Annotated in this window: 48 protein-coding genes and 2 pseudogenes; 24 read left to right on the top strand and 26 right to left on the bottom strand. The window is 72.4% G+C overall.

The window, feature by feature from the left end; genetic code table 11:
* Positions 1 to 107: 107 nt before the first annotated feature.
* Together GD880_RS18875 and GD880_RS18880 are read right to left on the bottom strand one after the other, a co-directional pair.
* Complete coding sequence (locus tag GD880_RS18875) at positions 108 to 527, bottom strand: ADP-ribosylglycohydrolase family protein (protein WP_264372301.1); 420 nt, start codon at positions 525 to 527, stop codon at positions 108 to 110.
* Positions 528 to 660: 133 nt separating this feature from the next.
* A complete protein-coding gene (locus GD880_RS18880) occupies positions 661 to 1935 on the bottom strand; it encodes a vWA domain-containing protein (protein ID WP_152233160.1) in 1275 nt (424 codons plus the stop codon).
* 78 nt (positions 1936 to 2013) lie between these two features.
* Here GD880_RS18880 and GD880_RS18885 point away from each other — a divergent pair, with 78 nt between their 5' ends.
* Positions 2014 to 2607 carry a helix-turn-helix domain-containing protein gene (locus GD880_RS18885; protein WP_226909827.1) on the top strand — a complete coding sequence of 198 codons (594 nt, stop codon included), beginning with the start codon at positions 2014 to 2016 and terminating at the stop codon, positions 2605 to 2607.
* A gap of 362 nt (positions 2608 to 2969) precedes the next feature.
* Here the strand turns inward: GD880_RS18885 and GD880_RS21075 are convergent, their stop codons facing one another.
* Entirely contained in the window at positions 2970 to 3092 is a 123-nt protein-coding gene (locus tag GD880_RS21075; RefSeq protein WP_264372302.1) for a hypothetical protein, read from the bottom strand.
* Between the two features lie 203 nt (positions 3093 to 3295).
* Here GD880_RS21075 and GD880_RS18890 point away from each other — a divergent pair, with 203 nt between their 5' ends.
* From GD880_RS18890 to GD880_RS18910, 5 genes are all read left to right on the top strand, one after another.
* Positions 3296 to 4024: an IclR family transcriptional regulator gene (locus GD880_RS18890; RefSeq protein WP_152233162.1), complete on the top strand. Its 729-nt coding sequence runs from the start codon at positions 3296 to 3298 to the stop codon at positions 4022 to 4024.
* Between the two features lie 45 nt (positions 4025 to 4069).
* Positions 4070 to 5425, top strand: coding sequence for an MFS transporter (locus GD880_RS18895; protein ID WP_152233163.1), 1356 nt, complete (start codon positions 4070 to 4072; stop codon positions 5423 to 5425).
* Between the two features lie 3 nt (positions 5426 to 5428).
* Positions 5429 to 5938, top strand: coding sequence for a nuclear transport factor 2 family protein (locus GD880_RS18900; RefSeq protein ID WP_152233164.1), 510 nt, complete (start codon positions 5429 to 5431; stop codon positions 5936 to 5938).
* Complete coding sequence (locus GD880_RS18905; RefSeq protein WP_152233165.1) at positions 5935 to 6495, top strand: nuclear transport factor 2 family protein; 561 nt, start codon at positions 5935 to 5937, stop codon at positions 6493 to 6495. The genes GD880_RS18900 and GD880_RS18905 overlap by 4 nt, the downstream gene beginning before the upstream one ends.
* Before the next feature lie 190 nt (positions 6496 to 6685).
* On the top strand, positions 6686 to 7441 hold the full coding sequence (locus tag GD880_RS18910) for a sulfite exporter TauE/SafE family protein (RefSeq protein ID WP_152233166.1): 756 nt from the start codon (positions 6686 to 6688) through the stop codon (positions 7439 to 7441).
* A 75-nt stretch (positions 7442 to 7516) separates the two neighbouring features.
* Here GD880_RS18910 and GD880_RS18915 read toward each other — a convergent pair whose 3' ends face one another.
* From GD880_RS18915 to GD880_RS18930, 4 genes are all read right to left on the bottom strand, one after another.
* Positions 7517 to 8098 (bottom strand): thymidine kinase, encoded by a 582-nt coding sequence (locus tag GD880_RS18915; protein WP_152233167.1) that lies wholly within the window; start codon positions 8096 to 8098, stop codon positions 7517 to 7519.
* Positions 8099 to 8406: 308 nt separating this feature from the next.
* Positions 8407 to 9966: a 4-hydroxyphenylacetate 3-hydroxylase N-terminal domain-containing protein gene (locus GD880_RS18920; protein WP_152233168.1), complete on the bottom strand. Its 1560-nt coding sequence runs from the start codon at positions 9964 to 9966 to the stop codon at positions 8407 to 8409.
* Entirely contained in the window at positions 9963 to 10460 is a 498-nt protein-coding gene (locus GD880_RS18925; RefSeq protein WP_152233169.1) for a flavin reductase family protein, read from the bottom strand. Before GD880_RS18925 ends, GD880_RS18920 begins: the two co-directional genes overlap by 4 nt.
* Before the next feature lie 120 nt (positions 10461 to 10580).
* Positions 10581 to 11189 (bottom strand): TetR/AcrR family transcriptional regulator, encoded by a 609-nt coding sequence (locus GD880_RS18930; protein ID WP_152233170.1) that lies wholly within the window; start codon positions 11187 to 11189, stop codon positions 10581 to 10583.
* A gap of 355 nt (positions 11190 to 11544) precedes the next feature.
* Here GD880_RS18930 and GD880_RS18935 point away from each other — a divergent pair, with 355 nt between their 5' ends.
* A complete protein-coding gene (locus GD880_RS18935) occupies positions 11545 to 13056 on the top strand; it encodes an APC family permease (RefSeq protein ID WP_152233171.1) in 1512 nt (503 codons plus the stop codon).
* Between the two features lie 186 nt (positions 13057 to 13242).
* On the opposite strand, the gene GD880_RS18940 is transcribed toward GD880_RS18935, so the two are convergent.
* The 5 genes from GD880_RS18940 to GD880_RS18960 form a co-directional block, all read right to left on the bottom strand.
* Positions 13243 to 14007 (bottom strand): VOC family protein, encoded by a 765-nt coding sequence (locus GD880_RS18940; protein WP_152233172.1) that lies wholly within the window; start codon positions 14005 to 14007, stop codon positions 13243 to 13245.
* 39 nt (positions 14008 to 14046) lie between these two features.
* Positions 14047 to 15441 (bottom strand): acyl-CoA dehydrogenase family protein, encoded by a 1395-nt coding sequence (locus tag GD880_RS18945; RefSeq protein WP_152233173.1) that lies wholly within the window; start codon positions 15439 to 15441, stop codon positions 14047 to 14049.
* Positions 15442 to 15560: 119 nt separating this feature from the next.
* Positions 15561 to 16385, bottom strand: coding sequence for a VOC family protein (locus tag GD880_RS18950; RefSeq protein ID WP_152233174.1), 825 nt, complete (start codon positions 16383 to 16385; stop codon positions 15561 to 15563).
* Positions 16386 to 16402: 17 nt separating this feature from the next.
* Entirely contained in the window at positions 16403 to 17533 is a 1131-nt protein-coding gene (locus tag GD880_RS18955; RefSeq protein WP_193314604.1) for a PucR family transcriptional regulator, read from the bottom strand.
* A 63-nt stretch (positions 17534 to 17596) separates the two neighbouring features.
* On the bottom strand, positions 17597 to 18535 hold the full coding sequence (locus GD880_RS18960) for a serine/threonine-protein kinase (protein ID WP_152233176.1): 939 nt from the start codon (positions 18533 to 18535) through the stop codon (positions 17597 to 17599).
* A 215-nt stretch (positions 18536 to 18750) separates the two neighbouring features.
* Between GD880_RS18960 and GD880_RS18965 the strand changes: the two genes are divergently transcribed.
* From GD880_RS18965 to efeB, 3 genes are all read left to right on the top strand, one after another.
* Positions 18751 to 19098 (top strand): nuclear transport factor 2 family protein, encoded by a 348-nt coding sequence (locus GD880_RS18965; protein WP_152233177.1) that lies wholly within the window; start codon positions 18751 to 18753, stop codon positions 19096 to 19098.
* A 175-nt stretch (positions 19099 to 19273) separates the two neighbouring features.
* Positions 19274 to 20386 carry an iron uptake system protein EfeO gene (gene efeO, locus GD880_RS18970; RefSeq protein ID WP_152233178.1) on the top strand — a complete coding sequence of 371 codons (1113 nt, stop codon included), beginning with the start codon at positions 19274 to 19276 and terminating at the stop codon, positions 20384 to 20386.
* Positions 20383 to 21627, top strand: coding sequence for an iron uptake transporter deferrochelatase/peroxidase subunit (gene efeB, locus GD880_RS18975; protein ID WP_152233179.1), 1245 nt, complete (start codon positions 20383 to 20385; stop codon positions 21625 to 21627). The genes efeO and efeB overlap by 4 nt, the downstream gene beginning before the upstream one ends.
* Before the next feature lie 79 nt (positions 21628 to 21706).
* On the opposite strand, the gene GD880_RS18980 is transcribed toward efeB, so the two are convergent.
* Positions 21707 to 23464, bottom strand: a complete 1758-nt coding sequence (locus tag GD880_RS18980) for an MDR family MFS transporter (RefSeq protein WP_226909828.1) — start codon at positions 23462 to 23464, stop codon at positions 21707 to 21709.
* Positions 23465 to 23659: 195 nt separating this feature from the next.
* On the opposite strand from GD880_RS18980, the gene GD880_RS20505 reads away from it, so the two are divergent.
* From GD880_RS20505 to GD880_RS19000, 4 genes are all read left to right on the top strand, one after another.
* Entirely contained in the window at positions 23660 to 23878 is a 219-nt protein-coding gene (locus GD880_RS20505) for a DUF6191 domain-containing protein (RefSeq protein WP_193314605.1), read from the top strand.
* Between the two features lie 119 nt (positions 23879 to 23997).
* Positions 23998 to 24828: an AraC family transcriptional regulator gene (locus tag GD880_RS18990; protein ID WP_152233180.1), complete on the top strand. Its 831-nt coding sequence runs from the start codon at positions 23998 to 24000 to the stop codon at positions 24826 to 24828.
* Positions 24825 to 25253, top strand: a complete 429-nt coding sequence (locus GD880_RS18995; protein WP_152233181.1) for a VOC family protein — start codon at positions 24825 to 24827, stop codon at positions 25251 to 25253. Before GD880_RS18990 ends, GD880_RS18995 begins: the two co-directional genes overlap by 4 nt.
* A 117-nt stretch (positions 25254 to 25370) precedes the next feature.
* A complete protein-coding gene (locus tag GD880_RS19000) occupies positions 25371 to 26198 on the top strand; it encodes a deoxyribonuclease IV (RefSeq protein ID WP_152233182.1) in 828 nt (275 codons plus the stop codon).
* A gap of 85 nt (positions 26199 to 26283) precedes the next feature.
* On the opposite strand, the gene GD880_RS19005 is transcribed toward GD880_RS19000, so the two are convergent.
* The 4 genes from GD880_RS19005 to GD880_RS19020 are packed head-to-tail and all read right to left on the bottom strand — an operon-like array spanning position 26284 to position 30573.
* On the bottom strand, positions 26284 to 27273 hold the full coding sequence (locus GD880_RS19005; RefSeq protein WP_152233183.1) for an SIS domain-containing protein: 990 nt from the start codon (positions 27271 to 27273) through the stop codon (positions 26284 to 26286).
* Positions 27270 to 28559, bottom strand: a complete 1290-nt coding sequence (locus GD880_RS19010; RefSeq protein ID WP_152233184.1) for an aminoglycoside phosphotransferase — start codon at positions 28557 to 28559, stop codon at positions 27270 to 27272. Before GD880_RS19010 ends, GD880_RS19005 begins: the two co-directional genes overlap by 4 nt.
* A complete protein-coding gene (locus GD880_RS19015; RefSeq protein WP_152233185.1) occupies positions 28556 to 29899 on the bottom strand; it encodes a glycosyltransferase in 1344 nt (447 codons plus the stop codon). The genes GD880_RS19010 and GD880_RS19015 overlap by 4 nt, the downstream gene beginning before the upstream one ends.
* Before the next feature lie 26 nt (positions 29900 to 29925).
* The gene (locus GD880_RS19020; protein ID WP_226909829.1) at positions 29926 to 30573 is read right to left on the bottom strand and encodes a TetR/AcrR family transcriptional regulator; all 648 of its coding nucleotides are present in this window, start codon (positions 30571 to 30573) and stop codon (positions 29926 to 29928) included.
* A 195-nt stretch (positions 30574 to 30768) separates the two neighbouring features.
* Between GD880_RS19020 and GD880_RS19025 the strand changes: the two genes are divergently transcribed.
* From GD880_RS19025 to GD880_RS19055, 7 genes are read left to right on the top strand one after another with little or no spacing between them, the layout of a single operon-like run.
* Positions 30769 to 31875: a polyamine ABC transporter substrate-binding protein gene (locus GD880_RS19025; RefSeq protein WP_226909830.1), complete on the top strand. Its 1107-nt coding sequence runs from the start codon at positions 30769 to 30771 to the stop codon at positions 31873 to 31875.
* On the top strand, positions 31875 to 32762 hold the full coding sequence (locus GD880_RS19030; RefSeq protein WP_152233186.1) for an ABC transporter permease: 888 nt from the start codon (positions 31875 to 31877) through the stop codon (positions 32760 to 32762). Before GD880_RS19025 ends, GD880_RS19030 begins: the two co-directional genes overlap by 1 nt.
* 13 nt (positions 32763 to 32775) lie before the next feature.
* On the top strand, positions 32776 to 33567 hold the full coding sequence (locus GD880_RS19035) for an ABC transporter permease (RefSeq protein ID WP_226909831.1): 792 nt from the start codon (positions 32776 to 32778) through the stop codon (positions 33565 to 33567).
* The gene (locus GD880_RS19040; protein WP_152233187.1) at positions 33564 to 34652 is read left to right on the top strand and encodes an ABC transporter ATP-binding protein; all 1089 of its coding nucleotides are present in this window, start codon (positions 33564 to 33566) and stop codon (positions 34650 to 34652) included. Before GD880_RS19035 ends, GD880_RS19040 begins: the two co-directional genes overlap by 4 nt.
* A complete protein-coding gene (locus tag GD880_RS19045; protein WP_152233188.1) occupies positions 34649 to 36031 on the top strand; it encodes an NAD(P)/FAD-dependent oxidoreductase in 1383 nt (460 codons plus the stop codon). Before GD880_RS19040 ends, GD880_RS19045 begins: the two co-directional genes overlap by 4 nt.
* A gap of 8 nt (positions 36032 to 36039) precedes the next feature.
* Positions 36040 to 37497 carry an aminobutyraldehyde dehydrogenase gene (locus GD880_RS19050; RefSeq protein WP_152233189.1) on the top strand — a complete coding sequence of 486 codons (1458 nt, stop codon included), beginning with the start codon at positions 36040 to 36042 and terminating at the stop codon, positions 37495 to 37497.
* A 34-nt stretch (positions 37498 to 37531) separates the two neighbouring features.
* Complete coding sequence (locus GD880_RS19055; RefSeq protein ID WP_152233190.1) at positions 37532 to 39838, top strand: molybdopterin-dependent oxidoreductase; 2307 nt, start codon at positions 37532 to 37534, stop codon at positions 39836 to 39838.
* A 40-nt stretch (positions 39839 to 39878) separates the two neighbouring features.
* Here the strand turns inward: GD880_RS19055 and GD880_RS19060 are convergent, their stop codons facing one another.
* Positions 39879 to 41147: an MFS transporter gene (locus GD880_RS19060; protein WP_152233201.1), complete on the bottom strand. Its 1269-nt coding sequence runs from the start codon at positions 41145 to 41147 to the stop codon at positions 39879 to 39881.
* Between the two features lie 123 nt (positions 41148 to 41270).
* The gene (locus tag GD880_RS19065; RefSeq protein ID WP_226909833.1) at positions 41271 to 42320 is read right to left on the bottom strand and encodes an NAD(P)-dependent alcohol dehydrogenase; all 1050 of its coding nucleotides are present in this window, start codon (positions 42318 to 42320) and stop codon (positions 41271 to 41273) included.
* 118 nt (positions 42321 to 42438) lie between these two features.
* On the opposite strand from GD880_RS19065, the gene GD880_RS19070 reads away from it, so the two are divergent.
* Positions 42439 to 43101 (top strand): TetR/AcrR family transcriptional regulator C-terminal domain-containing protein, encoded by a 663-nt coding sequence (locus GD880_RS19070; protein ID WP_152233191.1) that lies wholly within the window; start codon positions 42439 to 42441, stop codon positions 43099 to 43101.
* 7 nt (positions 43102 to 43108) lie between these two features.
* Here GD880_RS19070 and GD880_RS19075 read toward each other — a convergent pair whose 3' ends face one another.
* The 6 genes and pseudogenes from GD880_RS19075 to GD880_RS19100 all read right to left on the bottom strand — a co-directional run bounded on the left by GD880_RS19075 (position 43109) and on the right by GD880_RS19100 (position 48205).
* Positions 43109 to 44050: an NHL repeat-containing protein gene (locus GD880_RS19075; protein ID WP_152233192.1), complete on the bottom strand. Its 942-nt coding sequence runs from the start codon at positions 44048 to 44050 to the stop codon at positions 43109 to 43111.
* 321 nt (positions 44051 to 44371) lie between these two features.
* Positions 44372 to 44485, bottom strand: a complete 114-nt coding sequence (locus tag GD880_RS21205; RefSeq protein WP_344382640.1) for an RraA family protein — start codon at positions 44483 to 44485, stop codon at positions 44372 to 44374.
* 172 nt (positions 44486 to 44657) lie between these two features.
* The gene (locus GD880_RS19085) at positions 44658 to 45059 is read right to left on the bottom strand and encodes a universal stress protein (protein WP_152233194.1); all 402 of its coding nucleotides are present in this window, start codon (positions 45057 to 45059) and stop codon (positions 44658 to 44660) included.
* The gene (locus GD880_RS19090) at positions 45056 to 46681 is read right to left on the bottom strand and encodes a tripartite tricarboxylate transporter permease (protein ID WP_152233195.1); all 1626 of its coding nucleotides are present in this window, start codon (positions 46679 to 46681) and stop codon (positions 45056 to 45058) included. The genes GD880_RS19085 and GD880_RS19090 overlap by 4 nt, the downstream gene beginning before the upstream one ends.
* Positions 46682 to 47194: a tripartite tricarboxylate transporter TctB family protein gene (locus GD880_RS19095; RefSeq protein WP_152233196.1), complete on the bottom strand. Its 513-nt coding sequence runs from the start codon at positions 47192 to 47194 to the stop codon at positions 46682 to 46684.
* Positions 47191 to 48205 (bottom strand): annotated as a pseudogene (locus GD880_RS19100) (Bug family tripartite tricarboxylate transporter substrate binding protein). The gene GD880_RS19095 and the pseudogene GD880_RS19100 overlap by 4 nt, the downstream one beginning before the upstream one ends.
* Positions 48206 to 48346: 141 nt before the next feature.
* Between GD880_RS19100 and GD880_RS19105 the strand changes: the two are divergent.
* Together GD880_RS19105 and GD880_RS19110 are read left to right on the top strand one after the other, a co-directional pair.
* On the top strand, positions 48347 to 49981 hold the full coding sequence (locus GD880_RS19105) for a sensor histidine kinase (protein WP_319593279.1): 1635 nt from the start codon (positions 48347 to 48349) through the stop codon (positions 49979 to 49981).
* Positions 49978 to 50640, top strand: a complete 663-nt coding sequence (locus GD880_RS19110) for a response regulator (protein ID WP_152233197.1) — start codon at positions 49978 to 49980, stop codon at positions 50638 to 50640. Before GD880_RS19105 ends, GD880_RS19110 begins: the two co-directional genes overlap by 4 nt.
* A 26-nt stretch (positions 50641 to 50666) precedes the next feature.
* On the opposite strand, the pseudogene GD880_RS20925 reads toward GD880_RS19110, so the two are convergent.
* Positions 50667 to 50932 (bottom strand): annotated as a pseudogene (locus GD880_RS20925) (hypothetical protein); the annotation flags it as partial.

Genomic DNA, 50932 nt, shown 5'->3' on the forward strand with positions numbered 1-50932 from the left:
CCTCGAGGTGATGGCTGGTGGTCAGAGACCGCCATCGTCGAGGGGGCCCCACCGTCGTCGGCGGAGCCACACGGGTGGGGAATTTCAGTGAGCAGGTCTGGGGAGTTTCACCTGAGCGTCATCATCAGGCCGACGACCGCGGTGCGCATGAGTGCACCGTTTCCTGCTGTGCGGCCGGTGCGCTCGTGCAACTCCCGGGCGCCCCTGGTGAGCCGCTCGGAAGCGCGTCCCTTCAGGCGAGCCGCAGCGCCAAGCACCGCCCGGGTCTGGGTGCCGACGTCGGTGGCCCCCTCCCGCAGCCAGCCCTCGAACGCGTCGGCGATCTCATCCAGGGCATCGGCCGAGCGGAGGTCCGCGCCGGTGGCGGCGACGCGAGCGATGCACAGCGCCATCTGCGTGTCGTCGCTCCACTGCCCCGGCGCGTACGGGCCCAGCCCGCCGCCGATCATCTCCGCCTCACCTTCCGGCGGAGTGGCGAATTCGTACTGCACGCCTAGGGCGTCACCGCAGGCCTGGGCGAGCAGCACGCCGGCTGCGCGATCCTTCGTTGCTGGGTCCATCCGGACCTCCCGTCCATCTGAAGGTGATCTATCAGCGTTTTGGTCTTGAATGGACGGTTTGAGGCAGGAGACCTCGTGCCCGTCCGGCCGGTCAGCAGGATCAGAACGTGGCGCTCGGTCGCCGGCGGCCCCGCGTCCGCGACCGCACCGACGCCTCCATCGAGGACGTCTTCGCCGCCCGGGAGAGGGCACCGTCGTGCACGTCCGCCATGAGCGCGGTCAGCGACGCGGCCTCCTCCCGCAGGTCGGCGACCATGGCCGCGGGCGCCCCGGCGAGTGCGTCGCCCACGAGTCCGGCGCTGCTCTGCAAGTGGCGCAGCGCCGCGGCGGCGTCGCCCTTGCTGAGCAGGGTGGAGGCCTCCCGCTTGGCGCGCTGCGCCTCGAGGTAGGCGAGCTCGGTGCGCACGACGGGGTCGGGCACCCGCCCGGCGGCGTCGTCGCCCGGCACGACGTTGACATGCACCGGCACGGTGATGGTGTGCTCCTCCAGCGCCGGCAGCTCGACGTAGTTCAGGGTCAGCTCGGCGACCTGGAGCAGGCCGAGCGTGGACAGCCCCGGGATGTCGAAGGTGAGGACGAGCTTGCGCGTCTCCCCCGCATACAGCCCGCCGAGCTCCACCTGCACGCCCTGCTCGACGGAGTTGGTCGGCAGGTCGTTGACCACGCGCAGCGCGCGCACCGCCGGCGACATGGTCACCAACAGCGTGGCGGCCTGCGCGGCCTGGCTGAGCAGCCCGTCGACCTCGCCGGCGATGGCCTGGCCGGCGGCGTCAGGGTCCTCGGCGAAGGCCTCGTTGCCGGCGCCGCCGCGGGCGAGTGCGGAGAGCAGCCGCTCGTCGTAGCCGAGGCCATAGCCCAGCGACGACGTCGTCACGCCCTGCGTGCGGGCCTTGGCTGCGACCGCGCCGAGGACGTCGGGCCGCGTCTCGCCGCTGTTGGCGTGCCCGTCGCTGATGAGGGCCAGAGTGGCGCCGGCCGCGGTGGCGGCCCGGCGGGCCTCCTTGAGCCCGCGGAGGTACCCGGCGGCGAGATCCGTCATGCCGCCAGGTCCGATCCTCTCGATGGCGCGCTTGACCGCGGCCTTGTCTTTCAGCGGCCCGGCAGGCACGACGACGGCGGCCTCGGTGTCGAAGGTGACCACGCCGAAGCGGTCGTGCGGGTCGAGGCGGTCGACGACGGCGAGCAGGGCCGCCTTGGCCCCCTCCAGCGGCGCACCACTCATCGAGCCGCTGCGGTCGAGGACGACCTCAAGCGTGGCGGCCGGCCGCTGGGTGTCGGTCGAAGGGGTCGGCGCGGTGATCTCGAGGAGGAGCGAGAGGGTGGCGTCATCCTCGAGGGTGAGGACGTCGACGTCGAGGTGCGTGGCGATGTGCATGGTGGACCCCTTCCTTGGCGGTCACCGGCTTCCCTGGCTGGGCGATCCGGGCTATGCTGCATAAGCATAATGCGTCTATTGAAGGCGGTCAATGCCGTGAGCATAGGAAGTTCGAGCGGCAAGGGTCGGTACGCCGACCTCGCCCGGCTGCTGCGCGCGCGGCGCGAGGAACTTAGTCTGTCCCGCCGCGACGTCGTCGAGGAGACGGGCCTGTCCTACCCCTACATCTCCCAGCTGGAGGGCGGCTACCGCGCACCATCCATGGGTTCGGCCCGCAAACTCGCCGACGCGCTGGGCCTGCCGGTGGAGGACCTCGTCCGGGCGTCAGGCGGTGAGGCCCAGCGAACGACCAGCCCGCGTGAACGGTCCCGTTCGACTTCCTGGATCACCAACCCAACCTATGCCGCTGGCACAGCATTACGCAGGAGCGATCAGGCAGCGCCTGCCGCTGATTCGGCGGTTCACCGCGCGGAAGCGCCGCTATCCGCCGACGCGGCGCCCGAGCGTTCCGAACCTTCCCATCCGCAAGACGTCGCCGCGGTGGCCGACGAGATCGCGACCGTGCTCCGCAGCCTTCCGTCTACCAGCCGCCTGAACGCCCTCGCGCTGGCGCAGAGCCAGCTCATGGCGGAGATGGTGCAGGAGCAGGTGCGTCGGGCCACCGAGTCCTGAAGGGGGCGGCACCGCTACGTCGTCGCCGGCACCGCCCACGTCTTGGCGGAGGCCAGCCGCCGCCGGACGCCCTCGCCGCCGATCTCCTCGACCAGCGCCCGCGACCCAACGACGACGAGCAGCACACTTGCCCGCGACAGCCCGTGTAGAGGATCTCCCGCGCCCGTTCGGTGGCCCGGAAGCCATTGACACACAGGACCACCACCGGGCGTTCGAGGCCCTTGAAGCCTAGGGCGTGCCCATAGAAGACGTCCTCGCCCACAAGAAGTCGCCCCAGTACTCCTGGTAGCCGGCGAGCTCGACGTTGTGGCGCTGCTCGGGGTGCCGGCGCCCGTGGTCAGCAGCGCGACCTGGCCGGGCTCTCATTCCTCGTCGAGCAGCGCCTCGACGGCGTCGCCCGCCTCGGCGACGGCGTCCTCGGCCGACACGTCCACGTCCACCACCCGCACCGGCTCCCCGGAGGACCCGCGCGGCGTCATGGGCACCTGCGACATACTCGATCAGAAATCCCGCATTACGGGTTTTGACCCGATTCCTGTGATGTCGTACTGTGGCTGCAGTCGCTAGTGCTCTGTAGGAAGGAAAGCCGGTGTCTCGACGCAGTTCCGCCCTCCGCGCTGTTCCTGACACACCGGACGGCCGGGTAGCACAGCCGGGTCGCGCGACTGGCGGCGACAGTCTCAGTCGCATGCTGAGCGTTCTCGACCTGCTTTCGGCGGAGCAGCCCACATGCACTGCGGTGGAGGTGGGGGAAGCGCTCGGCTGTTCCCGCACGACCAGTTACCGGTACCTCAAGACGCTCACCGATGCTGGCCTGCTGGCGCCCCAGCCGGGCGGCAGGTTCAGCCTCGGCGCGCGGATCATCGAGCTCGACCGACAGATCCGTCTGAGTGACCCCTTGCTCGTCGCTGCGGAACCACAGATGCGGTCGCTGAGTACCGAGCTCAATCTCAATGCGTTCGTCTGCAGCTACTACAAGGACGCCGTCGTCTGCATCGCACAGGCCGCACCCCTTGGCCCATGGCGAACGAGTTGGGGGCGCGGGAAGCCGATGCCACTCATGCGGGGGGCCGCCGGCAAGGTGATCCTCGCGCATCTGCCGACGAACACATTGAAGAACCTCGCCCTTTCCCGCCCGGACGACCTCCGGGCGGCCAAGCTGGGTGAGACTTGGGAGGAGTTCCGCGCACACCTGCGTCACATCCGCAGGGCCGGCTTCGCCCTCACCGTCGCCGAGGTGGACCCGGAGACGGCGGGCCTCGCGGCCCCGCTGTTCGATGCCGACGGGCGAATCCTCGGAAGCCTCACACTCTCCATCCCCGTCGAGATGGTCGACGACGGCGAACTCTCCCCATTCTCCGAGCCGCTCATCCGCGCGGCGGAAGCCATCACCGACTCACTTGCCGAGGTCCCCTAGGGACCACGTGGCCCAACCCCTCCCGACGTACGAAGGAGTACAGCCGTGGCTCAACTGCGCCCAAAAACCCCTAACCCCGACCACTCCCAGATCCGGCGTGTCACCGGTGCCTCTGTCGTCGGCACCGTCATGGAGTGGTACGACTTCTTCCTGTACGGCACCGCCGCCGCACTCGTCTTCAACCGACTGTTCTTCCCCGAGGCTGGTGAACTCGGCGGCGTTCTTGCCTCCTTCGCGACTCTCGGCGTCGGCTTCGTCGCACGCCCGTTCGGCGGGGTGATCTTCGGTCACCTCGGCGACAAGTTCGGCCGCAAGTTCACACTGATCACGACCCTGCTCATCATGGGCATCTCGACTGCGCTCATCGGTGCCCTGCCCACGGCTGCGTCGATCGGCGTCTGGGCGCCGGTCCTCCTCGTAGTGCTCCGTGTCATTCAGGGCATCGCTGTCGGCGGCGAGTGGGGCTCGGCAGCGGCGATGATCGTCGAATCTGCCCCTCCGCGACGCCGCGGGCTCTTCGGCGGCTGGCTGCAGATCAGCGGCGGGGTGGGGACCCTGCTCAGCACGGGCGTCTTCTCCCTCGTCTCGCTCCTGCCTGACGACCAGTTCCTCGCGTGGGGCTGGCGTGTGCCGTTCCTGCTGAGTCTCGTCCTCTGCATCACCGGCTTGATCATGCGCCGCACCCTCAAGGAGACCGAGGTCTTCCAGGCGGCACAGGAGGGCGCGCCCAAGAAGAAGAGTCCGGTCATCGAGGTCTTCAAGCGCCACCCCAAGGAGCTGTTGATCGCCGCGGGGCTGCGTCTGCCTGAGAGCGTGACGTACTACATCGTCACCGTCTTCACCCTCTTCTACACCGAGAGCATCCTCGGCATGGACCGCCAGGTCGCGCTGACCTCCACCCTGGTCGTGGTGACCTTGGCGATCGTGACCTTGCCGTTCTTCGGTAGCCTCTCCGACCGCGTCGGGCGGCGGCCGCTCTACCTCGGTGGAGCGATCCTCTCGGTCATCCTGCCCTTCATCTTCTTCCCGATGGTGGAGACCGCCTCACCGGTCCTGGTCCTCCTGGCGTTCATCCTCATCATCAACATCGGTCGCGACCCTCAGTACGGCCCGCAGCCGTCCTACCTCGCTGAGCTCTTCGACGACGACGTGCGCACCACCGGCGTCAACGTCGCCGCCCAGGTCGGTGGCGTCATCGGAGGCGGCTTCGCACCGTTCATCGCCACCGCCCTCTACGGCTGGGGTGGCCTCATGCCGGTAACCATCTACGTCGCCGCCGTCTGTGCACTGGGCGCCCTCGCCGCGTACTTCGCCCCCGAGACCGCCGGCCGGCCGTTTGGCAAGGCCACCGAGGTTGCGCCGGCGAGCGACGGCCGCGCACTTGCCGCCGAAGGAGCCTGAAGAATGCAGCAGATGCTTGGCCCCGCTGCCGTAGCCGCCAAGTCCGAGATCGTCGACGTGCTGGCCCGGTATTGCGTCCACCTCGATGAGTACGACATTGACGCCCTCACCGACGTCTTCACGCCCGACTGCACCATGGACCAGGGCCCCGGACGAGGCGGCCCGATCAGGGGCCGCGAGGACGTCCTGCGCGGGATGAAGGAACGCCAGGCGCTCTTCCGCCGGACCCAGCACATCCTCGGGCAGTCCCTCATTGAGATGACCGGCGACGTGGCCACGGCGCTGACGTACGTCACCGCCTGGCACCAGCGATGGGACATGACCACCGGCATCGCGCGGCTGCGGTACCGCGACGAGCTTGTCCGCACCGAGGACGGGTGGCGCATCCAGTACCGGCGTTCCGAGGCGCTCGGCGTCGACGGCTTCGACGAGGCCCAGTGGAACTGGGTTCCCCGCCGAACCCCGGAGCCCGCTGACTCGGTGACCACCACCAACGCAGAACGGACGTCATGACTGTCGAAGAGCAAACACCTGTGGCCGCCATGGCCGCAGCTCTTGACGAGCTCAGGGCGAAGGACAGGTTCCACGAGCTCGAGGTTGCCTATTGCCGCGGCATCGACCGCCGTGATCCAGAGCTGCTTCGCTCGATATTCTTCCCGGACGCCACGGTCGTACACGGCTACATGAATGAGGGTAGCGCCGAGGACTGGGTGCTGTGGATCCTCGAAGACTTCGCCACCAAGTACGAGATGACGACCCACTACCTGCTCAACGAGTGGTACCGCGTCGACGGCGACCGTGCGGAGGGCGAAACGCACCGGCTCTCGTATCACCGGTTCGACAACTCCTCGCGCGAGCTGATCGCCGCGAGCCGGACCTTCAACCGGTACGAGCGCCGCAACGGACAGTGGCGCATCGTCTACCGGGAGGTCATCCGCGACTGGATCCACGAGCGCCCGGTCGACAAGGCGCTCTACGAGGGCGCCTTCGCCATGGAGATCAGCCAGCCAGGCCCCCACGACCGCAGTTACCAGGCCCTATCCATGTTTGGCCGCGGCCCACTCCAGTAGGCGACGCGTCTAAGCCCGCACGCTTCACCACTACGAAGGCCCCGCGGCAGCTCGACAGCTGCGGCGGGGCCTTCGTCGCCCCCCGTCGCAACCCGATCGAGCAGAACCCTTCGAACGCGGCCCACCGCCGGCACCGGTCGGCGACCGATTTCGCTCACGTATCACCGCGGTTTTCATAGGCTTGGCGCTCATGTCGACGGTCGACCTGCTCGTCGTTGCCGCGGTCGCCCTAGCCGCTGGCGCAATCAACTCGATCGCCGGCGGCGGGTCGCTGATCCTCTTCCCGGTTCTTGTCGCGCTGGGAATGGGCCCGATCGCCGCCAACGTCACCAACTCCATCGCCCAATGGCCCGGCTACATCGGCGGAGTCGTCGGGTTCCGCCCCGAGTACGCCGGCCAGCGCGGTCGGCTGGTGCGGTTCGGCGCCGTCGGCGCGGCGGGCGGGGCCGCGGGCTCCGTCCTGCTGCTGACCACGCCGGCCTCGGCGTTCGACGTCATCGTCCCGGTACTCGTCCTGCTGGCAAGCCTGCTGCTCGCCGCCCAGCCGCTGATCACCAGACGACTGCGAGGCGTAGAGCGCGCCGGTTCCTCGTCAGACCCGGCCTGGCTCTACGCCGTGCTCTTCCTGGCCACCGTCTACGGTGGCTACTTCGGCGGCGCGCTCGGCGTCATCCTGGTCGCCGTCCTCGGGCTCGGGCTGCGCAACCTCAAGCTGGCGAACGCGCTCAAGTCCGCAATCTCTGCTGTGACCGCGACCGTGACGCTGCTGATCTTCGGCATCTGGGGCCCGGTGAGCTGGGTCGTCGTCGCGGTCGCCGCCCCGGCCAGTCTTCTGGGCGGAATCCTCGGCGCGAAGGTCGCCAGGTGGATCCCGACGGCAGTTCTGCGCGTGGTCATCGTGACGTTCGGGGTCCTGGTTTCGGCTTACCTCTTCGCCCGCCTCTAGGCTCGATCGCCGTGACCGGTGTCGGTACACGGCCCACACGTGGCACCGCGGATGGGGTAGCCACGCCCGGGCGTCTCAGGCAACAGCGTCGAAGTGGCGCCGGCACCGGGCCTGGTAGGTCTCGATCCCGCCGACGTGCTCGGCGGCCCGGACGAGGGCGTCGTCACCGACGTCCCCCGGTAGGACGCGCTGGTGGAACCCGGCGTCCTCCCCACAGACGGCGCACACCGCCGTCAGCTTCGTCACGTCTTCGGCGAGCGCCATCAGCGAGGGCAGCGGCTCGAACGGCCGACCGTCGAACGTCACGCACAGCCCGGCGACGACCACCGTGGTGCCCGCGAGCACGAGCGCGCCGACGGCCGGCACCAGGTCCGCACCGAAGAACTGCGCCTCGTCGATGGCGAGGAGGTCCAGCTCTTGGCCGCGGACCAGCTCCATCAGCGCGTCCACGTCCGACGCCGGGCGGGACGACACGCGCAGACCCGAGTGGGAGGCCACCTGAGCGGCACCGTGCCGCTCGTCGAGCGCGTGGTTGATCACCTCGACGGCGAGCCCGGCGAGCTGGGCACGGCGCACCCGCCGCACGAGCTCCTCGGACTTCCCAGCGAACATCGGGCCGCACACCACCTGCAACCGACCGGAGGCTTCTCTGCGCATGCGCCGCAGACTAGCCAGCCCCGCTCGGTCGGCTGGCCTGATGATGGCCTCTATGGAACCGGGCTCGGTGTTCGAGGAGGAGCCATGCGCATCAGTCTGGACGTCACCAAAAACACCTGACCGGGCGGACCGCCGCGCCTGGCCCAGGACCTGGCCGCCGTTGCCACCGCCGCCGACGCGGGCGGCCTGGACACCCTGTCGTGTCACCGAGGCCTGCCCGGTCGGTCAACGAGGCCTGCTCGGGGCCATGTGCTCGGCGATGCCCTCGGTGGTGCCCGGCGCGGCCGGCGCAACAACGCTCCTCGTGGTCAGGCGCGGCGGATGGTGCTGACGTCGGTGGGGTTGATGAGGTCCGGCGCTGTCCACCCGGCGAGGTCGTACTCGGCCATGAACGCTTCGGCGAAGCCGCGGACGCGGTCGAGCTCGCCAGACTCCTGGGCCAGTCCGAGGATGTCGAGGTAGCTCTTCTCGGGCTGGCCCCAGTAGTTGAGCTCGTAGAGCTCGTGGCGGGAGCCGAACTCGCTGCCGATGGAGTCCCACAGGGCCTTCATCACCTTGGACCGGTCGAGGGCGGTGCGGCCGTTCGACCCGCGCAGGAAGCGGTCGAGATAAGGCCGTACCTCGGCGGTGGCGAAGTCGACGGCGTTGGAGTTCAGGTAGATCAGGCCCGAGGCGATGATCGTCTCGATGATCTGTTTCATCCGGGTGTACAGCCCCGGCGTCAGCGCCGCGAACGCGAGCGCGTACTCCTCGCTCGGCGTCATGATGCCGCCGAAGCCGGGCCGCGCGCCCTGGATCATCCCGTCGTTGAGCCCGGCGACCATGTGCCGGAACGCCATGATCTCCCCGAGGCCGGCCTGGACGCCCCGAAACTGGCCCGAGCCGGTGATGTCGAGGGCCTTGCTCACCAGGCCGGTGACGAAGTCGAGCTTGGTCATCAGGCGGGTGGAGGCCTGCAGGGCGGCCCGGGACATCCAGCCGGCGGCGCCGTTGAACTCGGTGACCTTCTGCGGGTCGTAGACGAGGACGTTCTCCCAAGGGATGAGGGCCCGGTCGAAGACGATGATCGCGTCGTTCTCGTCGAACCTGCTGGTGAGCGGGTAGTCGAAGGGGCTGGCCGCCGTCGCGGCCACGGACTCGTAGGAGGCGCGGGAGAAGAACTTCACGCCCTGGCCGTTGACCGGGGCCATGAAGATGAGCGCGAACTCCTTCTTCCCCAGCGTCGCGCCGAAGTGAGAAATGAATACGTACTGGGTCAGCGGTGACCCCGTGGCCACGACCTTCGCGCCGCTGACGATCAGGCCGCCGTCGGTCTCCTCCTCGACGTGGACGAAGACGTCCCCGACCTCCTCGACGCCGCGGCTGCGGTCCACCGGCGGGTGGACGATGGCGTGGCCGACGTGCAGGACGTCCTCCTGAACGCGGGTGTACCAGTTGCGCGCGTTCGCTGCGTACTCGCCGAAGAACTCAGGATCGGCGCCGAGGGTGGTGATGAGCGAGGCCTTGTAGTCGGGCGTGCGGCCCATCCAGCCCCACACGAGCCGCTGCCAGCCGGCGATCGCGTCGCGGCCGGCGCGCAGCTCGTCCTTCGTCCGGGGGGCCTTGAAGAAGGCGTGCGTGTAGCCGCCGTTACCGGTGTCCGTGGGGGCGACGAGGTCGGCGTTGGTGGCCGGGTCGTGGAGCGCGTCGTAGAGCCGCGCGATGGAGCGGGCCGAGTTGCGGTACGCGGGATGCGTGGTGACGTCGCCGATCCGCTCGCCGTAGATCCAGACCTCGCGCCCGTCACGGAGGCTCTCCAGGTACTCCTCCCCCGTCTGCGGCCGGGCGGTAGCGGTGGCGGCCGCGGGCGACGTCTGTGACACGGTCATGCGAGAGCTCCTTTGGGGGTGAGGCGGTCGAAGGCGCCGGAGAAGAAGATCAGGGGTGCGCCCTCGCCGTACTCGATGGTGCGGACCTCCCCGATGAACAGGGTGTGGTCCCCCGCCGTGTGCCGGTCGTGCATGCGGCAGGTGAGGTGGGCGAGGGCACCGTCGACGAGCGGGACGCCGTCCCGCCACACGAAGCGCGGCTCGAGCCCGCTGGAACGTCCGGCGAAGTGGCCGGCGACGTCCTGCTGGTCGTGGGTGAGCACGCTGACCCCGTAGTGGTCGATGGGGCCGAGAAAGTCGTGCATGCGGGTGCGCCGGTCGACCGAGACGAGGACGAGCGGTGGATCGAGCGACACCGAGAGGAACGAGCTGGCGGTCATGCCGCGGACATCGCCCTGGGGCGAGGTCGCCGTCATGACGATCACGCCGCTGGCGAAGCGGCCTAGCGCCGTTCGGAACTCTCTCGGTTCCACGGTCGAAGTGGCGACGGTCATCGGGACCTCCGTCATATGGACGTTCGTACAGAGCGGGACAGGGTGAGACAAGGTGCTGCGAGAGGGTGGAGGCCAGGGGCGGCGCCTCACGGGTGGGTGCCGATGTCTGACTGCGCCGCCTCAGGTGATGCCGCGGTCGGCGAGCCTCATTCCCTGAAGCAGCCGGTGGACGAGAGGCTCGACATCAGCGGCACGGAAGCGGTGATCCAGGACGGCCGCCCGGAGGCAGAGGCCGTCGAACAGGAGGCCAACCGTCCGGCCGGTGAGGGGATCGGTGTACTCGCCGACGATCTCGGCGAAGTCGTCGGACCACCGCCGGCTCTCTGCCCTGAGGGAGGGCCGATGGATCGCCGCCAGATAGAGGTCGTGCTCGAGCACGAGTCGGTCGTGCCGGTGGTACGTGAGCTCCTCGACGAGGTGGGCGATTCCGCCGGACAGTCCGAGCCGGCCGACCGCGTCCGCCAGGATGACGCGAGCGGTGTCCCGGCTGCGTTCCCGGGCGAGCCGGACGGTGGCCTCGAGGAGCTCGTCCTTGTCCACGAAGTGGTAGGTCGTGGACCCGAGCGGCACGTCGGCCGCGGCCGCCACCGCACGGAAGGTGAGGGCGGCAATCCCGTGCTCCTCGATGACCTCGAGCGCGGACTCGACGATGCGGAGCCGTCGCTCGGGGTCGTACCGGCGGACCCGGGAGCCGGGACTCGTACCCACGCGGGCAGTCGAGACCAGCATCGAACCTCCCTGGGTCGACGGTGACGGAGACTTCGCCGACGGATTGCCCGCCGGGTTTCCCGAACACTAAGACCGGAAGAACGACCGGCCCAATGTGACCCGTGACCAATCCGTGGAGGTGTTCCTATGCACCCGTCACAACGACAAGCGCGGGCCGTGACGACTTACTAGGGGCTGACGAGCCCCGGTCGCCTCGGCACGCCAGGACTTGTCGCGCATGACCCGCGTGCTTGTTCAGCCCGACGCCAGTCGCCAACGGTCGTCGACCTCGGCCTGACAAGTGCGTGCCTACCCTCCTCACGCGCGCCGTCACGAGGACGTGCCGGCTCGCCTGACCGCACCCATCGGAGGCCCGATGTCCACCACCGTCACCGACCGCGCGCCGCACGGCGGGTCGTCGAGCCGGCTGTCCGGCACGCTCGGCCCGCTGTCCATCGTCTTCATGGTGGTCGCGGCCGCCGCACCACTGACCATCTTCGTGTCCACCCCGGTCAACATGCTGAACAGCAACGGGGCCGGCATCGCCTTCGACTATGTCGTCGGGCCGCTCGTGCTCCTCCTCTTCGGCGCCGGGTTCGCCGCGATGTCGGTGCACGTGCAGAAGGCGGGGGCCTTCTACTCCTACATCACGGCCGCCCTCGGGCGGCCCGTCGGAGTCGGTTCCGGGTTCCTGGCGATGCTGGGCTACCTGCTCTTCCAGAGCTTCGTCTACATGCTGCTCGGGTTCACCGTCGAAGGGACGCTCCAGTCGTTCTTCGGCGCGGCGCTGCTGCCCTGGTGGGGCTGGACCATGATCTCGATGGTCCTCGTGGCCCTCCTCGGCTACGGGAACATCGACCTCAGCGCGAAGGTGCTCTCGGTGGCCCTCGTCCTCGAGGTCGTGGTCATCGTCGTCCTCGACGTCGCCATCCTGGCCGGCGGCGGTGGCCCCGAGGGCATCCAGCTCGCGCCGTACGTCGCGGGGGGCACCCTCACGAACGGCTCGCTCGCCCTCGGCGTGCTCTTCGGCATCAGCGTCGGCATGGGGTTCGAGGCCACCGCGATCTTCCGCGACGAGGCACGCGACCCGTCCAGGACGATCCCGCGGGCCATCTTCATGACGCTCATCGGCGCGGCGCTGTTCTACGGCGTGGCCGTGTGGGCCTGGATGCAGGCCTACGGACCAACGGGAGTGATGGACGCCGTCACCGCCGACCCCGCCAACGTCATCTTCACCACCGCGGCCGAATGGGTCGGCCCGATCTTCATGCACGTGGTGACCGTCCTGGCCGTCACCTCGATGTTCGCCTGCGTACTCTCCTACCACAACATCGTCACGCGCTACCTGCACTCGCTGGGTCACTCGGTCCTGCCCGCCCGTCTCACCTGGGTCCACCGTCGCCACCAGTCCCCGTACGTCGCCTCGGTCGTGACCTCGGCGATCGGAGCGGTCATCCTGCTCGCGATCCTGTTCAGCGGGCTCGACCCGTTTGTGGTCTTCGGCTGGGAGATCGCCGTCGGCACCCTCTGCCCGCTCATCCTCTTCACCCTCACGAGCGTCGCGATCTTCCGGTTCTTCCGCCGGAACAAGGGGCTGCCGGTGTCCCGTTGGGCATCGACCTTCTCGCCGATCCTCTCGTTCATCCTGCTTGGCTCCATCGCCGCGGTGGCCCTGATGAACTTCTCGGTGCTCTCTGCCGCCGATCCGGCGGTGAACGTCGCACTGCAGCTGCTGCCGGTGGTGGTCTTCCTCGTCGGCGTCGGCGTCGCGCTGCTGACGCGTCGCTTCAGGGCCCACCGATACGAGACCTTGCGCGAGCACGGCCGGGCCAGGACGGCGCCGGAGGCCGACGGCCCCGCGGCGGAGCCGGTCGAGGCCAATCGCTGAGCCGCCGGCCGCGCTCGAGCAGGCGGCCGCCGTTCTCGCTGCCGTCGGGGTGAGCGCGCCGGAGGACGGCGCGGACGAGCTGTCCCCCGCCGGCATCCTTGCCGGCCGGGGCGTCTGAGCACCGGCACGGCGAAAGGGCTCCGGTCTCGTGAGAGACCGGAGCCCTTTCGGCGTGCCGAGAGCGCGTCAGAGCGCCGGCACGGTGAGCTGGAGCACCTTGAAGTCGGCTCCGGACGGGTCGACCACGACGCCCCACCGGCCGAAGCTCAGCACGTTGTCCTGGGTGTTGACCCGCCCACCGGCACGAGCGGCCGCGACCACGGCGTCGGCCTGGTCCACCACGTTGAACCACGGCAGCCAGTGCGGCGGCAGCACGTCACGCAGCGCCGGCTCCACCTCGTTGCTGCCCCGCAGCGCGGTCCCGTCGGCGTCCCGGAAGAAGTGGATCGGCGGGTCGACCGGCTCCGACGCCTGGCCCGGGAAGAGGGCCCGCTGGAACGCCAGCTGCTCGTCGACGTCGTGGTTCGTCGCGTCCGTGAGCGACAGCCGACCGAGCTCGGGCGACGGTGGCACCGCCACCCCGGGAGGCAGCACGGCGAGGCCGAACAGAGCGCCGAAGGGGTCGACGAGCTCGACCGCGTCGCCGGGCACTGCCAGGTGCCGGCCCCGGCGGGTGACGGCCGCGCCGGCCGCGACAGCGCGGTCGGTCGCGGCGTCCAGGTCCTCGGCTCCGAGATACGTCCGCCAGCCGGCCCGCACCGGGTCGAGCTGGGGGTCGACGTGCAGGCCCGCCACGACGGTGCCCGACCGCAGGAACACGCCGGCGGTCTCGCTCGCCTTCCGCAGCTCCCAGCCGAGGACTGCCGCGTAGAACTCCGCGAGACCGTCGGCGGAGCGCGCGTGAAGCTCCTGCCAGACGCTGGCACCCACGGGGTAGTCAATGTGGTTCACATCTGTCCTTTCTGGTGGTTCTGAAACGTGTCGCCGTACTCAGCCGCCGGCCGTGCCCGCCGCAAGGGCCGGCTCGGCGACGGACTCGGTCGTGGCCGCGCACTCGGCGGCCTCGTGCCGGACCTGGCCGGTGAGGTGGTACCCCGCCGTCGGTCCTGCGAAGAACTGGAACTGGTCGGTACGGCTCTGGGTGGTCCAGATGTCCCGGAAGTAGCGCTGCAGCGCCTGGCCGTCCGCCGAGACCCCGCTTCCGGCGGTCCGGATGAGGGTCTGCACGGCCTCCCACACGAGCTCCTCGACGACGAAGTGCGCATTGTTGAGCCGCATGGCTCGGGCCTCGTCGAACGCCTCACCCTCGGTCGCCGAGCGGCGGGCGTACTCCTCGTAGAGCCGGCCGCTGTGCAGGAGCGCCCCCTGCGCCGCGTCGACCTGTGCCATGGCCATGCCCAGCACCCGCCGCCAGTCGTCGGCGTCGGCGCGGAGGCGGGCGGGGTCGAACGGAGCCCGGGTCGTGCGGATGATGCGCTCGTACTCGTCCAGCGCGGCGTACCCGAGCCCGACGGCGACCGCCGCCACCTCGCCCTCGGCGAACCCCATGAACACGCCCGAGTAGGTCGGGTTGCGGTGCACGGCGTATCCGATGCTCGGCCCGGCGGAGTGGACGGTCCAGGTCTCGCGGCTGATGCGGTGATGCGGGACGAAGACGTTCGTCATGGTGATGCTGTTGGACCCGCTCCCGCGCATCCCGATGACGCGGCCCCAGTCGTCCAGGACCGTGTAGTCCACGCGGTCGATGACGGCCCAGGCGCGGTACTCGTCCTCGCCGTCGGCCCCGGGAATCATGACGGTGGGGAAGAAGTGCGTGGAGTACGGCGCACCGGAGCAGTAGCGCCACGTTCCGGAGATGAGGTAGCCGCCCTCCGTCGGAACCACCGTCGCGGCCCGCGGGTTGCCGCTGGCCGGGGCGATCATGTGGCCGTGCTCGCCGAAGACCTCGGCCTGCGTCGCCTCAGGCCAGTAGGAGGAGAGCGTCAACGTGTGCGCCGCCGACAGCGAGAGGCACCAGGCGGTGGACGGGCATCCGCGCGCCACCTCGGAGATCACGGCGAAGAAGGCGGGGACGCCGAGCTCGAGGCCGCCGAAGCGCCGCGGCAGGAGCACCTTGTAGAAGCCGTGCTCGAGGAAGTACTCGTGGACGTCCTGGGCGTACTGCCCGTCGGACTCGGTCTGCGCCTGCCGGGCCCGCAGTCGCTCCCGGATATCCCGGGCCCGGTCGAGCAGTCGCTGGAGCTCGGCGCGGATCCGCGCGTCGGGCTCGATGACGACCGCCTGGCTGTACGGGCCGCTGAGGCCCGGGTCTCGGGCGGGACGGGTGATGGGCGCTTCGTGGCCGGAAGCCGTGGGTGTCTGGACGGGCGTCCTGGCACGAGTCATGAGGTGACCCCCTTCGGTGGAGTGGCAGGTCACCAGTCTTCGAGGGCCCCATTGGGCAAGCCATATCGGCTACGGCCAACTCGCGGCGCACCTGATGTGCACCGCGCACAACGGCCGGGTCAGAGACGGGGGTTCACAGCGGGCGTCGGGTAGGGATCGACGACCTGATCCATCGTCGAGGCGGCCCCGTCCGCCCCCAGCACCTCGATGCGGCTGAGCACGCGCGGGTCGGCCAGCGTGCTGAACCCGAAGAGGTTCCCCCAGGGGTCCGTGAGGACGGCATATGTGTTGAAGGGGGACTCGGAGGTGGGAATGAGGACACGGGAACCTGATTCCACCGCCCTGGACAGGCTCGTCGAGACGTCCTCGACCTCGAAGTAGATCAGCCAGTGCGGCCGGGAGGCGAAGCCCGCGACCCCGTGAAGCTTGAAGATGCCCGTGGCAATTCGCCGATCGCCGTGCAGAAACCGCATTTCGAAGGGGTCGTCGCGCATCACCAGGTAGTCGAGATCGAGCAAGCGGCCCCAGAACTCGGTGGCATCGTCGACGCTCAGCGCGGAGTAGTCGCAGTTGGCGTGCCAGTAGATGGAAGCCTCGTCCGAGGAGACGCCGCTCCGCGGGCGCAGCTCGACGACCGCGCCGGTCCGGGGTGCGATGTAGTGCCGTTCGTCGTCCCCGTCGCGCACGGCGTGATGCGTGACCCCGAGATCCTGCACCCGCTCCACCGCCCGCTCGACGGAGTCCACCGCGAACACCGGGACCCAGCCGGTCACGCCCGGCAGCTGGGGAGAGCCCGTCGATGCTCCCCGGTCACGCAGCGCGATCCCGGGCTCGGCCCCCCGCGGTAGCTCGAGGAGCCACTCGTAGTACGCGGCGGCCTCGACCGGCAGGGGGGTCAGCAGCTCGGCTTGGTGCAGCTGGCCATCCGCCGGACTCTCGCTCACGGGCCCAGTATGTTCCATCACGGTCGCAAGCTTCGGGCCGGCTCCGGGCTGGTGCTGTCCTCCTCGAGCGCGGCGAGCGCCAGCGACAGGTTGGTGATGCTCCAGCTGCTCTCGATTCCCATGCCCAACAGCTCCTCGATCTGGCGCAGTCGGTAGCGCAACGTGTTGCGGTGGACGAAGAGCCGGTCGGCGGTCTCGCCGGCGACCCGGTCGGTGTCGAGATAGACGTGCAGCGTCTCGACGAGGGATCCACCGTGGCGGCGATCGTAGTCGAGGAGCGGACCGAGGAACTGCCGCGCGAAGTCACCCAGCGGGAGCGCCTCGTTCGTGATGACGAGCAGCTGCGAGAGGTCGATGCGTCGCGGGTACTGAACACCGGTTCCCTGGCACAACGCTGCTCGGGCCTCGTGGTAGCCCACCCGCAGGCCGCTCGCCCCCACGTGGGGAAGGCTGACGCCCACCCTGGCGTCAGGGCCCAGATCGGCGACGTGCTGCAGGAGGGTCCCGGCGATCCGTCCGACCATGGGATCGTCCGGGATCACCATGACGATGTCCTCCCCGCGCACCACTCGGACGAACGGATCGGGGCGGTTGCTCATCAGGGCGTGGATGGCCCACGGGATCTTCAGGAGCCGCGGTGAACTCGTCCGGCTGCGGCCGAGCAAGACCCGATGGGGCCGGTTCGAGTCAAGGCCGATGCCGGTCATGCGCTCCCGGGCCTCACGCCCCGACAGGCGATTCTCGATGATGTCGTCGAGGACGTCCGCCGCGAGCTCCCGGCGAACCTGCTGCCCGGCGCGAAGCCGGCCGATCTCCAGCGCGACGATCTCTGCCGCGACGTCGACGAGGTACCTCTTGTCGCCGGGCTCGCGGGCGGCGAGCAGCGAGACCGCCTCGTGATGGAGCTCCACGGTGAGGACGACGATGCCGGCCTCGCCCGGGGCCTCACGTGCGGCGAGCACGTGCTCGTAGTCCCACAGCGCCCGGCCGGGGGCTGTGGCGAGCACGCTGCCGTCGAGGTCGAAGAGGCCGACCTCTGCCTCGATCGACCGGTGCAGGACCGCCATGAGCCGCCGCAGTCCCCCCTCCTGGGCCGCGCGCAGGAGACGCGGCACGTCGGCGGCGGCGTGCGGCTGGAGGGCGCTCATGGCACGCATGATGCCCGAGGTCGCGCGCCCGCCCTAACCGGTCGCGGACGAGGGCGAGCGCGGTCAGGGCTGCGGGTGCGCCTCGGTCACCGCGTCGACGGCGTCAGGAGCCACGGTCGGGGCGTCAGCGGAGTCGACGGCGGCGAGGGCTTCCGTCATCGGGGCCGTGCCGGCCGGCGTGCCGTCAAGCCTCTCGGCGAGGGCGGTGAGCACCTCGGCGACGTCGTCGGCCGCCGGCCGATCGTCCGGGTCCTTGGCGAGCAGGTCGTCCACGAGCCGGTCGAGCTCCACCGGTATCCCAGGACTCAGCTGGGTCAGCCGCGGCGGCTGGACGTAGACGTGCTGGTGCAGCACGCTCTCGGGTCGCTCGCCGGTGAAGGGCGGCCGGCCGGCGACGAGCGCGGTGAGCAGGCAGCCGAAGGAGTACATGTCCGTGGCGCGGGTGGCCGGCTCGGCCCGGGCCTGCTCCGGGGCCATGTACTCGGCGGTGCCCTGGGTGGTGCCGGGCGCGGCCAGGGAGGTCACCGCCTGGTACTCAAAGGCGGCGATGCCGAAGTCGACGACCATCACCCGGTCGCCGTCGACCAGGATGTTCGCGGGCTTGACGTCCCGGTGCACGATGCCGGAGGCGTGGGCCGCGGCGAGCGCCCCGGCCACCCGGCCCGCGACGCGCAGCGCCTCCTGCAGCGGCAGCGACCCCTCCCGCAACACGGCCGCCAGGTCCTGGCCCTTGAGCCGCTCCATGACGATGTAGGCGATGTCGCCGTCGACGCCGGCGTCGTGGACCGTGACGATGTCGGGGTGCTCGAGGGCCGCGGTGGCGATCGCCTCGCGGTGCACGCGCTCGCCGAGTGTGGGGTCGGCGGAGCCGGCCAGGCTCACCGTCTTGACGGCGACCCGCCGGGCGAGCACGAGGTCGAGCCCGCGCCAGACCTCGGCCATCCCGCCGCGGCCGAGGCGGCGGTCGAGCTCGTACCGGTCGGCGAGCACTCTTTTGGGCACCGCTGGATTGTCTCGGACGACGGCCGGTACGGCATCACGAGTCGACGAGGAACGTCATGGCGGGCGAAGCCCGTCGGACCGGCTCCTGACCGGAGCCGCCCCTGTCCGGCCGACAGCACAGCGGATAGCGTGGCTGATGCCCCGTGCGGCTGCTGGCCACGGCTCGGCGTGACCGGGCACCCGGGCGGGCCCACCTCCGCCGAAGGGAGAGACCGATGCAGGACGACCAGGTCGAGCGCAACCTCCAGGGAATGGACGACCTCGACTTCGACGGGTGGAACAAGGGCGACTGGCACGGCGTCTTCGCCCACCACCACACCGACGACGTGCTGGTGGACTGGAAGGGGCAGGACCCGACCCACGGGCTGCAGGAGCACATCGACGCGATGAAGGCGTACGTCGAGGCCGCGGGGGGCGCACCACCGCAGATCACCTCCCACCCGATCCGGTTCGGCTCGGGCGAGTGGACCTGCGTCATCGGCGAGTTCGAGAACGGCAGCCGCATGGTCACGGTCGCCAGGTGGCACGACGGCGCGATCGCCGAGGAGTACATCTGGGCCTGATCTTCCGTACGCTCCGCGACCTCTGGCCGGGCTCCGGCCCGTGGCCGATGGTCACCTGTCGAACCGACCCTTGTGCTTAGGTGAGCCTTACCTTATCTTCTCGGCTGCGGAGTGATGACGCGTGTCGTCTCACCCCACCACCGACCGCCCGTGAGGCTCAACCGAGGAGTTTCGTTTGCGCGCGCCCCGCTTCCTTCTGCCCGTCAGCGCCCTCCTGCTATTCCCGGCCGGGTGCGCGACGGACCCGGACCCGGCGGCCTCCGCTGCCGGCACCGTCCAGGTGGACGCGACCGACGACCGGTGCGCACCCTCCCGGACCGAGCTCCCTGCAGGGGTCACCACGCTGAGCATCACCAACGGTGGCCGGCAGGTCACGGAGGTCTACGTCTACGACGGGGACCGGATCGTCACCGAGAAGGAGAACATCGGCCCGGGCACGAGCTACGACCTCGCGGTCGACCTGCCGGCCGGGTCGTACGTGCTGGCCTGCAAGCCCGGAATGGTCGGCGAGGGCATCCGCACGGAGCTCGTCGTCTCCGGCGAGGGCCGCCAGGAGGACCCGGCGGCCGCCCAGGCGGCGCAGGACTACCGCGACTGGGTCACGGCCCAGGCCGACGCGCTCGTCCCCGCCGTCGAGGCGTTCGCCGCCGCGGTCAAGTCCGGCGACGTCGAGCGCGCGAAGGCCCTGTACGCGCCCTCCCGTGAGCCGTGGGAGCGCATCGAGCCCGTGGCCGAGAGCTTCGGGGACCTCGACCCGCGCATGGACGCCCGCGAGGCGGACCTGGCCGCCGGCGAGGCCTTCACCGGCTGGCACCGGCTCGAGAAGGCGCTGTGGACCGGCGAGGACCTCGCCGCCCTGGCCCCGGTCGCCGACCAGCTCGTCGCCGACGCCACCGAGCTGCGCCAGCGCGTGCCCAACGCCGTCATCACCGCCACCTCGGTGGGCAACGGCGCCAAGGAGCTGCTCGACGAGGTGGCCACCGGGAAGATCACCGGCGAGGAGGAGGCCTTCTCCCACACCGACCTGGTGGACTTCTCCGCCAACGTCGAAGGTGCGGCCAAGGCCTTCGAGGTGCTGCGGCCGCTCGTGGAGCAGAACGCCCCCGAGCTCGCCACCCAGCTCGACGAGCGGTTCGTCGCCGTCGACGCCGCCCTCGCCCGCCATCGCGACGGCGACGGCTTCGCCTCCTACGACACCGTCGAGGAGGTAGACCGGCGCGAGCTCGCCCGCGTCGTCGACGCCCTCAGCGAGCCGCTGTCCCGGCTGAGCGCTGCCGCCGCGGCATGAACGCCCTCTCCCGGCGCGGGTTCCTCGGCGCCCTGGCCGGCGCGGCCGGCACCGGCGTGCTGGCCGGCGGGGCCGGCGGCGTCGCGCTCGAGCGGGCCCGCGACGGCGACGCCACGGTGGCCTTCGACGGCGAGCACCAGGCCGGCATCGCCACCCCCGTGCAGGGCCACCTGCACTTCGCCGCCTTCGACGTCACGACGACCAGCCGAGCGGAGCTCGCCGGGCTGCTGCGGGACTGGACCGTCGCCGCGCGGGCGATGTGCGCGGGACGGCCGGTCGGGGAGGACGGCGCCGTCGACGGCTCCCCGCTCGCCCCGCCGGAGGACACCGGCGAGGCCCTCGACGCCGGCGCCGGCCGGCTCACCCTGACGGTGGGGCTGGGCCCTTCCCTGTTCGACGGCCGGTTCGGCCTGGCGGACCGCCGGCCGCCCGCGCTCGTCGACCTGCCCGCCTTCCCCGGGGAGGCGCTCGACCCGGCCCGCTGCGGCGGCGACCTCGCCGTCCAGGCCTGCGCGGACGACCCGCAGGTCGCCGTGCACGCCATCCGGAACCTCACCCGCATCGCGCACGGCCGCGCGGCCATCCGCTGGGCCCAGCTCGGCTACGGCAGGGCCGCGAGCACCTCGCCGGATCAGCCCACCCCGCGGAACCTCTTCGGGTTCAAGGACGGCACCGCCAATCCCGGCGGCGACGACGCCGCCACCCTGGCCGAGCACGTGTGGGTCCAGCCCGACGACGCCGCGCAGCAGCACCCAGGTGCGGCGTGGATGACCGGCGGGTCGTACCTGGTGGCCCGGCGCATCGCGATGGTCGTCGAGACCTGGGACCGCACCTCGCTGCAGGAGCAGGAGCAGGTGATCGGGCGCACCAAGGGCGCGGGCGCCCCGCTCGGCGGGACGCACGAGCGGGACGAGGTGGACGAGGTGGACCCCGCGGCGCTGCCGGCCAGCTCGCACGTGCGGCTGGCCCACCCCTCCCGCCACGGCGGCGCGCGGATGCTGCGCCGCGGCTTCAACTACGTCGACGGCTCCGACGGCCTCGGCCACCTCGACGCCGGGCTGTTCTTCCTGGCCTACCAGCGCGATCCCCGGCACGCCTTCGTCCCTGTCCAGCAGACCCTCGCGGCGCAGGACGCCATGAACGAGTACGTCCGGCACACCGGCTCGAGCATCTGGGCGGTCCCGCCCGGCACGAGCCCGGAGGGCTTCTGGGCCGAGGGGCTGCTCACCGGCGCCGGCTGACCAGGGACCGCGCCGACAGGTGAGACCGTGCCGGCGCCCGACGGCGAGGCGAGCCCTCGTCGTCGGGCGCCGGCATCGATCAGGCGCGGGCGGACGTCGTCCGGCTCTCCGCCTGTCCCGTCGCGGGTTCGGCGCCGTCGTCGGCGGAGTCGCCCTCGCGGGCGTCGTCGCCGGCCGCGTCAGCGTCGGCCGCGGCGGCCTGCTCCTGGGCGCGCTCGGCCAGCAGCGCCTCGGCCTCCTCGGGCGTGACGGCCTCGCCGCGCGCGACCATCCCGGCGACGTCGGACAGCGCGATCTCCCGGATGAAGAACGCCAGCACGAACCCGACGGCCAGCAGCGGCACGAGGTACCAGAACGCCGGCGCCAGGGCGTGGGCGTAGGCCTCGACGATGCCGGCGCGCAGCGGCTCGGGCAGGGTCTGGACCACCTGCGGGGTCAGCGACGCCGGCGCCGCCTCCCCGCCCGCGCCGGCCGCGGGCACGTCCGCGAAGACCTGCTTGAGCTCGTCGACGAGCCGGGAGGTGAAGATCGAGCTGAACAGCGCCGTGCCCACGGCCGCACCGATCTCGCGGAAGAAGTTGTTGGCGCTGGTGGCGGTGCCGATCTCGTGCGGGTCGACGGCGTTCTGCACGGCCAGGACCACCGTCTGCATGACCAGGCCCAGGCCCGCGCCGAGGACGAAGACCATGAGCGAGTACTGCAGCATGGAGATCTCGGCGTTGATCGTGGTCATCCACACCAGCGTCGCGGTCGCGATGCCCATGCCGGCGATCGCGAAGATCTTGTACTTCCCCGTCTTGGTGATGGTGATGCCGGAGGCGATCGACGTCAGCATGACGCCCGCCATCATCGGCAGCATGAGCAGGCCGGACTGGGTCACCCCCGTGCCTGTGGCCATCTGCAGGAACGTCGGCAGGAAGCCCAGGGCCGCGAACATGCCCATGCCGATGACCAGGCCGATGATCGTCGAGACGGTGAAGACGGAGTTGCGGAACAGCCGCATCGGCAGCACCGGCTCCGGGGCGCGCAGCTCGACGACGACGAACAGCACCCACGCCACCACCGTGCCGGCGATGAGCGCGACGAGGCGGCCGTCGGACAGGTCGTACTTCCCGACCATGCTCTCCCACGTGGCCACCAGGATGAGCGCCGAGGTCGCAACGGCCAGGAGGACGGCGCCGAGGACGTCGAGGCGCTTGCCCGAGCGGTGGGTGGGCAGCTTGAGCGTGAACCACGCGATGGCCAGCGCGACCAGGCCGATGGGGATGTTGACCCAGAACGCCCAGCGCCAGTCGTGGGAGTCGGTGAACCAGCCGCCGAGCAGCGGCCCGGCCACCGCGGCCACGCCGAACAGCGCGCCCATCGGGCCCATGTACTTCCCGCGTTCCCGGGCCGGGACGATGTCCGCGACGATCGCCTGCGACAGGATCATCAGCCCGCCGCCGCCCAGGCCCTGGATGCCGCGCCAGGTCACGAGCTGGTTGAAGGTCTCCGCGAAGCCGGCCCCGGCCGACGCGACCGTGAACAGCCCGATGGCGATCAGGAACGGGTAACGCCGCCCCCACAGGTCGCCCGCCTTGCCGTACAGCGGCATGACGACGGCGACGGCGAGGATGTAGATGGTGATGAGCCAGCCCTGGTGCTCCACGCCGTCGAGCTCGCCGACGATCGTGGGCATGGCCGTGCCGATGATGGACTGGTCCAGCGAGGACAGGAACATGCTCGCCATGAGGGCGGCGATGATCAGCCAGACGGTGCGCTTGTCGAGGACGATCGGCGCACGGTCGGCCGAGACCGCGGGCCGGGTCTCGGCCGTGGGCGCGGGCGGGTTGGGCACAGGGGGCTCCTTGTGAGGAGAGGCGGGGGTTGCCGAGCAGGCGGAGATACGGTACCCGGCCGCGCCGTCCGGAATTAAGGGATTTTCCTGTGACGGGCGCCTCGCCCCGCACTCTCGGGTCGGCGGGGGGTCGCACGGTGGAGTGGTGCCTTCAACGGGCCCCGGCGCGAGTCCCCCCGCCGTACGCTGCGCGGTATGTCGGAGTTCTTCGCGATCTTCGAACCGGGTCTGCGCCACCTCATCGAGGAGCGTGAGCGCCGGAGGCTGGACATCCAGCGGCCCGGAGAGGGCGCCCCGCCGTTCGGGCCGGTCGACCTCGACGCCGGCGTGGCCTACATCGAGGAGCCGCGGCCCGGCGGCGGCGACGGCCCTGCGGCTGATGGTGTCGCGCCGCCGCCATCAGCGGGGCGTTGACCGAAGACGGAGTACGGACTATCCGTCTTCGGCGAAGGCCGCCGAACGCATCGCACGACGCGTGACGGCGCGGAGTATCAGGTCATGTCCCCGACGATGCGGACCCGGAGAGCGGCTCCATGGCGACATTCCCCACCCACGATCCGCCCACGCCCCTCCGGCCGTTCGTCGCCGCCGCTCACGGCTATGCGGTTCCGGCGAACCCCACCGGTCTGCACCGCGGGCTGCCCTCGCGCCATCTCACGCTCGTCGTCGAGCTGCTCGCGCCGCTGCGCCTCTCCGGGCTCGGCAGCCCGGTCGCCGCGCACGCCGTCGCCGGCGGGCTGCACACCCGGCCGGTCCTGATCGACGCGTCGGCGCCGCAGGAGGGTCTGCAGTACGCCCTCACCCCGCTCGGGGCGGAGGCGCTCCTGGGGCTGCCGGCCTCGGAGCTGGCCGGGCGCGATCTGGACCTCGCCGACCTGCTGCCGGAGGCCGACCGCCTGGTCGCGCGGCTGCAGGAGACCCGCAGCTGGGCCGCACGCTTCCGGCTGCTCGACGAGGCCCTGCTCGCTCGGCTTGCCGGACGGGAGGTGCCCGCCGTGCGGCCCGAGGTCGCCGAGGCCTGGCGGGTGATCTTCCGGCGCGGCGGGCAGACGCGGATCGGTACCGTCGCGACGCACGTCGGGTGGGGGCGGCGCCACCTGGCGGAGCAGTTCCGCCTCGTCACCGGGCTCACCCCACGGGAGGCGGTGCGCATCGCCCGCTTCGAGCACGCCCGTGGGCTGCTGCTCCGCCCGGGCCGGCCGGGGCTGGCCGACGTCGCCGCCCGCGCGGGCTACGCCGACCAGCCGCACCTGGCCCGGGAGTGGCGCGCGCTGGCCGGCTGCAGCGTCGGCACCTGGCTGCGCGAGGAGCTCCCATTCGTTCAAGACGGCGCCCACCGCACGGGTGCAGGATCCACGTCATGAGCGAAACCACGAGCGAAACCACGAAGAAGCTCGCCCCACCCACCCCGACCGTCTGGCCGAGCGTCGGGTTCGTCGACGTCGACGCCGGGATTCGGTTCCTCGAGAGCCTCGGCTTCGTCGTCACGGCCCTGCACCGCGGGCCGGACGGCGTCGTCGAGCACGCCGAGGCACGCTGGCCGGGCGGCGGGGGCGTCATGTTCGGCAGCCGGGCCAAGGCGGGCGCCTGGGGAAGGCTGGGGCCGCAGGGCGTGTACGTCGTGACCGCCGATCCCGCCACCGTCGACGCCGCGTTCGAACGGGTGCAAGGCCTGGACGGGGTGGAGGTGCTCCGCCCACCCCACGGGACCGACTACGACGCACGCACGTTCGACGTGCGCGACGCGGACGGGAACCTCTGGGCCGTCGGCACCTACCTCGGCGCCTGAGCCCGCTTCCCCACGGGGGCCACCCGCCTCGCGGTCCGCCCGCGTGGGAAGTGCGCGGACGTGGGGAGAGTGCGGACGCCGGACCCGACGTGGGAGGGGTTCCCTAGGCTGGGCCTCATGACTGCCGCGACCCCAGCCCCACTGACGGCCGAGACCCTGCGCATCGGCGCCCACGTGCGCCACGACGACCCCGTCGCCGCCGGGCTGGAGCGCGGCGCGGCGCTGAGCCAGTTCTTCATCGGCGACCCCCAGGGCTGGAAGAAGCCGGTGGTGGCCTACGACGGCGGGGCGCCGGCCCTGCGCGCCGCGGCCGAGGAGGCCGGCATCGACCTGTACGTCCACGCGCCGTACGTCCTCAACGTCGCGACGACGAACAACCGGATCCGCATCCCCAGCCGCAAGCTGCTCCAGCAGCAGATGGACGCCGCGGCCGAGGTCGGCGCGAAGGGCCTGATCGTCCACGGCGGGCACGTCGGCTCCGACGCCGAGCTGGAGACCGGCTTCGACAACTGGCGCAAGGCGGTGGAGCGCACCGACATCAAGGTCCCGCTGCTCATCGAGAACACCGCCGGCGGCAACCACGCGATGGCTCGTCAGCTCGAGCGCATCGCCCGGCTGTGGGACGTGATCTCCGGGGCCGAGGGCTTCGACCGGGTGGGGTTCTGCCTGGACACCTGCCACGCGTTCGCCGGCGGCAGCGACCTGACCACCGTCGTCGAGCAGGTCCGGGAGGTCACCGGGCGCATCGACCTCGTGCACCTCAACGACAGCCGCGACGCGTTCAACTCCGGCGCCGACCGGCACACCAACCTCGGCACCGGGACCATCGACGCCGACGCGCTCGCCGGCGTGGTGCGCGAGGCGGGCGCCGCGGTGGTGTGCGAGACCCCCGGCGGGGCCGTGGAGCACCAGGCGGACTTCGCCTGGCTGCGCGCGCGACTCTGACCCGCCTCGGCCGAGCACCGAGCACCGAGCACCGAGCACCGAGCTGACGCTCGGCGGCGCTGGGCCATCCCGGTCCCGCCGGGCGTCACCGCCCGGGCGCCGACGCGGCCTCCGCCTCGGCGGCGATCCAGGCGCGCGCGGCCACCAGCTCGGCGACGAGCGTCTCGGTGAGCAGGCGGACGTCGTCCTCGTCGTCGTGCGGGTAGCGCAGCACGTAGGCGGCACCCTCGAGATCCCCGCCCACGCTCACCACGGTGGTCCGCCGGGGCAGCGTCCACTCGAGGATGCCGTCGTCCCAGGAGGACCCGGCGTAGGACAGCAGCCGGTAGTCGGTGTTCTTGGTGAGGTAGACGTCCACGTGGGCCCAGTCACCGGACTCGCAGGCGACGGCGGCGCGCCGGGGTCCCTCGCGCAGCATGAGGGCGGACTGCTGCGCCGAGCTGAGCCGGCGCGCCGGGGCGGCGATGTGTGTGCCGGCCGGGCCGAGGAGGAGGTCGGCGACGACCGGGCGCCAGTCCGCCTCGGTCGCCAGCAGGTGGGCGGTGGCCTCGGCGGCCTTCTCCACCGTGGCGGCGAGCCGCTCGGCGGGCCGGCCCAGCAGGTGGTCCTCCAGCGCCAGGAGCATCACGAGCGTGTGCTGGAAGCTGCGGCAGGCCACCCCGCCGAGCTCCGGCTCCGCGGCCATGAGCACGGTGCTCGCGGCGAGCCGGGTGATCGGCGAGCCGGGCACGTTCGTCAGCGCCGTCACCGTGGCGCCGTCGTCGAGCCGGCCCAGGGCGTCGATCGTCTCCCTCGACCCGCCCGTCGCGGAGATGGCGACGGCGAGGGTTCCACCGCCCCACCGCGGCAGCAGGTCGCTGCTGGCGAGCTCGGCGACGGAGAGCAGCCCCTGCGCCCGCATCCGCCGCGCCGCGACACCGGCGGCGTAGGCCGAGGACCCCATCCCGAGCAGGACGACGCGCCCGGGCAGCGGGTGCAGGTGGCGCCACGGGTTCGCCTCGCGCAGCGAGGCGGCCAGCGCGGCGAGCACCTCGGGCTTGCGGGTGAGGTCGGCGAGGAACTCCTCGGGCTTCATCGGGCTCCCTCCACGAGCTCGGGCAGCGCACCGGCGGGCACGTAGGCCCAGCGGGGCAGGTGGGTCGCGGCGTAGGTGAACTCCCGGCACACCTGCCGCAGGCGGAACGGGCGCAGCAGCGCCTCCTCGAGCAAGTCCGCACGCCCGGCCGCGGCCAGCGTCGCCCGGTAGGCGTCGAGGAACGCCTGCACGAACTCGCCGGTCATGCGCTCGACGCGCGCGGGGTCGAGGTCCGGGTGGTGCTTGCGCAGCACGAGCCCGGCGTGGCGGATCGACTGGGTCATGCCGGCGACGTCGAGCGCGGGCGGCTGCGCCCTGGTGCGCTGCGCGGGCGGCACCACCGGGTTGCCGTCGAAGTCGATGACGGCGTAGGACTCCCCGGCGCGCAGCACCTGGCCGACGTGCAGGTCGCCGTGCCCGAGCAGCATGGGGGTCCCGGCCAGCTCCGGCGGCGGCACCGCCCCCGCGGCGATCTCGTCGCGGTGCCGCGCGAGCTGGGCGTGCTCGGCGCCGGTGGTCGCCTCGAGGGCGCGTCGCAGGTCGGCCCGGGCCTCCGTGTGCCAGCGGGCGACGTCGGCCGCGTCGGCCGGCCGGCGGGTGGGCAGGAGCGCGAGGTGAAAGTGCGCGACCAGCTCGCCAAGCCGCCGACCGGGCGTACGCACGGCGTCCGGACCGTCGGTGCAGGCGCGGCGCAGGTCCTCCACCGCCCAGGTCCAGCCGTCGACGGCGCCCGGCAGGTAGGCGGTGACGCTCGCGACCAGTCGTGGTGCGGCCGCGCGCGAGGGCAACCACTGCACCAGGCCCCACGGGCGCGGGGTGCCCGTGAAGCCGGCGCGCTCGAGCAGCTCGAGGATGGCGGGGGCCGGGTGCGGTCCCTCGGTGGCCTGGAAGGTCCACTTCACCACGCCGCGCCCGCCGAGCACGACCGACTCGTTCGTCTGGTCGACGTCGATCGCGGCCTCCCCGGTCACCGGCTCGGCGTGCCAGCTGGTGAGGACGAAGGCCCCCACCTCGCGGCTGCCCCCGCCGAGCAGGCCCGCGAGGGCCTCGGCCGCGCCGTCGCCGGCCCGGGCGCGCCGCACGCCGGAGCCGGCCGCGACCAGCGGGACGGGGTACGTGCGGCCGGCGGCGTCGGCCACGAGCGTCAGCCAGCGCCCGGGCGCCAGGTCGAGCGCGTCCAGGTAGCGGGGAGCGCCGGCGGGCTGGTCGTCGCCGTCGGCCCGGTGCGGCGGCAGGAGCGAGGCCCAGGACGCCAGCTCGACGGCCCGGCGCAGCGGCGTCCTCACGCCTGCGCGGTGGCGGCGGGCTCGAGGCCGGCTTCCCGGGCGTGCGCGTGCTCCAGCCCGACCGACTCGATGATCTCCGCCGCCTTGCGGAGCCCGTCGCGGGCCCGGATGCGCTCGCCGATCGCGGCGAGCCGGGCGCGCAGCTCGGTGTCCGCGAGCAGCGTCTCGACGGCGCCGTTGAGCTCCGCCGGCGTGAACTCGTAGGTCTTGAGCCGGATGCCGTAGCCGAGCTCGTGCATCCGCTGGGCGTTGTCGTACTGGTCCCAGAACAGGGGCAGCAGCACCATCGGCTTGCCGAAGTGCAGGGTCTCGGTGGTGGTGTTGTTGCCGCCGTGCGTGATGACCAGGTCCACCTGCGGGATCACGGTGGTCTGCGGCAACGTGGCCGCGCCCACCATGTTGGCCGCGAGGGTGATCTTCTCGGCCACCGGGCCCTTGCTGACGATGAAGCGGTGCGGGCTGTCCGCGAGCGCGTCGACGATGCGCTGCATGAGCGCGACGTCGGCCCCGCCCAGGGAGCCGAGCGAGACGTACACCAGCGCGCTGCCCGCGGGCCGGTCGGCCACCTCGGCGGGCAGCTCGTAGGCGTCGTCGGTGAGCCGGACGCTGGAGTCGATGCGGTGCCAGCCGGGGTCGAGGGGCCGGCGGCCGGTGTAGTCGGCCTCCTCGGGGTAGACGTAGAGATTGGCGGCGTTGTCGCGGGGCATGAACTCCAGCTCGGGCAGCGGGGCGGCGCCCTGCTCGACGACCCAGGCGTTGAACGCCTCCCACATCTCGCGGTGGGTGCGCTCGAACTCGGCACGGAAGGGTTCCCAGGCGGCCGGGTCGTCCTGCGCGAGGCCGGACAGGCCGGGGGCGACGTCCGACCCGGGCACCTCGAGCGGGTTGCAGGAGACGATCCGGACGAAGGGCGCGCCGCTGGTGGTCAGGGCCGGGAAGAGCACCACGTTGTCCTCGACCAGGACGTCCGGCCGGGTCTCGGCGATGATCGCGCGCAGGGCCGGCTCGGCGTACTTCGCGCCGTCGATGAGCGCCTGGTAGGTGGGGCGGACGAAGGTCTCGAGCTGCTCGGTCGTGGGCTTGCAGAACTCCGGCGCGGTCTCGGCGATGAAGTCGGTCCAGAACTGCCCGGCGTCCTCCTCCCCGGCGTCCGGGTCGGGCTCGGCGAGGTCGACCAGGCGCTCCTCGAAGCCCAGCGGGCTGAGCCGGCCGGCCCAGGAGGACTCGGACGCGAAGATCACCCGGTGCCCGCGCTTGAGGAGCAGGTCGCCCAGGCCGATGCACTGGTTGGTGGGCCCGTAGGCGGACTCGGGGAGGAACAGGACAGTCAGCTTCGTCATCGGAGCTCCTTGTCGGTGAGAGGCGGTCAATCGGTGGAGAGCGTCGGTTTCCCGGTGGGGACGGTGGGTCGGTCGAGCGGGTGGCCGGTGGCCAGGCGGGCGTAGTCGAGGATCAGCTCCGTCGCGGCGCGGCGGTCGATCATGGGGTGCCGGGCGACCATCCGGTAGCCGTACGCGTCCTCGAGGGCGACGATGTTGCGCGCGATGGTCAGGGACGGCTGCGCCAGCACGAACGCCCCGGCGGCGGCGCCCGTCTCCAGGAGCAGCTGGTACATCGAGACCTGCCGGTCGTACAGGGACGTCAGCATGGCGCCGTAGACGGGGTAGCGCCCGGCGGCGCCGCCCAGCTCGCACATCAGCCGGACCGCCTCGTCGTCGGAGTCGTGCGGCAGCCCGGAGGCGATCGTGACGACGAGCTTCTCCGCCGGGTCGGCGATCGCGGCCACGGTGCGCAGGCGCTCGTCGTAGAACCGCTCCACGCCGGCCCGGTTCGCCTCGACCAGCAGCGTCTGGATGTCCGGGAAGTGGTACAGCACCGCTCCGGGGGTGAGGCCGGCCTGCTGGGCCACGTCCTTGAGGCGCACATCGGCCCCGTGCTCCGCGACGGCACGCCGCGCCGCCGCGATGAGACTCTCGCGGCGCTGCTTCCTGCCTACGGACATGACGGCGGCCATCTCTCGAGGGGACGAGTCGTGGCGCAGAGCATGGCACGCGACCGGACGAATTTGAAGAGCGATTCAGGAAATTCCTCCTGCCGCCCCCAAATCGGGGCAGTCAGGGCATTGCCAAGTCTGAATCGACGTGCAAATCTTTGCGCCCAAGGGCCCGGCACCGGCGCCGCGTCCTCCCCCGATGATGTGGAGAATCCCGTGACGAAGTTCCCTTCTCGGCGCAGCACCGCCGTCGCGGCCCTCGGCACCAGCACCGCGGTCCTGCTCGCCGCCTGCGGCGGCGGCTCCGCCGACGAGCCCGCCGCCCTCGACCCGGACGCCGACCTCACCAAGCAGACCATCGTGGTGTCCAACTGGGAGTCCTACATGCCCGAGGACATCGCCGACATCGTCAAGAAGGAGACCGGCGCCACCGTCAAGGTCACCCACCACGCCACCAACGAGGACCTCGTCGCCAAGGTCACCGCCGGCGGCGGCGAGGGCCTGGACGTCATCTTCGGCACCGCCCCCTTCCTCGAGGCCTTCGCCAAGGAGGGGCTGCTCGAGCCCATCGACCCCTCCCTGCTCGAGCACTGGGGGGAGCTCGACACCCTGGCCACCGACAGCGCCGTGGTCGACGGCCAGACCTACTGGGCGCCCTACACCTGGGGCACCACCGGGATCTGCTACCGCGAGGACCTCGTCGCCAAGACGCCCGACAGCTGGTACGACCTGCTGACGCCCGCGGCCGAGTACAAGGGCAAGGTCACCATGATGGGCACCGACCGCTGGGCGGTGCTGCCCGCGCAGAAGGCCCTCGGGTTCTCGGCCAACACCACCGACGAGGCGGAGATGACCCAGGTGAAGGAGCTCATGCTGCAGGCGAAGCCGAGCCTCCTCGCCTACGACGACAACACCTTCTACGAGCGGCTCATCAGCGGCGAGGCCGTCATGGTGGAGGCCTGGGACGGCTGGTGCAACTACGGCACCGCCGAGAACGAGAAGATCAAGTTCGCCGTCCCGAAGGAGGGCTCCGACCTGTTCGTCGACGGCATGGCGATCCTGAAGTCCTCCAAGAGCAAGGAGGCCGCCTACGCGTTCATCGACACGGTGCTGAAGCCGGAGAACCACGCCTGGGCCGCGGAGAACATCCTGTACAACGTGCCCAACCAGGCCGCCCTCGACCTGCTCCCGGCCGACCTCCTCGAGAAGTACGACGTCCTGGGCGCCCGACGTTCCGAGATGCTCAAGGGCGAGCCGCTGACGGACATCGGTGAGGCCATGTCCCTCTACACCCAGATCATCACCGAGGTCACGGCCTCCTGATGTCCACCCCGCCCGCTCGGCCCGGGCGCCGCCGCCGCGGCGCCCGGCTCGAGCCGACCCTCCTGCTCGCGCCCGGACTGCTGTACCTGACCGTCTTCGTGGCCGTCCCCGTGCTGCTGGTCGCGGCGTACATGTTCGCCACCCGCGGCCGCTTCTCCGGCGTCGAGTGGACCTTCACGCTCGGCAACTTCTCCCGGGCGCTGGAGCCGATCTACCTGCGGGTCCTCGCCGACTCCCTCGTGATCGCGGGGCTCGCCACCGTGGTCGCCTTCCTCATCGGCTACCCGACCGCCTACGCCATCACCAAGCTGCCGTCCCGGTGGCGCACCGTGGCCCTGGTGCTGGTCGTGGTGCCGTTCTGGACAAACTTCCTCATCCGGACCTACGCGTGGATCGTGCTGCTCAACAGCCAGGGCCTGGTCAACGACGCCCTGGTGGCGCTCGGCCTCGTCGACGCCCCGGTCGATCTGCTGTACACCACCGGCGCGGTCGTGGTGGGCATGGTCTACGCGTACCTGCCGCTGATGATCCTGCCGCTGTACGCCGCCATCCAGAAGGTCGACCCGGAGCTCCTCGAGGCCTCCGCCAACCTCGGCGCCACCCGGGCCCGGACGTTCTGGAGCGTGACGTTCCCGCTCACGCTGCCGGCCACGCTCACCGGCGCGATCCTTGTGTTCGTCCCGTCCATGGGCAACTTCGTCATCCCCGAGCTCCTCGGCGGCGGCAAGGTCTCCATGGTGGGCAACCTGGTGCGCGACCAGTTCCTGCGGGCGCGCGACTGGCCGTTCGGCGCGGTGCTGGCGATGATCCTCATCGTCCTGCTCGTGGTGCTGTTCCTCGTCCAGTCCCGCATCGCGCGGTACATCGAGGGCGGTCGCCGTGCGTAGCGCCAGGACGGCCGTGCGTAGCCCCAGGACCGCCGGACCGGGCCGGCTCTGGATCGCGCTGGCGGCCTGCGGGGTGTTCCTCTACCTGCCGATCCTCGTGCTGATCGGGATGTCCTTCAACGCCTCCCGGTCGGCGTTCACCTGGGGCGGCTTCAGCTTCCGTTGGTACGGCGAGCTCGCCCGCAACGGCGACCTGATCGGGGCGCTGGGCACCTCGCTCGTGGTCGCCGTCGGCGCCACCGTCGTCGCCACCGTGCTGGGCACGACGCTCGCGGTGGGCCTGGCCCGGCACGTGCGCTCCACCGCGCTCGAGGCGGCGTCCATGGCGCCGGGCATCTTGCCGGACCTCGTGCTGGCGATCGGGCTGCTGTCCTTCTTCACGCTCGCGTCGATCCCCACCGGGACGCTCAGCGTGCTCATCGCCCACTCGGTGTTCGGCACCGCGTTCGTCGTCGCCGTCGTGCGTGCCCGGCTGAACGGCACGGACGCCTCGGTGGAGGAGGCCTCGCGCGACCTCGGCGCCAACGCCGCCACCACGTTCCTGCGGGTGACGCTGCCGTCGATCGCCCCGGCGGTGGTGGCCGGCGCGCTGCTGGTGTTCACCCTCTCGCTCGACGAGTTCGTCATCGCCTACTTCACCGCCGGCCCCACCACCCAGACGCTGCCGATCGCCATCTACGCGATGGTCCGCACCGGCGTCACCCCAGTGATCAACGCCCTCGCGACCGTGCTCATCGCCATCACCGTCACCGTGATCGTCGTCGCGGCCCGCGCCGTGCGCAGAACGGAGAAGCCCGCATCATGACCGCCCTGGACTCCGGCACCGCCACCCGGACGGCCCTGCGCCCGCTGCTGCAGGTCTCCGAGGTCAGCCGCGCGTACGGCGACGTCACGGCGCTGGACGACGTCTCCCTCTCCATCGGCGAGAACGAGTTCTTCGCGCTCCTCGGGCCCTCCGGCTGCGGGAAGACGACGCTGCTGCGCTCGATCGCCGGGTTCGAGCAGCCCGACGCCGGCGGCATCCTGCTCGGCGGCGAGGACCTCCTCGCCATGCCGCCGCACCGCCGCCCGGTCAACCTCATGTTCCAGTCCTACGCGCTGTTCCCCCACATGAACGTGGCGAAGAACGTCGCCTACGGCCTGGAGCGGGAGAGGCTGCCCCGTGCCGAGATCGACCGGCGGGTCGGTGAGGTCCTCGAGACCGTCGGGCTCTCCGCCATGGGCGGGCGCCGCCCGGCCCAGCTCTCCGGCGGGCAGCGCCAGCGGGTCGCGCTGGCCCGGGCCATCGTCAAGCGCCCCAAGGTGCTGCTGCTGGACGAACCGCTCTCCGCCCTGGACCGCAAGGTCCGCGGGGAGATGCAGCTCGAGCTCAAGCGGCTGCAGCACGAGGTGGGCATCACGTTCGTCATCGTCACGCACGACCAGGAGGAGGCGCTGTCGATGGCGGACCGCATCGCGGTCATGGCCGCCGGACGCCTGCAGCAGGTGGCCGACCCCGTCGAGCTGTACCGCCACCCGCGCAACCTGTTCGTCGCCGACTTCATCGGCGCGAGCACCCTGGTGGCCGGCACCGCGGCCGCCGGCACCTTCACCGCCGGCGACCTGGGTCCGCTGCCCGGCACCGTGCCGGCGGACCTCACCGGTCCCGCACACCTGGTCCTGCGGCCCGAGTGGGTCCGGCTGACCGAGCCGGAGCACGGCCTCCTGCGCGGCACCGTCCGGGACGTGCAGTTCCACGGCGGCGGCTCGACCATCGCCGTCGCCGTCGCGGGCCTCCCGACGCCCCTGCTCGTGGGCGTCCCGGGCGCCACCGCCACGGAGCGCGGGGCCGCCGTCGGGGTGTCCTGGAACGCCGGGGACGCCGTCGTCGTGCAGGACGAGCTCGCGTGAGCCGCGAGCTCGCCGACGCCCGCCCGCTCCCGGTGTGGTGGGAGGACCGCGACGTCGCCGCCGTCTCCGGCCCGCTCACCCGGTCCACCACCGCCGACCTCGTCATCGTCGGCGGGGGGCTGACCGGGCTGTGGGCCGCGATCCACGCCCTCGAGGAGGCGCCAGGCCGGGACGTCGTCCTGCTGGAGGCCACGCACGTGGCGGCGGGGGCGTCCGGCCGCAACGGGGGCTTCGTCTCGGAGTCCCTCAGCCATGGCCTCTCCCACGGCGAGGCCACCTGGCCGGCGGAGCAGGACGCGCTGGTGCGGCTGGGCCGGCAGAACGTGCGCGAGATCGGCGAGTTTTTGCGCGCCGAGGGGATCGACGCGGACTTCCGCCTCTGCGGCAAGTCCATGATGGCGACCCGCCCGCACGAGGTGGCGGCGCTGCGCGCCGCGCACGAGCTGAGCGAGCGGTACGGCGAGGAGTCGCACCTGCTGGAGCGGGACGAGGCCCAGGCCGACGTGCACTCCCCCACCTATCTGGCCGGGCTGCGCACGCTGGGCGGGGGCCTGGTGGACCCGGCCGCGCTGTGCGCCGGGCTGCGTGACGCCGCCCTGGCCCGCGGGCTCCGCCTGCACGAGTCCACCGCGGTGACCCGGCTCGAGCGCGACGGCGCCGGCGTGCGGTGCCGGACCGCGCACGGCGACGTCCGCGCCCGCCAGGTGGTGGTCGCGACCAACGCCTTCGACCCGCTGCTGCGCCGGCTGCGCGCCTACGTCATCCCGGTGTGGGACTACGTGCTCGCCACCGCGCCGCTGACGCCGGCCCAGCTCGAGGCGGTCGGCTGGCGGCACGCCCAGGGCCTGACCGACGCCGGCAACGAGTTCCACTACTACCGGCGCACCCGGGACGACCGGATCCTGTGGGGCGGGTACGACGCCGTCTACCACTTCCGTCGCCCCACCGCCCCGCACCACGAGCAGCGGGACCGGACCCACGAGCTGCTCGCCCGCCATTTCCGCGAGACCTTCCCCCAGCTCAGCGACGTCCGCTTCACCCACCGGTGGGGCGGGCTCATCGACACCACCTCGCGGTTCACGCCCGTGTTCGGCACCGCGCTGGGCGGCCGGGTGGCGTACGCCGTCGGCTACACCGGCCTGGGCGTGGCCGCGTCACGCTTCGGTGCGCGAGTCGCGCTCGACACCCTCGCCGGGCGCGAGACCGAGCGCACCCGCCTGGCGCTGGTGCGCAGGCCCCCCGTCCCCGTCCCGCCGGAGCCGCTGCGGTGGCCGGCGGTCCAGGTCACCCGGGCGGCGCTGGCCCGGGAGGACCGCACCGGGCGGCGCGGGCCCCTGCTGCGGGTGATGGACCGCTTCGGCGTCGGCTTCAACAGCTAGGAGAGAACATGGCACACGGACTCCACGTCGACGGCGTCACCCGCCCCGGCAGCGGCGAGGCCGCCCTGCTCGTCGACCCCGCCACCGGCGACATCGTCGACACCGTCAGCCAGGCGAGCGCCGCCGAGGTCACCGCCGCCGTCGACGCGGCCGCGGCCGCCTTCCCGGGCTGGGCGGCGCGCACCCCCGGGGAGCGGGCACGGGTGCTGCTGCGCCTGGCGGACCTGCTGGAGGACGACGCCGAGGCGCTCACGGACCTCGAGGTGGCCGAGACGGGCAAGCCCGTGGCCGTCTTCCGCGACGGGGAGCTGCCCTTCGCGGCCGACAACCTCCGCTTCTTCGCCGGCTCCGCCCGCTCGCTGGAGGGCACCGGGGCGGGCAGCTTCAGCGCCGGCTACACCTCGATGCTCGTGCGCCGCCCCCTCGGGGTGGTCGCCGGCATCGCCCCGTGGAACTTCCCGCTCGTCATGGCGGTCTGGAAGATCGGCCCCGCCCTGGCCGCCGGCAACACCATCGTGCTCAAGCCGGCACCGAGCACGCCGCGCAGCGCCATCCGGCTGGCCGAGCTCGCCGCCCGGGCCGGCCTGCCCGCGGGCGTGCTCAACGTCGTGACCGGCGGCGCCGACGTCGGCCAGGCGCTGGTGCACGACCGCCGGGTCGCGATGGTGTCCGTCACCGGCTCGCCCGGCGCCGGCCGCGCCGTGATGGAGTCGGCGGCGACGAGCACCAAGCGGGTGCACCTCGAGCTCGGCGGCAAGGCGCCGGCGCTGGTCTTCGGCGACGCCGACCTCCAGGCGGCGGCCACGGCGCTGACGATGGCCGCCACCTACAACAGCGGCCAGGACTGCACCGCCGCCACCCGGGCGTACGTGCACACCTCCGTCGCTGACCGCCTGACCGGCCTCCTCGCCGAGCAGATGGGCCGGGTCCGGGTGGGGCACCCGCGCGAGGAGGCCACCGACATCGGCCCGCTGGTCTCGACCGGGCACCGCGACCGCGTCCACGGGTTCGTCACCCGGGCCGTCGCGGCCGGCGCCACGCTGCGTGCCGGCGGGGTGCTGCCCGAGGGGCCGGGCGCCTACTACCCGCCGACCCTGCTCACCGGCGCGGCGCAGGACGCCGAGATCGTCCAGGACGAGGTGTTCGGGCCGGTGCTGGTGCTGGGCACGTTCGAGACCGAGGACGAGGCCGTCGCGCTGGCCAACGACAGCGCCTACGGCCTGGCGTCCTCGATCTGGACCACGGACGTGGCCACCGCCCTGCGCGTGGCCCCGCGGATCCAGGCGGGCGTCACCTGGGTCAACGACCACCTGCCGATCGCGTCCGAGGCCCCGCACGGCGGCGTCAAGGGCAGCGGCTTCGGCAAGGACATGAGCCACGAGGCGGTGCTGGAGTACACCGTCACCCAGCACGTGATGATCAAGCACGCGCTCCGGCAAGCCCACGACTCCTTCCGCCCGGCCTGAGCGGCGCCCGACCGCGGCACCGAGGGAGATGCCCATGGCAGAGCGGCTTCGCACGGCGACCCACGTCGGCAGCTACGAGGTGCGGGTCGAGGACGGGCGCGCCGTCGCCCTCACGCCGGTCGCCGAGGACCCCTGGCCCAACCGGCTCGGCGACGGGCTGCTCGACGTCCAGCGTGGCCCCCTGCGGATCACCCGCCCGATGGTCCGCGCCGGCTGGCTCGAGCGGGGCCCCGGACCGGCGCACGGGAGCCGGGGCGCGGAACCGTTCGTCGCGGTCGACTGGGAGACCGCCTACGACCTCGTGGCCGGCGAGCTCGCCCGGGTGCGCAGCGAGCACGGGGACGCCGCGGTGTACGGCGGCTCGTACGGGTGGGGCAGCGCCGGGCGGTTCCACCACCCGCAGAGCCAGATCCACCGCTTCCTGCGCCTGGGCGGCGGGTACACCGACTCGGTGAACTCCTACAGCGCCGGCGCCATGGAGGTGATCCTCCCGCACGTCATCGGCGGGGACTCGTGGGCGTTCGCCGAGCGGGGCGTCCAGTGGCCCGACATCGCCCGCGACGGCGAGCTCGTCGTGAGCTTCGGCGGGCTCGCCCCCAAGAACGCCTACGCCAACGCCGGCGGCGTGGGCCGGCACGTGCAGCCCGAGTGGCAACGCCGCTGCAAGCAGGCCGGCGTGGCGTTCGTCAACGTCTCCCCGCTGCGCACCGACGCCGCCGACCTCCTGGAGGCGGAGTGGATCGCGCCCCGGCCGGGCACCGACGTCGCGCTCATGCTGGGCCTGGCGCACGAGCTGGTCCGGACGGGCCGGCACGACCTGGACTTCCTCACCCGGTGCTGCGTCGGCTGGGACCGGTTCGCGCGCTACCTCAGCGGCGACGTCGACGGGGTGGCGAAGGACGTCCGGTGGGCGGCCGCGATCTGCGAGGTCGCCGCCGGCGTGCTGATGCGCCTCGCGGAACGGATCGCCACCCGCCGGACGACCATCAACGTCAGCTGGTCGCTGCAGCGGATGCGCCACGGCGAGCAGGTGCACTGGATGGGCGTCGTCCTCTCGGCGATGTCGGGCTCCCTGGGCCGCCCGGGCGGCGGGTACGCCGGCGGGCTGGGCATCTCGCAGATGGGCGTCCGGCCCCGGCGGCACCGGATCGCCGCGCTCCCGCAGGGACCCAACGCGGTCGGCGAGTCGATCCCCGTCGCCCGGATCGCCGACATGCTGCTCGCGCCGGGCGCGCCGTACGAGTACGACGGCGAGCGGCGCACCTACCCGCACGTCCGGCTCGTCTACTGGGCGGGCGGCAACCCGTTCCACCACCATCAGGACCTCAACCGGCTGGTGGAGGCCTGGCAGCGGCCCGACACGGTCGTCTGCCACGAGTCGTGGTGGAACCCGCTCGCCCGGTTCAGCGACGTCGTCCTGCCCGTCGCGACGCCGCTCGAACGGGAGGACTTCGCCGTCGGCATGATGGACCTGACCGTGACCGCCATGCACCGCGTGCTCGAGCCCCCGCCCGGCGTCCCCACGGACTACGAGGCCTTCGCCGCCCTCGCCCGACGGCTCGGGTTCGGGCCGGCGTTCACCGAGGGGCGCACCGCCGCGGCGTGGGTCCGAGAGCTCTACGCCCGCACCCGCGACGGCCTCGCCGGGGAGGGGATCGGCCTGCCGTACTTCGAGGAGTTCTGGTCCTCCGGCGTGGCGAGAACCCCCGAACCGGCTCCCGTGCCGGAGCGCTCCTTCGCGCTGCTGCGCGCCGACCCGGGGGCGCATCCGTTCGAGACGCCGTCGGGGCGGATCGAGATCTACTCGGCGACGGTCGCGTCGTTCGGGTACGACGACTGCCCCGGACACCCGACGTGGCTGGAGCCGGAGGAGTGGCTCGGCGGCCGGGCGGCCCGCCGCCACGGGCTGCACCTGGTCTCCAACCAGCCCCGGACCCGGCTCCACAGCCAGCTGGACCACGCGGCGCACAGCCGCAAGTCCGAGGTGCACGGTCGAGAGCCCATCCTCCTCCACCCGGACGACGCGCGTGCCCGCGGGGTGGCGGACGGTCAGGTGGTCCGCGTGTTCAACGACCGCGGGGCGTGCCTGGCCGGCGCCCGGCTCACGACCGACGTGCGGCCCGGCGTGGTGGTGCTGTCCACGGGCGCGTGGTTCGACCCCGAGGAGCCGGGCCGCCCCGCCTCGCTGGAGCGCCACGGCAACCCGAACGTCCTGACGCCGGACCGGGGGGCGTCCCAGCTCTCGCAGGGGCCGTCGCCCGGCTCGTGCCTCGTCGAGCTCGAGCCCTGGGCCGGGCCCCTTCCGCCGATCGGGTGCTTCACCCCGCCGGAGATCCGGTGACGATCGCCGACGACGGCCCCGAGGGCCTGGCCGTCAGGGGTCAGGCCCGGGCGACCCGGCCGGTCTTGGCCACGTCCCGGCGCCCGTGCACCGCGTGGTAGAGCCCGGCGGCCAGGACCGCCAGGACGGCCAGCAGCGCGTACATGGTCGTGTACCCGGTGGCCGAGACCAGCACGCCGAGGAGGATCGGCCCCACGCCGATGCCGACGTCGGCCAGGAGCAGCAGCGTCGAGATGCCGGTGCCGAGCTTGTGCGGCGGCACGGCGCTGACGGCGATGGCCTGGGCGGCGGGCATCAGGGTGCCGTAGCCCAGACCGGTGAGGGCGCCGGCCACGACGACGTGCCAGTCGGCGTCCGCCACGGCCAGCAGGCCCAGGGCCAGCACGAAGCAGACCAGGCCCAGGTAGACGACGACGTTGTCGCCCTTGCGGTCCTGCACGGTGCCGAGCACGAACCGCATGAGGAGCATCGCGATCGCGTAGGCGACGAAGAACAGCCCCGCGCCGGCCACCACGTCGCGCTGCTCGGAGTAGGCGTTCAGGTAGGTGATGACGCCCGCGTAGCACAGGCCGATGACCAGCATGAAGCAGCCGATCGGGACGACCGCCGGGTGGGCGATGTCGCGGAAGGAGAAGCGGGCACGCCTCGCGGGGGCGGCGCCCGCCTCCCGGGCGGCCCGCTCGGCGGCGGCCTCGGCCTCGCGCTGGTGCAGGGGCTTGCGCAGGAACAGGCCGAGCAGCAGCCCGACGACGGCGGTGCCGAGCACGGTCCAGAACATCGCGTCGTAGCCGACGGAGCCCACGAGCAGCAGGCCCAGGGCCGGGCCGACCGCGGTGGCCAGCGTGGTGGCCAGCGCGAGGTAGCCGGTGCCCTCGGCGCGGCGGGAGGCGGGGATGGCGGACTGCGCGATGGCCATGGTGGCGGTGCTGGCGAAGGCGTAGGCGGCGCCGTGCACGGCCCGCACCCCGATCAGCAGGGCCAGGGACCCGGCGGGCACGTAGAACGCGCAGGCCACGACCACCACGGCCAGGGCGACGAGCATGACCTTGCGGCGGCCGAGCACGTCCACGAGGTACCCGGAGACGAGGCGGGCCGCGGTGGCCCCGACGACGAAGGCGCTGGAGGCGAAGCCGCTGGCGGCGTCCGAGGCGGCGAACTGCTTCACCGCGTACAGCGCCATCGTCGTCACGAGGATGTAGAAGACGAGGTACTGGATGAAGCTGACCAGCCAGGCCAGGACGAACGTCGGCGTGAAGACCGGCTCCTTGGCGCGCTGGGGTGGGGCGGCGGCACCGTCCGGTAGTGCGATCTGCTGCTGCACGTCGACGGGGGAGGTCACAACACGCCTTTCCGGTTTCTTTCCTGTTACTTAGGCTCCCTAATTTTACGCGTTTTCCGGTCCGTCTGGGTTGTGATGTTCGTCCGGGCGCCGTCAGCGCGAGCCCGCGTCCCGGATCTCGATGACGGCCTTGCCCCGCACCCGGCCGGTCTCGAGGGCGCGGATGGCCTCGGTTGCCTGGTCGAGCGGGTAGGTCCGGTCCAGGCTGGGCGTCACCGTGCCGGCCTCCAGGAGCGCGGTGAGCCGCTCGAGGGTCTCGGCACGCACGAGGCCGAGGAACATCGTCAGCCGCTGGCGCACGAACGGGGACAGGGCGAGCGCGGCCAGCTGCCGGCCCATGCCGCCGGTGAGGCTGCCGCCCTCCTCCCCGCCGGTGAGGACGGCGGTCCCAGCGGGCGTCAACGCGCGGCGCAGGCGGGAGATCGTCGGGTTGCCAGCGATGTCGAGGATGAGGTCCCAGCGGTCGCGGCCGTCGGCGAAGTCCTCGCGGGTGTAGTCGAGGACGTGGTCGGCGCCGAGGGCGCGCACGAGGTCGAGCTTCGCCGTACTGGCCACGCCGGTGACCTCCGCCCCGGCGGCCTTGGCGAGCTGGACGGCGTAGCCACCCACGCCGCCGGACGCGCCGATGACGAGGACCTCCTGGCCCGCAGCGAGACGACCCGCGGCGAGGCCCTGCAGGGCGGTGCACGCCGAGACCGGCACCGCGGCGGCCTGGGCGAAGGTGAGGTTCACGGGCTTGCGGGCCAGCTGCTTCTCCGTGGCGACGGCGTACTCGGCAAAGCTGCCGTTCCCGGCGCCGTAGACCTCGTCGCCGACGGCGAACCGCGTCACCTTGGGCCCCACGGCCACCACCGTGCCGGCGAGGTCCATCCCCAGCACGGGGTTCCGCGGCCGACGGACGCCGAAGGCGAGACGGCCCAGGTAGGGCAGCCCGGTCATCAGGTGGACGACGCCGCGGTCGAGACCGGCCGCGCGCATCTCGACGAGCACCTCCCCGTCGCCGACGGCGGGACGCGGGAGCGAGGCGAGGCGGACGACGTCGGCCGAGCCGTACTCCTCGCGGACGGCGGCACGCATGGTGGCGTGCGGCTCGGCGGGATCGGCCGAGGTCCTCGCGGTCACTGACTGCCGCTCTGATGCCATGACATGCCCTTCGTCGGGCGGCGGGACCCGGCGCCCCGCCTTACTTAGTAAGGGAGCGTAGCCTTACAAAGTACGATCGTCTAGCGCGGTGGAGATGCCGCTCGGAGGGACAGCGGACATGGCAGACGGAGCAGGCGATGGGCCAGCGCGCGCGCCGCTCACCCGCGAGCGCGTGCTGGGCTGCGCCGTCGCCCTCGCGGACGCGAAGGGGCTCGGCGCGCTCACCATGCGTTCCCTCGCGCAGGAGCTCGGCGTCAAGCCCATGTCGCTGTACCACCACGTGGCCAACAAGGACGCCATCCTCGACGGCATCGTGGACATGGTCTTCGCTGAGATGGAGCTCCCGTCGCCAGGTGGCGACTGGCGCGCCGAGCTCGCCCGCCGCGCGACCTCGGCGCGCGGCGTGCTGCGCCGCCACCCCTGGGCCATCGCCCTCATGGAGTCGAGGGCGGTGCCGGGGCCGGCCAACCTGCGCCACCACGACGCCGTGCTCGGCACCCTGCGGAAGGCCGGGTTCTCGGTGCCGATGACCGCGCACGCCTACGCGCTCCTGGACGCCTACGTCTACGGCTTCGCGGTCCAGGAGGCGGCGCTGCCGTTCGGCCCGGACTCGCCCCCCGACGTCACCGCGTCGATCGCGGCCCAGATCTCCCCCGACGACTACCCCCACCTCGTCGAGCTGGCGACGACGCACGCCATGCAGCCCGGGTACGACTTCGGCGACGAGTTCAAGTTCGGCCTCGGCGTCATCCTCGACGCGCTGGCGGCGGCCCTGCCCTAGCCGCCGGTCACCACGAGCCCGGCGACGGCCGGGTCAGCCCCACGGTGTCCGCGAAGGAGTGCGGCGGCACCGGGTCCAGCCCGTCGGGGGTGTTGAGGTAGCCCGGCGCGCTGCCGGCGACGCCGGTGTGCCCGTACTGCCACACGATCCGGTTCTGCGCCGGGTCGAGCACGATCACGCGGTGGTTGTCGTCGTCGTTGAGCAGGATGTCGCCGTTGGGCAGGCCCTCGGCCAGGGACGGATGGTTGAGCCGGCCCTCCCCGCCGCCGGGGTTCCAGCGCCACAGCGTCGTGCCGGACTGGTCGAAGACCACCACCTGCCCCGGGTTCGTGTAGTCGGCCGTGACGTACTGGCCCAGCCTGAGCTCGCTGGAGTCAGACGGGTAGGTCGCCCCCGGCACGTGCACCGCCCAGAACACGTGACCGCTCCGGTCCAGCTCGTCCACCCACGCCCCGTTGATCTCGGTGACGAGGAAGTGGCCGTTCGGCAGGGGGAAGACCCCGTTCGGGCTGCCGAACTGGGTGGGCGGGTGGTGCGTGCACGAGCCGAGCGTGCCCAGGCCCCACACCGGACGCGGCGACGACGGCGACAGGTCGACGACCCGGCAGTTCTTGATGTCGGCGGCCACGACCGTGCCGTCGGGCAGCTTCATCGCGTCGTCGGGGTTCCACAGCTGGTTCGGCCCCGACCCGTGCCTGCCCGGGGTGCCGTACCGCCAGACGATCTTGCGGGTGGCGAGGTCGACCTCGGTGACGACGAAGTCGTCCTCCTGGGTGGCGATCAGGCTCGTGCCGTCGGGGCTGACGAAGACGTCGTCGGGGACCTTGAACGTCTGCCCCGGCGCGAGGTCGCCGGGCTGCGGCCACTGCCACAGCACCTGGCCCTGCGGGCTGACCACGACGAGGCGGTTGTTGTGCTTGTCGGCGATGACGATCGGCCCCGGCAGCACCGAGGGATCCGACTTGGGGGCCAGGTGGCCCGGAACCCCCGGCGCGGCTGCCGGGGGCCACGCGGAGGCCTGGCCCGGGCCCGGTGGGCCGGAGGGTGGGCCGGGGGCCGGGTTCGACGAGGCGGTGCTCGCCGTCGTCGGCGAGACCTTGTGCCCGTCGGGCTCGCGGGGGCCCGCGGTGCAGGCCAAGACGGACAGGCTCAGGGCGAGCGCCAGGGCGAGCGCGGCCAGGCCGCGCGATCCCCGCCTGCGTCGCGGCCGGCGGGACGTGCCCACCACTCCACCGCTGCCGGTGCGAGCCACACGGGCAAGGTAGTCGGCTCAGCCCGGGAGGACCACCACGCCGTCGTCGTCGCCGACCAGCCGCGCCCCGTGGGTGAACGTCACCCCGCCGAAGGTGACGGCGACGTCCCACTCCCCCGGCTCCCCGAGCACGGCCTTGACCAGCGCGTTGTCCAGGTGGCACCGGACAGTGGCGATGGTGCCGGCGAAGACCCGGCGGCCGCCGTACTGGCGCAGCTGGGTGTCGCAGGACTGCAGGGCCTCGTATCGCAGGACTGCAGGGCCTCGCCGTGCTCGTCGTAGAGGTCGGCGGTGGCCGGTGCCGTCATACGGGCACCCCGTGCTTGACCGCGAGCACCGGGCACTCGGCCTCGAGGAGGATGCGCTGGGAGTTGCTGCCCAGCAGCAGCTTTCCCACCGGGGTGCGGCGGCGCAGGCCGATGACGATGAGGTCCGCCCGGTGCTCCTGGGCGGCGCCGAGCACCTCGTCGGCCGCGGAGCGCCCGCGCACCGGCTGCAGCAGCAGGTGCTCGACGCCCGCCTCGCGCAGGTGCTCCTCCGCGCCGGCGAGCTCGTCCGCGCCGACGATGCGCGGGTCGGCGGGCGCCTCCCCCCGGGAGGAGTTGATGACGACGAGCAGCGCCTCCTCCTTGCGCGCGAGCTCGGTGGCGTGCCGCAGCGCGGCCTGCCCCTCCGGGGTGGGGATGTAGCCGACGACGATCTTCATCTCTGCTCCGTACGGGTGGTCGGGCTGGCGGACTCGACGGACTCGCGAGGTCCGGGGTCGGCGGGGGCCCCGGGTTCGCCGTCCCCGGGGAGTGCGGCGCCCGCGCGCCGGCCGGCCGGCGCCGTGGCGGGGGCTCCACCCCGCGCGCGGCGGACGACCCACGCCAGCAGCGGCCAGAGCAGGACGACCGCGATGATCACGTAGATCACCACCGCCAGCGGCTCGTTCCACAGGCCGGAGGCGTGCCCGGCGCTGAGCTGGAGCGCCCGACGCATCTGTGCCTCGGCGAGCGGACCGATGATCACGCCGATGATCAGCGGCAGGACCGGCAGCCCGTAGCGCCGCATGAGCAGCCCGAGCAGGCCCAGGACGAGCAGCAGCACCAGGTCGAACGCCTGCATGTTGACCGAGTAGGCCCCCAGCGTGGCGAAGAAGAGGATGCCGGCGTACAGGTACGGCCGCGGGATCTGCAGCAGCTTGGCCCACGCGGGCGCCAGCGGCAGGTTGATGACGAGCAGCAGGGCGTTGCCGATGAACAGCGAGGCGATGAGGCCCCACACCAGCTCCGGCTCCCGCTGGAGCAACAGAGGCCCGGGCTGGATGCCGAACTGGATGAGCGCGGCCAGCATGATCGCCGCGGTGGCGTTGGTCGGCAGACCGAGGGAGAGCATCGGGACGAGGGTGCCCGCGGCGGAGGCGTTGTTCGCCGCCTCGGGCCCCGCGACGCCCTCGATGGCCCCGTGCCCGAACTCCTCGGGCTTCTTCGCCAGCCGCTTCTCGGTGATGTACGACAGGAAGGTGGGGATCTCGGCGCCGCCCGCCGGCAGCGCGCCGAAGGGGAAGCCGAACGCGGTGCCGCGCAGCCACGGCTTCCACGAGCGGCCCCAGTCCTGCCGGCTCATCCACGGACGTCCCACGGGGATGGTCGCCGACGTGGTGCGCCGCAGGTGGGCGGCGACCCACAGGGCCTCGCCAACGGCGAAGATCGCCACCGCGATGACCACGACGTCGATGCCGTCGACCAGCTGCGGCTCCCCGAAGGTCAGCCGGCGCTGCCCGGTGACCGGGTCCATGCCGATGAGCCCGATCGCCAGGCCCAGCGCGAGCGACGCGAACCCGCGGACCCGGGAGCTGCCCAGCACCGCCGTCACCGCCACGAGGGCGAGCAGCATGATCGCCAGGTAGCTCGGCGCGCCCAGCGAGATCGCGAACCGCACGACCACCGGCGCGCAGAACGCCAGCAGGGCGGTGCCGATGGTGCCGGCGACGAACGAGCCGATGGCCGCCGTCGCCAGGGCCTGCGCGGCGCGCCCGGCCTTGGCCATCTTGTGGCCCTCGATGGCGGTGACCACCGTGGAGGACTCGCCGGGGGTGTTGAGCAGGATCGAGGTGGTCGACCCGCCGTACATGCCGCCGTAGTAGATGCCGGCGAACATGATCAGCGCGCTCGTGGGCTCCAGCGCGAAGGCGACCGGCATCAGCAGCGCGATCGTCATGGCCGGCCCGATGCCGGGGAGCACGCCGACGGCGGTGCCGAGCAGCACGCCGACGGTGGCCCAGAGCAGGTTGACGGGGGTGGCGGCGGTGAGGAAGCCGTCGGCCAGTGCGGAGACCACGTCCATCTAGAGCACCCCCTCGAGGAGCCCGGCGGGCAGGTGGATGCCCAGGCCGAGGTAGAAGCCGTAGAAGGTGCCCAGGGCGAGGACGAGCGAGACGAGGGCGTCCCGGACGTAGTGGCGGCTACCCAGGGCCATGACCGAGCCGAAGAAGAGCAGCGCCCCGGAGATGACCCAGCCGAGGGTGTCGATCAGCACGATGTTGGCCGCGAAGACCGCGACGAGCGGGACGACGGTGCGCCAGTCGGTGGGCTGGCTGAGGTCGACGTCCTCGCCGCCCTCGACCTCCCCGCGCCCGCCGCGCAGCACGTCGATCGTCAGCACCACGGCCGCGGTGCCGAACAGCAGGGCGGCGACGAGGTAGGGCACCACCCTGGGGCCGATGGGGTCGGCCTGGGAGTACGGGGCGTGCAGGCCCAGCGCGTCCAGGAGGACCAGGGCGCCGACCGCCCCGAGCAGGGCGGCGACGCCCAGCTCGGAGCGGCCGGGCGCGCGCCGCGTCGTCGTCGCGGAGGTCATGCCAGCCCGAGCTCCGTGAGGACGTCGGCGACGCGCTTGTCCTGCTCGGTGAGGAAGGTGCCGAACTCGTCGCCGGTGATGAAGGCGTCGGTCCAGCCGTTCTTCGTCAGCGCGGCGTCCCACTCGGGGGTGTCGTGCATGGCCTCGAGGGCGCTGATCCAGGCGTCGCGGTCGGCGTCGTCGATCTTCGGCGGGGCGACGATGCCGCGCCAGTTGGTGAAGACCAGGTCGATGCCGGCGTCCGTGAGGGTGGGGGCGTCGATGCCCTCGACCGGCTTCTCGCTGGAGACGGCCAGGACGCGGATCTCGCCGGTCTCGATCTGGTCCTTGAACTCGCCGGCGCCGGAGGTGGCGAAGCCGAGCTTGCTGCCGAGGATGGCGGGCAGCAGGTCGCCGCCGCCGTCGTAGGAGACGAAGTTGACCTTCGTGGGGTCGATGCCGACGGCCTGGGCCAGCTGCATCGGCAGGAGGTGGTCGGGGCCACCGGGGTTGGAGCCACCGCCCACGGAGAGCCCGGGCCGGGTCGGCCTTCCACGCGGCGACGAGGTCGTCGATGGTCTGGAACGGTGAGCCGGCCGCGACCATGACCGCGCCCGGCTCCTCGATGAGCTTGGCCAGCGGGGTGGTCTCCGTCAGCGTCGCCTCGGACTGGTTGGTGTAGCTGGCGCCGACGACGCCGAGGCCCATGAGCATGGCGAGGTCGCCGTTGCCGGCCTCGGAGACGGTGCGGGCGAGGCCCACGGTGCCGCCGGCGCCCTCGAGGTTGAAGACCTCCAGACCGGAGGAGAGCTTCGCCGTCTCCATGACCTGCGCCGCCGTGCGCGCGGTCTGGTCGTAGCCGCCGCCGGGCGAGTTGGGGACCATGATCCGCTTGTCGGTGAGCACCTCGGCGGCGGAGCCGGTGGCCGCGCCGGTGGCGGCGTCCTTCGAGCTGGTGACGCCGCAGGCGGTGAGGGCCAGCGCGGCGGCGGCCAGCAGGGCGGGGACGGCGAGCGTGGTGGTGCGGTGCATACGAGCCTCGCCTCTGAGGGGGCTGGGCCCTCGTCATCGTGGTCGACGGCGCCGCCCCGGTCAGCATTGCGGTCGCAGTGATCGTTGAGTTCTTTGTGGTCGCGAACCGGACGGCGGGGCGGGGCCGGTGGTGGTGGCACCATGTCCCCGCGGCCGCGCGACCGCGTCAGCGCCGATGAGGAGGTAGAGGTGCGCCCGAGCCGGATGACCCTCGCGGGGCAGTTCCTCGTCCTCCAGCTGCTCATCGTGCTGCTCGTCGTGGTCACCGTGGGCGGGCTGTCCTTCGCGCAGACCGGGCGACAGCTCGAGCGCGCGGAGACCCGGCGGGCCCTGTCCGCGGCCGAGAACCTGGCCGGCACCCCCACCGTCCGGGCGCTGCTGCCCTCGGCGCTGCCCGGTGGCAGCTCGCCGCTGGCGGCCGTAGGCGAGACGGTCCGGTCGGTGTCGGGCTCGACGTCCGTGGCGCTGCTGCGCCCGGATCGGACGGTGCTGACGTCCTCGGCGCCCGACCTGGTGGGCGCGACGCTGCACCACGACGGCCCCCGGGCCGGCATCGGCTCGTGGACGGGCCCGGTGGCGTCCAGCGCGGTCGCCGCCGAGGTGCCGGTGCTCGACGAGAGGGGGCGCCACGTCGGCACGGCCCGGGTGGGCCGGGAGCTGCCGTCCGTCGCGGACCGGCTCGCCGTGGCCGGCCCGGACCTGCTGGTCTACGGCGGGCTGGCAACGACGATCGGGGTGCTCGGCTCGACGATGCTCTCCCGCCGCATCAAGCGCCAGACGCTCGGCCTGGAGCCCACCGAGATCGCCGGGCTGGTCGAGCACCGCGAGGCCCTGCTGCACGGGATCAAGGAGGGGGTCCTCGCCCTGGACACCGCGGGGCGGGTCACGCTGCTCAACGACTCGGCCCGGCTGCTGCTCGCCCTGCCGCCGGACGCCGTCGGCCGACCGCTGGAGGAGCTGACCCAGGACGCCGAGCTGCGCGAGGTGCTCACCGGCGCCCCCACGACGCCCGACCGGCTCGTCGCCGTCGGCGCCCGCCTGCTCGTGCTCAACCGCATGCCGGTGCGCTCGCGCGGGGCGGTGATCGGGTCGGTGACGACGATGCGCGACCAGACCGAGCTGCAGGCGATGGAGCGGGCGCTGGACACCTCCCGGCGCACCACCGGCACGCTGCGGGCCCAGACGCACGAGTTCTCCAACCAGCTGCACACCATCTCCGGGCTGCTGCAGCTGGAGCAGTACGACGAGGCGGTGCGCTTCGTCGAGGGCGTGAGCCACCACCGCGAGAACGTCTACGCCCAGGTCACCGCGCGGGTGGCCGACCCGCCGCTCGCCGCGCTGCTCATCGCCAAGGACTCCCTGGCCGCCGAGCGCGGCTCGCGCCTGGTGCTGGCGCCGCAGTCGCAGCTGGGCCGGGTGGACGAGCCGCTCTCGCGCGACCTCATCACCGTGGTCGGCAACCTCGTCGACAACGCGCTCGACGCCGTCGCCGGCACGCCGGAGCCCCGCGTCGAGATCGCGCTGACCGAGGACGCGGAGGCGGTGACCGTGCGGGTGAGCGACTGCGGGTCCGGGGTGGACGCGGCCGACGTCGAGCGGCTGTTCCGCAGCGGGTTCTCGACCAAGGGCTCTCCCGAGCCCGCCGGGCGCGGCTACGGCCTGGCGCTGGTGCGGCTGGTGTGCCGCCGCCGCGGCGGCGACGTCACGGTCCACAACGACGCCGGCGCCGTCTTCACCGCCCGGCTCCGGAAGACCGCGGCGGAGGTGGCGGCATGATCGACGTCCTCGTCGTCGACGACGACTACATGGTGGCCAAGATCCACGAGGGGTTCGTCGGCCGGTGCGCGGGGTTCCAGGTGGCCGGGGTCGTGCACGACCCGGCGAGCGCGCTGGCCGCCGCGAAGCGGCTCCAGCCCGACCTGGTGCTGCTCGACGTGTACCTGCCCGGCGCGTCCGGCCTGGACATCCTCACCGCCCTGCGCGAGGCGGTCCCGGACATGGACGTCATGATCGTCACCGCCGCCCGGGAGGCCGACACGGTCAAGCGGGCGGTGCGCGGCGGGGCGGTGCAGTACCTCATCAAGCCGTTCACCTTCGCGGACCTGCGCCAGCGGCTGGAGCACTACCGGCAGACGCACCGGGCCCTGTCGCCCGGGGCGACGGCGGCGCAGGTGGAGGTGGACCGGCTCTTCGCCACGCCGCGCACGGCGACGCAGCCGCCCAAGGGCCTGAGCGCCGAGACGCTCCAGCTCGTCGCCGACGTGCTGACGAGCTCCGGCGGGGACCTGTCGGCGGCGGAGGCGGCCGAGCTCGCCGGGATCTCCCGGGTCAGCGCCCGGCGCTACCTCGAGCACCTCGCCGACAGCGGCCGCGCGGAGGTGCGGCTGCGCTACGGCGAGGTGGGCCGGCCGGAGCGGCGGTACGCCGCGCGGTGACGGGCGCTGCCGGCCGCAGTCGCGCGTCAGGGACGCGAGGCCGTCGCCTCCTGGCCGGTGAGCTGGGTGGCGAGGACGTTGCCGAGGGCGGTGTCGGGGTCGAGGAAGCCGGGCGTGGTGGGGATGAGCGGCCAGCCGGTGTAGGCCTCGGCGAGGTAGGTCGACCCGGCGCGGGAGGTGGTGACCAGGTCGAGCTCGCCGAGCTGGCGGCGCCGGTCGAAGGTGGAGGCGCCGGGGTGGGTGTGCAGCATCGAGGTCATCCACCAGGAGAAGTGCTGGGCCTTCCACACCC

It is taken from the genome of Georgenia ruanii (genome assembly GCF_009193175.1).
In the GTDB taxonomy this organism is placed as follows: Bacteria; Actinomycetota; Actinomycetes; order Actinomycetales; family Actinomycetaceae; genus Georgenia; species Georgenia ruanii.

What these genes read in the sequence shown, in the direction of transcription:
- GD880_RS18915 (WP_152233167.1), bottom strand. Translation starts at nt 8,098, where the DNA reads ATGCGCAGAGAAGCCTCCGGTCGGTTGCAGGTGGTGTGCGGCCCGATG.
- GD880_RS18995 (WP_152233181.1), top strand. Translation starts at nt 24,825, where the DNA reads ATGAGCGAAACCACGAGCGAAACCACGAAGAAGCTCGCCCCACCCACC.
- GD880_RS18890 (WP_152233162.1), top strand. Translation starts at nt 3,296, where the DNA reads ATGCTGAGCGTTCTCGACCTGCTTTCGGCGGAGCAGCCCACATGCACT.
- GD880_RS18955 (WP_193314604.1), bottom strand. Translation starts at nt 17,533, where the DNA reads ATGAGCGCCCTCCAGCCGCACGCCGCCGCCGACGTGCCGCGTCTCCTG.
- GD880_RS18965 (WP_152233177.1), top strand. Translation starts at nt 18,751, where the DNA reads ATGCAGGACGACCAGGTCGAGCGCAACCTCCAGGGAATGGACGACCTC.
- GD880_RS19020 (WP_226909829.1), bottom strand. Translation starts at nt 30,573, where the DNA reads ATGGCCGCCGTCATGTCCGTAGGCAGGAAGCAGCGCCGCGAGAGTCTC.
- GD880_RS19070 (WP_152233191.1), top strand. Translation starts at nt 42,439, where the DNA reads ATGGCAGACGGAGCAGGCGATGGGCCAGCGCGCGCGCCGCTCACCCGC.
- GD880_RS19000 (WP_152233182.1), top strand. Translation starts at nt 25,371, where the DNA reads ATGACTGCCGCGACCCCAGCCCCACTGACGGCCGAGACCCTGCGCATC.
- efeB (WP_152233179.1), top strand. Translation starts at nt 20,383, where the DNA reads ATGAACGCCCTCTCCCGGCGCGGGTTCCTCGGCGCCCTGGCCGGCGCG.
- GD880_RS19110 (WP_152233197.1), top strand. Translation starts at nt 49,978, where the DNA reads ATGATCGACGTCCTCGTCGTCGACGACGACTACATGGTGGCCAAGATC.
- GD880_RS19040 (WP_152233187.1), top strand. Translation starts at nt 33,564, where the DNA reads ATGACCGCCCTGGACTCCGGCACCGCCACCCGGACGGCCCTGCGCCCG.
- GD880_RS18880 (WP_152233160.1), bottom strand. Translation starts at nt 1,935, where the DNA reads ATGCACATCGCCACGCACCTCGACGTCGACGTCCTCACCCTCGAGGAT.
- GD880_RS19090 (WP_152233195.1), bottom strand. Translation starts at nt 46,681, where the DNA reads ATGGACGTGGTCTCCGCACTGGCCGACGGCTTCCTCACCGCCGCCACC.
- GD880_RS18900 (WP_152233164.1), top strand. Translation starts at nt 5,429, where the DNA reads ATGCAGCAGATGCTTGGCCCCGCTGCCGTAGCCGCCAAGTCCGAGATC.
- GD880_RS19005 (WP_152233183.1), bottom strand. Translation starts at nt 27,273, where the DNA reads ATGAAGCCCGAGGAGTTCCTCGCCGACCTCACCCGCAAGCCCGAGGTG.
- GD880_RS19095 (WP_152233196.1), bottom strand. Translation starts at nt 47,194, where the DNA reads ATGACCTCCGCGACGACGACGCGGCGCGCGCCCGGCCGCTCCGAGCTG.
- GD880_RS19105 (WP_319593279.1), top strand. Translation starts at nt 48,347, where the DNA reads ATGTCCCCGCGGCCGCGCGACCGCGTCAGCGCCGATGAGGAGGTAGAG.
- GD880_RS19015 (WP_152233185.1), bottom strand. Translation starts at nt 29,899, where the DNA reads ATGACGAAGCTGACTGTCCTGTTCCTCCCCGAGTCCGCCTACGGGCCC.
- GD880_RS18935 (WP_152233171.1), top strand. Translation starts at nt 11,545, where the DNA reads ATGTCCACCACCGTCACCGACCGCGCGCCGCACGGCGGGTCGTCGAGC.
- GD880_RS19065 (WP_226909833.1), bottom strand. Translation starts at nt 42,320, where the DNA reads ATGGCATCAGAGCGGCAGTCAGTGACCGCGAGGACCTCGGCCGATCCC.
- GD880_RS18930 (WP_152233170.1), bottom strand. Translation starts at nt 11,189, where the DNA reads ATGCTGGTCTCGACTGCCCGCGTGGGTACGAGTCCCGGCTCCCGGGTC.
- GD880_RS18925 (WP_152233169.1), bottom strand. Translation starts at nt 10,460, where the DNA reads ATGACCGTCGCCACTTCGACCGTGGAACCGAGAGAGTTCCGAACGGCG.
- GD880_RS19030 (WP_152233186.1), top strand. Translation starts at nt 31,875, where the DNA reads ATGTCCACCCCGCCCGCTCGGCCCGGGCGCCGCCGCCGCGGCGCCCGG.
- GD880_RS20505 (WP_193314605.1), top strand. Translation starts at nt 23,660, where the DNA reads ATGTCGGAGTTCTTCGCGATCTTCGAACCGGGTCTGCGCCACCTCATC.
- GD880_RS18990 (WP_152233180.1), top strand. Translation starts at nt 23,998, where the DNA reads ATGGCGACATTCCCCACCCACGATCCGCCCACGCCCCTCCGGCCGTTC.
- GD880_RS18945 (WP_152233173.1), bottom strand. Translation starts at nt 15,441, where the DNA reads ATGACTCGTGCCAGGACGCCCGTCCAGACACCCACGGCTTCCGGCCAC.
- GD880_RS18920 (WP_152233168.1), bottom strand. Translation starts at nt 9,966, where the DNA reads ATGACCGTGTCACAGACGTCGCCCGCGGCCGCCACCGCTACCGCCCGG.
- GD880_RS18910 (WP_152233166.1), top strand. Translation starts at nt 6,686, where the DNA reads ATGTCGACGGTCGACCTGCTCGTCGTTGCCGCGGTCGCCCTAGCCGCT.
- GD880_RS19050 (WP_152233189.1), top strand. Translation starts at nt 36,040, where the DNA reads ATGGCACACGGACTCCACGTCGACGGCGTCACCCGCCCCGGCAGCGGC.
- GD880_RS19085 (WP_152233194.1), bottom strand. Translation starts at nt 45,059, where the DNA reads ATGAAGATCGTCGTCGGCTACATCCCCACCCCGGAGGGGCAGGCCGCG.
- GD880_RS18905 (WP_152233165.1), top strand. Translation starts at nt 5,935, where the DNA reads ATGACTGTCGAAGAGCAAACACCTGTGGCCGCCATGGCCGCAGCTCTT.
- GD880_RS19055 (WP_152233190.1), top strand. Translation starts at nt 37,532, where the DNA reads ATGGCAGAGCGGCTTCGCACGGCGACCCACGTCGGCAGCTACGAGGTG.